This is a genomic window from Sphingobium sp. B2D3C, assembly GCF_025961835.1.
Lineage (GTDB): Bacteria > Pseudomonadota > Alphaproteobacteria > Sphingomonadales > Sphingomonadaceae > Sphingobium.
In genome coordinates this window covers 2,047,173-2,104,843 of the sequence record NZ_JAOQOK010000001.1, presented here as the reverse complement: position 1 = coordinate 2,104,843, position 57,671 = coordinate 2,047,173, and the positions used below count along the sequence as shown (strand labels likewise).

The window sequence follows — 57,671 nt, the reverse complement described above, 5'->3', positions numbered from 1 at the left end:
TAGTGCCGCGCGAGCACGGTCTCGAGCGAGTTGCGCAGCAGGTCGCGAATGTTCGTCTCTTCGGCACCGCCTGCCGGCGCGGCGTCCATCACGGTCGTGTTCATCGGGCTGTCCCCAGGCCAAGCGTTTTGGCGATGATGTTACGCTGGATTTCGTTCGACCCGCCGTAGATGCTGACGACGCGCGTATCGAAATGGCTTTTGAACAGGCGCCCGAGCCATGGCTTGCCCGCATCGCCAGCATCCATGGCGGCGTCGGGGGCGAATGGCGCGGCGCTGCGGCCCGCCACCTCGACCAGCAGGCGGGTCAGTCGCTGCTGAAGCTCCGATCCCTTGATCTTGAGCATATTGGCCTCGATTCCCGGGGCGACCCCGGCTCGGGCGCGGTCCAGCATGGCGGTGGCCATGGCCTCCAGCGCATCCAGCTCGATGGCCGCCTCGGCGATGCGCGCGCGGACATGCGGCACGCCGGCCAGCCCCTGTTCGGCCGCGATCTGCTTCAGCCGCGCCAGCTGGCGGCGGTTGAGGCCGATCCGCGCGATCGACAGCCGCTCATTGCCGAGTACCACGCGCGAATAGGTCCAGCCTTTATGCGGCTCGCCGACCAGATTTTCGGCGGGCACCCGCACAGTGTCGAAGAACACCTCATTGGTGGTGTGGGCGCCGTTGAGCAGGATGATCGGGCGAATGTCGATGCCCGGCGTCTTGAGGTCGATGAGCAGCATGGAGATGCCCATTTGCGGCTTGGGCGCATCGGGATCGGTGCGGACCAGCGCGAACATCATGGTCGATTCATGCGCCATGGTCGTCCAGATCTTCTGCCCGTTGACCACCCAATGGTCGCCGTCCCGCACGGCGCGAGTCTTGAGCGAGGCGAGGTCGGACCCGGCACCCGGTTCGGAGAAGCCCTGGCACCAGATGTCCTCGCCGGAGAGGATGCGCGGCAGATAATGGGCCTTCTGCTCCGGCGTGCCGTAATGCATCAGCGTCGGGCCGAGCATCTTGAGGCCGAAGGAGCCAAGGTCGGGCGCCCCTTCCTCGGCCAGCGTTTCGGAGAAAATATAGGTCTGGACCGGGCTCCAGCCGGTGCCGCCATGCTCCACCGGCCAGTGCGGCGCCGCCCAGCCGCGCGCATGCAGCGCCTTGTGCCACGCGAGCCGCTCCGCCGCGGTGATGCCGACCGCGTTGGTCACTTTCTCGCGCACATCCGCCGGGCATTGCGCGCGCACGAATGCGCGGACCTCTTCGGCAAAAGCCTGCTCGCTTTGCGTGTACATGCCTGTCCTCTCCTTCTCCTTCCCATCATCGCGCGCGCGCAGATAATATCAAGTAGCTTTATATAAAGCGGCTGGAGAATGTTGTTGTCATTAGCATCGATTTGCGCAACAATTGAGTCGTCACCGGATCGGGGCAGAGGGCTGCGCGGTTTGCATCGAGGGCGCCGCCGGCAAGCCTTGGTTTCCGGTGCATCGGGCCGTCATCCAAGCACCTGTTAAAACCCGGCGACCCCAAAAGATAATATAGTATCATTGTTGTTGACACAGCCTTTATGACGCTTAGTCTCGGGCACAATGAAAGGCCGGCAGGCGCAAACCTGCGGCAACAAATAGGAGGGGATATGTCTCGTCGAACATGGTTGCTCGCGTCTGCTGCCGCTTGCACATTTGTCGCCCTGGGGTCTGCCCCGGCGCTCGCGCAGGATGGGCCGGCGCCCCAGGCGCAGGATAACGATGCGCAGGTGCGCGATATCATCATCACCGGTTCGCGCGTGAAGCGCGATGGCTTCCAGGCGCCCACGCCGCTGGTCGTCGTGACCTCCGAGGCGATTGCAGAGCGCGGCGCGGCGAATGTGGGCGACTATCTCAATGAGGTGCCGTCCTTCCGCCCGAGCGTCAGCAACCAGACGAACACCCAGTCGTCCAACCTCTCCGGCGCGACCTTTGCCGATCTGCGCGCGCTGGGGAACATCCGCACCCTGGTGCTGGTCGATGGCCGCCGCCATGTGCCGACTGTGCCGACCGGGCAGGTTGACCTCAACCTCATGCCGACGGTGCTGATCGACCGGATCGACGTCGTCACCGGTGGCGCGTCCGCCGCTTACGGGTCGGATGCCATTTCCGGCGTCGTCAACGTCATCATGAACAACCGCCTGACCGGCCTGAAGGGCGATCTTTCCCTGGGTCTTTCAGAAGAAGGCGATAATTTCGAGCGCCGCGTAGGCCTCGCATTCGGCAGCCCCTTCGCGGACGGGCGCGGGCATTTCACCATCGGCGGCGAATATGTGAAGTCCGATGGAATCGGCAGCTTCGATGATCGCGCCTGGGGCCGTCGCTACGAGGAATCTGTCTCCTTCGCGGCCAACCGTCCGGCCGGCGTGCCTTCCCGCTCATTCGAGAGCGGCGTGCGGTTCGTCAACTCGCTGATCGGCGGCGTCATTCTCGGCAACAATGCCGATACGAACCCGGCCAATGGCGTCGATGCCCTGCGCGGCATCTGGTTCCCGGCGCCCGGTCAGGTCGGCACGTTCACTTATGGCAATGAGAGCGGCGGCTCATCCTACAATATGTCCAGCTCGCAGGGCACGCCGCCCCGTCTCGGACATACGCTGGTGCTGCCGATCGACCGTTATGTCGTGCGGGCGAACCTCAATTATGAGCTGAGCGACTCCGTCGGCATGTTCGTCGAAGGGAGCTATGGCCGGTCCGGGTCCGATTATTCCGGCCCGATGCCGCGTGACACCGCGGTCAGCGGTCCGCGTGCGGTGGTGATCCAGCGGGATAACTATTTCCTGCCGGCGCAGGTCGCGACGATCATGGACGCGAACAATATCACGTCCTTCGTCATGGGTCGGTCCAACCCCGACTTCTCGTCCACCCAGATCGTCAACTTCAACAGCACCTATCGCATCGTCGGCGGGCTGAACGGCAACATCAGCGGGTGGAACTGGGACGCTTACGTCCAATATGGCCAGAACAAGCTGGAATCGCAGATCCGCAACATGCGCATCCAGCAGAACTTCATCTGGGCGCTGGATGCGATCCAGCTTCCCAATGGTCAGATTGTCTGCCGCAACACCGTCGCGCGGGCGCAGGGCTGCCAGCCACTCAACCTGTTCGGCGCCGGCGCGATGTCGCAAGAGGCAACCAACTATGTGAACGGCACGCAGTTCCAGTCGATCACGACCAGCCAGTTCGTGGGCGCCGCCAATATCAGCGGCGAGCCCTTCTCGACCTGGGCGGGGCCGGTCTCGCTCGCGGTCGGCGGTGAATATCGGCGGGACAGCGCCGAAAGCGTGGTGGATTCGCTCGCGGCCGCCGGGGCGTACAACTTCTCGAACCCCAAGCCCTATGAAGGCGCGTTCACGACCAAGGAAGCCTATGCCGAGGTCGTGGTGCCGCTGGCCCGCGACGTGCCCTTCTTCAAGTCGTTCGATCTCAACGGCGCGATCCGGCACACCAATTATGAGGTGTCGGGCGGCGTCACGACGTGGAAGATCGGCGCGACCTGGGATGTGGTCGATGGCGTCCGCCTGCGCACGACACGCTCGCGGGATATCCGTGCACCCAATGCGGCGGAGCTGTTCTCGGTAACGTCCACCCAGTCGACCCTGCGCAATCCGTTCAACGGCGTGTCGCGGTCCTACACGGTGGTCTTCGCGCCCAGCGAGACGCTGGCGCCGGAGAAGGCGAACACCTTCACGGTCGGTGCGGTGTTCACGCCCACCTTCCTGCCCGGCTTCTCGGCCTCGGTCGATTTCTACAATATCAAGATCGACGGGGCGATCGCGAGCTTCCCGGCGCAGCAGATCATCGACAATTGCTATGCCGAGATCCAGGGCGGCACGCCGGGGGCCTTCTGCGCCACCACCTCGCTATCCGGCACCGGCACGAGCACGGAAATCAACTCCGTGACCGTCCAGTTGCTCAACCTTGCCTCGCTTGAAACGCGCGGCGTGGACTTCGAGATGGTCTATCGCTTCAATGCCGGGCCGGGCCGGGTCACGACGCGCCTGTTCGGCACCTATGTCGCTGACCTGATTTCCGACGACGGGCTGGGCGTTGCACCGACCTATAATGCCGCCGGGATCATCCAGACGCGCGGCAGCCGCATCGACCGCGCGGGGCAGTTGGGCGGGTTCACCTCCGGCCTCAACACCGGCGCGACCAGCGTGCCGCATTGGCAGCTCAATGCCAGCCTGGGCTACGAGACGGAGAAGTGGGGCACCACGCTCAACGCGCGCTGGATCGACAAGGGCATTGTGGACGCTACGCTCGTCCAGCCGGGCGACCCGGACTATAATGCGGCCTCGCCGATTTCGGTGGGCAATATGAACGTCGCCTCGCGGCTGTATCTGAACTGGACCGGCAACGTCACGCTCATGCAGCGGGGCGACAAGAAGGTGCAGCTCTACGCCGTGGTCAACAATCTGCTGAACAAGGAACCGCCGTTCCCCAGCACGCAGGTGGCCGGCTTCTACGACCGCATCGGCCGCGCCTACAAGGTTGGCGTCCGCTTCGCCTTCTGACCGTTCGGTCCGTGGCCGGGAGCAGCATCCCGGCCATGGTCCGGCTTTTCGATAATGGGGGCCGCGCTCGCGCGCCCTTTTTCATGGCCCCCTCAGCATGAATGGTGATCCTATGTCTGCGACCGATCTTTCCCCCCGGATCAAACCTGTGCGGGGAGCCGATGCGGTCGCCTTGTTCATGCGCCCCCGCTCGATTGCGGTCATCGGTGTGTCGGCCAAGCCCAAGACGGCGGGGCGGACGGTGCTCGCCAATCTCCAGCTCAATGCTTTTGATGGCGATGTCCATGTCGTCGGCCGGGCCGAGGGGGAGATTGACGGCTATCCCGTGACGCAGAGCATCGACGATCTGCCTGAGGGCGTCGATCTGGCGGTGTTCACGCTCCCGGCGGCGGGTGTCAAGGACGCGCTGGAGGCCTGCGTACGGCGGGGCGTCAAGGCCGTGACAGTCTTTTCTTCAGGCTTTGCCGAGGCCGGTAATCGGGCAGGGCAGGATGAGCTCGTCCGCATCGCCTATGAAGGCAATATCGCGCTGCTCGGGCCGAACTGCCTGGGTTATACCAATCTCGTCAATGGCTTGCCCATCGGCTTTGCCAACGCTCGCAAGGTCGCCAGGCTGGCACCGGACGATCCCAATCCCGCCATTGCCATGGTCTCGCAGAGCGGCGGGCTGATGGCCTATGCCAGCACCAATCTCGCCGCGCGGCATCTGCCGATGGCCTATACCGTCTCCACCGGAAACGAGGCCGGCATCGGTATCCCAGACTTCATCGATTTCTTCGCGCAGGATGAGGCGACCAAGGTCATCGCGCTCTATCTGGAGGAAGTGCGCGATCCGCAGGCCTTCCTCGCCGCGGCCCGGCGCGCGCAGGCGGCCGGCAAGGCGCTGGTCGCCATTCATCCGGGCCGGGGCGAGAAGGGCAAGGCCGCGATCCAGTCGCACACCGGCGCGCTGGCGGGCGACTATGCCACCATGCAGCTCCATCTCGATCGGGCCGGCGTGGTGCTGGTCGAGACGCTGGAGGAGTGGGTCGATGTGATCGAGCTGCTGGCGCGCTATCCGGTCGCGCCGACCAAAGGCCCCGGCGTGCTCACCTTCTCCGGCGGCTTCTGCGCCATCGCGCATGACTATTTCGAGGCGCTGGACATGGAGATGCCCGCGCTCACCGAGCAGACCCGCAGCGAACTGGCGCCGCAACTCCCTGTCTTCATCCCGCCGCGCAACCCGCTCGATCTCGGCACGCAGGCGATTTTCCAGCCGGAGCTGATCCCGCTCGGCACCAACGCGCTGATGGCGGATGGCAATGTCGGCAGCGTGCTGATTGCCATCAACAGCGGCACGGCGGCCTCGCAGCGCGGCTATGGACCGATGTTCATCGACAGCCTCAAGGGCAAGGATCGCCCGGCGATCATGGCCTTCCCGGCGCCCGAAATGGATGCCGACTTCGAAGCCTCGGTGCGCGCCAACCGCCTGATCCTCAGCCGCTCCATCGAGCGGTCGATGACGGCGCTGTCTCGCGTCACGCGCCATGGCCGCTCGCTGGAGCGCTCGGCGCGCTCGGTCACCCACACGCCCTTTGCCGGTCTGCCGACGCTGGGTAGCGGACCGCAGCCCGAATGGCTCGGCAAGCAGCTGCTGTCCGCCATGGGTATCCGCGTGCCCGCCGGCGGCCTCGCCACCTCGCTTGAGGAAGCCGAGGCGACCGCCGCCAAGGTCGGCTACCCGCTGGCCATCAAGGCGCAGGCCGGCGCGCTGGCGCACAAGACCGAGGCGGGCGGCGTGATCCTGGGCATCCGTGACGCCGACGAGCTACGCCGCGCCTGGGACGATCTCCACGCCAATGTCGCCCGCGCCCAGCCCGGACTGGTGCTGGATGGCGTGCTGGTCGAGAAAATGGCGCCCAAGGGACTGGAACTGATGATCGGCGCCAAGCGCGATGCCAAATGGGGGCCGGTCGTGCTGGTCGGCCTCGGCGGCATCTGGGTCGAGGCGCTGGGCGATGTGCGCCTGCTCCCAGTCGACATGGCGCAGGACGATATCGTCGCCGAGCTGATGAAGCTGCGCAGCGCCAAGCTGCTCAAGGGCTTCCGGGGTTCGCCCCCGGTCGATGTGCAGGCGGTCGCCCACACCGCCGCGCTGATCGGCCGCCTGATGGAGACCATGCCGCAGATCGAGGAGATCGACCTCAACCCCGTCTTCGTGCATCCCCAAGGGGAAGGGCTGACGGCCGTCGATGCCCTCATCATCACCGCTGCGGAGGGGAACTGAACCATGAGCGAGACGCTGGCGACCTATGAGCTGGATGGCGAGATCGCCATCGTCGGCATCAACCGCGCGGCCAAGCGCAATGCGGTCAACACGGAGGTGATGGCGAGTCTGCACGCGGCGTTCGAGCGCGCCGCGTCGGAAGCGCGTGTTGGCATCCTCTTTGGCCATGGCGGCAATTTCTCGGCCGGGCTGGATCTGGCGGAAGCCGCCTCGCGCATGAGTGGCGCCAATCCGCCCAAGCCCTGGGAGCGCGGCCGCTGGACGGTCCCGCTCGATCTCGTCGCGCGCGGGCCGATCCCGTGGATCGCCGCGCTGGAGGGCGCCTGCATCGGCGGCGGGCTGGAGATCGCCTCGGCCTGCCAGGTCCGCGTCGCCGACGAGAGCACCTTCTTCGCCCTGCCGGAAGGCAAGCGCGGCATCTTCGTGGGTGGCGGCGGCGCCGTGCGCATTCAGGGCTTGATGGGCTATGCCCGCATGGCCGACATGATGCTCACCGGCCGCGTGCTGAGCGCCGCCGAGGGCGAGCGCGCCAATCTCTGCCAATATGTCGTGCCCAAGGGCGAGGCGATGGCCAAGGCGAAGGAACTGGCGGCCAGCATCGCCAGCAATGCCCCCAACACCAACTGGGCCGTGTGCGCTGCGCTCCCCCGCATCGGCGACATGAGCCACAGCGACGGGCTGTTCTTCGAGGGGCTGATCGGCGGATCGGCCCGCAGCAGCGAGGGCACCGACCGCATCCGCGCCTTTGTCGAGCGCGGCGAGAACAAGGTCGCCGCGCCGCCCTCCGACCCGACGAAAGGCTGAACCATGGCGCTGCGCGATAACGCCATTGTCGGCTATGCGGAGACCAAGATCGTCCTGCGCAGCGAGGTCGATGTCTGGGAGCTGGGCGCCGAGATCCTCGACGGCATTCTGGAGCAGACCGGCTTCGAGAAGGGCGAGATTGACGGGCTGATCCTGTCCTCCTCGTCCACCGGCGCTGGCAACATCTTCTGGTCGCAGACCACGGCCGATCAACTCGCACTGGAGCTGGATTTCTGCCAGACGGTCGACATTGGCGGCTCCTCGCCGGTCGGCGCGGTGGCGCGCGCCGCCGCCGCTATCGATGCCGGGCTCTGCACCACCGTCCTCTGCCTTTTCGCCGATACCGCCGTGGCCGAGAATAACGGCCGCCCGCGCTCCTATGGCGCGGAGTGGACCACGCCTTATGGCTATCTCGGCGCACCCGCTGCCTTCGGCATGTTGAGCCGTTATTATCATGACAAGTTCGGCCTGGACGAGCGCGCTCTCGGGAGGCTGGCGGTGGCCCAGCGCGAGCACGCCCTGCGCAACGACAAGGCCTGCGAGAAGCTGCGCAAGCCGATCACGGTCGAGGATTATGTGCAGTCGCGGATGATCAACGATCCGATCCGTTTGCTCGATTGCGTCATGCCGTGCGATGGCGCCAGCGGCGTGCTGGTCACCAGCCGCAAGCGCGCCGAGCAGCGCGGCCTCACGCGCTGTGCGCTGCTGCGCGGCTATGGCGAGCGCACCAATCTCGGCGCCGCATCGGCGATTGTCGATCCCACCGTCACCGGCCACCGGCAGGCGGGGGAACGGGCCTTCGCGCAGGCCGGGCTCACCCCGCGCGATATGGGCTCCTTCCATCCTTATGACGACTTCATCATTGCGATCATGATGCAGTTGGAAATGCTCGGCTTTTGCGCGCACGGGCAGGGCGCGGCGTTCATCCACGAGACCGATTTCCTCTTCTCCGGCGATCTGGCGCTCAACACCGGCGGCGGCCAGATTTCCGCCGGGCAATGCGGTCTGGCGGGTGGCGGCACCAATCTCGTCGAGGCGGTCCGGCAGCTTTTTGGCGATGGCGGCGCGCGGCAGGTGAAGGACCGCCGCCATGCGCTCGTCACCGGCATCGGCGGCATTCCCTATGGGCGGAACTGGAACACCAGTACCGCCCTCATCCTCACGTCGGAGGGCTGAGGCGCATGGCCGATCTCAACGATCTCCTCGATATCGATCGCCCGCTGCCGCCGGAGCGCAGCTTCTCGCGGCCCTATTGGGAAGCGACGCGCGAGAAGAAGCTGCTCATCCAATATGATCGCGTGGCCGGCGCCTATCAGTTCTACCCGCGCCCCACGAGCATCTACACCGGCCGCCGCGACAATCTGGAATGGCGCGAGGTCTCCGGGCGCGGCACGATCTTCAGCTACACCATCGTCCGCCGCGCTCGCCCGCCGTTCCGCGACAAGGAGCCCTATGTCGTCGCCATGGTCACGCTGGAGGAAGGCGTGAATGTGATGAGCAACATCATCCATCGCAGCGAAGCCGAGCTGAAGACCGGGCTGGCGGTGAAGCCCTATTGGCACCCGCTGCCCGATGGTCGCCACCTGTTGCTGTTCGAACCGGCCTGAGATCTCGCCGCGCGATCCTCTTTTGAATGGCCAGAGCGACGACGCCTGCTTAGGCTAGGCGATATCGAAGGTTTGAGCGAAGGTCTGACACCGCGCTAGCACCCCTTCGTCATTCCCGCGAACGCGGGAATCCAGTTCTGCGCCTACGCCTTGACGCAAGGTCCAAGCTGGATTCCCGCGTTCGCGGGAATGACGAAGGGAGATGGCAAGCCGGTGCATTCGCCGCGCGCAAGGGAGAAGGACGCATCATGAGTTACATCAAGGGCAAGGTCGCGCTGGTCACCGGCGCCAGCTCCGGTCTCGGCGCGGCCATCGCAACCGAATTTGCCGCAGCCGGGGCCTCGCTCATCGTCGGCGCGCGCCGCAAGGCACCGCTGGATGCCTTCGTGGCAGAGGTCGAAGCGCGGGGCGGGCAGGCGCTCGCCGTGCAGTGCGATGTCTCGCAGGAGGCCGCTGTGCAGGAGATGTTCGCCGCCGGCCTCGCGCGGTTCGGGCGCATCGATATTCTCATCAACAATGCCGGCATCGCCGATCACACCCCGACCGATGAACTCTCCTTCGCGCGCTGGTCGGAAGTGATCGACACCAATCTCAACGGCGCTTTCCTGTGCGCGCGGGAGGCGCTGCGGATCATGAAAGGGCAGGGGGCGGGGCGAATGATCCACATCGGCAGCCTCTCCGCGCAGGTGCCTCGCCCGAACACCATTGCTTATGCCGCGAGCAAGTTCGCGCTGGCGGGCATGAACCATTCCCTCGCCATCGATGGGCGCGATCATGGCGTTGCCTCGTCCATCTTCCACCCCGGCATTGTCGGCACCAATCTGGTGCAGAACATGCAGGAGGGCGATCCGCGCGACCGGATCAGCGCCGATGTGGCGGCGCGCGCGGTGCTGGCCATGGCCGATCTGCCCGATCATGTGAACTTCGTCGATGGCACCATATTGCCGCTCAATATGCCCTTTCTGGGCCGCGGCTGACCGCACCCGATATTGTTGTTTCAAGCAACGGAGTTGTTGACAGGTCGATAGGATGCATGGGAAGCTGAGCCGATAAAAAAAGCATGAATCGGCAAGGCTGGCTACGGAGAGGACAGGCGATGGCCACGACACCCGCGACAGGCAAATACTATCCCGGCTGGTGGGTGGTGGCTGCCGGATTCATCATCTTCTTCTTCTCCTTCGGCGGCCCCACCTACTCCATGTCGCTCCTCTATAATGAGGTGATCGCGGAGTTCGGCTGGACCCGGGCCGAGGCCACCGGCATCTATGCGTGGAAAGGCCTCACCGGCGCGCTGGTCGCCATTCTCGTCATCGGGCCGGCGGTGCAGCGCTTCGGGTTGAAACCGGTCTTCCTCACCGTGCTGATCATCCAGGCGCTGGGCTTCTTCACCTTCCTCAACGTCAGCTCCATCGCTACTTATTTTCTCGCCGGCTTCCTTATCGGCCTCGGTCAGGGCGCCGTGCTGCTCTGCATCAAGCTGATGGTGGCGCGCTGGTTCATGCGCAATGTCGGCTTTGCCGGCGCGCTGGCGCTGGTCGGGTCGAGTGCCGGCGGCGTGGTCTTTCCCATCGTCATTGCCGCGCTCATTCCCGAGATCGGCTGGCGCATGACCTATGCGCTGATCGGCGTGTCGATCCTCGCCGTCTCGGTGCCGCTCGTCCTGTTCGTCAAGCAGAACCCGTCGGAAGAAGATCTGCTGCCGGAAACCGCCAATGCCAAGGGCGTGCTGCCCAGCGCCGAGGTGGCGGCGGCCACGCGCGCGGCGGACATTCCGATGACTTATGCCGAACTGGTGCGCAAGCCGATGTTCTGGGGCATCATGGTCGGCGTGCTGATCATCGCGGGCGTGGATCAGGGCCTGTTCCAGAATATGCAGCTCTATTTCGTGCAGGAAGTCGGCCTGACGCGTGAGACGGCGGCGTGGTTGCTCTCGCTCACCTCGGCCATCGGCCTCGCCTCCAAGTTCATCGCCGGCAAGTTCTTCGATGTCTATTCGGTGAAAGGCATCGCCGCCTGGTATCTGCTCATCGCCGCGATGGTGCTGCTGGCCTTCCAGGTCTCCAGCCTTTCCACCGCGATCATCTTCATCTGCGCGCTCGGTCTGGCCCATGGTGGACTGGTGTGCGAGGGGCCGGTGCTGGCCAAGCATGTCTTCGGCCCGCGCAACATGGACAAGGTTCTGCCCATCGTCACCGGCTGCTTCGCGCTCGGCTCGTCCATCGGCCCGGTGACGCTCGCCTATATTTACGATGTGAACGGCCATTATGTCTGGGGCTTCGCGCTGTTCGCCGCCATGGCGTTCTTCGCGGCGTTCCTGCTCACCTTCGTGAGGCCGCTCTATCGGGACAGGCTGCGGGCGGCGACGCAGACCGGCGTGGGTGAGGGGGCGGGGATGGCAACGCCGTCTGCCACCGCCAAGCCCTCCGCCGCGCTATGAGTGCGCCGGATCTGCACAGCCTCCATGCGTATGCCGATGCGCTGGAGGAGGAGATGAGCGAGGCGCTGGACGCGATCATCATCAAGTCCACGCTCTACCAGTCCGGCGATGTCGATCCGCGCCTGCCGCGCCCGCCCATCGACAATCCGCGCCGGCTCCCGTTCCTGATGGGGCCGGACCCGCGCCTGCCGCCGATGCCGGAGAAGCCGACTTTGGTCGATTTCTTCCGTCATCGCTTCGGTCCGTCCGCCCACGTCCTGCAAAGCGCGAAGCTGGCGCGCGATGCCGGGCATGACGAGAAGATCGTGCTCGCCTGCCTGCTGCATGACATCGCCGTCACCGGCTTCATCCGGGCCGATCATGGCTATTGGGCGGCGCAGTTGATCGAGCCTTATGTCGATCCCGAAGTCAGCTGGGCGGTGCGCGAGCATCAGGTGGTGCGCTTCTACCCCGATGAATCGGTCGGCTATGACTATCCTGAGGCCTATATCCGCTTCTTCGGCGCCGATTACCGGCCCGATCCCCATATCGACCGCGCCTATCAGCGCGCCCGCAACCACAAATGGTATATGAGCGCGCGGCTCGTCACGCTCAATGATTTCTACGCCTTCGACCCCAATGTCGTCGTGGAGATCGAAGAGTTTACGGACATCATCGGCCGCCATTTCCGCCAGCCGGAGGAAGGGCTTGGCTTCGATGACAGCCCCTCCGCGCACATGTGGCGCACCATCATGATGCCGACGCGCTTTCTCTGAACAGCCTTGTCGAAAGCGCCCGCCATCGGTTGCTAACCGCATCGATATTGTTTACTGAGTCTACAATTATATGCCCGAGCGGCAACAATCTGGGAGCGGAGCGGAATCATGGCGGAGATCGTGCTGGGAATGTGGACATCGCACGGGCCGACCCTCTCGACCACGCCCGAGCAATGGACCCTGCGCGTCGCGGCCGATCTCAAGCGCCAGCACCCTTTCCGCGGCGCGGAATATAGCTTCGATGAGCTGGTGAAGCTGCGCAGTCACGAGAAGCTGGGTGAGGCCTGCACGCTGCCGGAGCGCGAGCGCCGCTCGGCCGCCTGCCAGAGCGCGATCACCGACATGGCCGACCGTTTCGCCGCCGCGAAGATCGATGTCGCCGTCATCATGGGCAATGACCAGCGCGAGCTGTTCCTGGAGGATGTGACGCCCGCGATCACCGTCTATCTCGGCGAGACGATCTGGGATCAGCCCGCCACGCCCGAGCAGGCCGCGCGGATGCCGCCGGGCATTCACGAGGCCGAGTGGGGCCATAGCCCGCCCGAGCGCCGGGACTATCCCTGCCAGCCCGAGCTTGGCATGCATGTCTGCAAGTCGCTGGTGCCGAAGGGCTTCGATCTTGCCGTCTCCAAGAAGCTGCCCGAGCCCGCCGGCCATTGGTCGAGCGGCGCGCCGCACTCGCTCGGCTTTATCTATCGCCAGATCATGCGCGACGCGGTCGTGCCCAACCTGCCGATCCTCATCAACACCTTCTTCCCGCCCAACCAGCCCACCGCCCGCCGCTGCTTCGAGCTGGGACGCGAGGTCGGCAAGGCGATCCGCAGCTGGAAGCAGGATCTGCGTGTCGCGGTGTTCGGCTCGGGCGGTATGAGCCACTTCGTCATTGACGAGGATTTCGACCGCATGTTCTTCGAGGCGCTGCGCAATCGCGATGCCGAGACGCTCTGCGCCATCGAGGACAAGCACCTCCAGTCCGGCACCTCCGAGCTCAAGACATGGATCGCCGCCGCCGGCGCGCTGTTCGACACCGATCTGGCCGGCGACGTGGTCGGCTATGAGCCCTGCTACCGCTCGGAGGCCGGCACCGGCACCGCCAATGGCTTCGTCGCCTGGCAATAGCCCACGCGTTTTCAAAGGACGGATGATGACAGCAACAGATCCCCATGTCGCGCGGCTGCGCCAGCTGGATGCCTGCGCGGTGTCGGACACGCTGGACAAGCTGGGCCTGGCCGGCTGCGTGACCGGCTTGCGCTCGGCCTCGCCGGGCCGCCGCATTGCCGGGCGCGTGCACACCGTGAAGCTCAAGGCCGGCAATGCGCCTGCTGACCGCCCGCCGGTGCATCTGGGCGCCGCAGCCATCGACGCCAGCGGCCCGGACGATGTGATCGTTGTCGAGCAGCGCACCGGCATCGATGCCGGCTGCTGGGGCGGCATCCTGTCGCGCGGGGCACAGCACAGGGGCGTCGCCGGGGTGATCTGCGAAGGCCTGGCCCGCGATGTCGATGAAGCCCGCGAGATCGGCTTCCCGGTCTTCTGTCGCGGCTACACCGCCCGCACCGCGCGCAACCGCGTCTATGAGGATGCCACCGATGTGCCCGTCACCGTCGGCGATTTCACCGTCGAGCCCGGTTTCTACGTGATCTGCGATTCCAGCGCCGCCGTGTTCATCGCGCCGGCCGACATCGCCCGCGTGCTCGATGCCGCCGAGGACATCGTCCGCCGCGAGGGCGAGATGACCCGCCGCCTCGCCACCGGCGAGAGCGCCAGCGCCGTGCTCGGCGCGAACTACGAATATATGCTCAAGGGCGACCAACAATGACCGACGACAGCAACGTCACCCGCGCCGCCGCGCTCGACACCGCAACCCTCAGCGACGCGCTCGACCGGCTCGGCATCGTCGGCCAGTGCTACCAGATCGCCGGCCGCGACCCTGATTTCCGCATGGCCGGCCGTGCCTACACCATGCTCTGCGGCCCCGCCTCGACCCCGCCCGGCACCGTCGGCGATTACATCGATGACGTGCCCCCCGGCCATGTCGTCGTCATCGACAATGGCGGCCGCGAGGATGCCACCATCTGGGGCGACATCCTGACCGAGATCGCCCATCGCCGCGGCCTTGCCGGCACCGTCATCGACGGGATCAGCCGCGATGTCTCGCTCTGCCGCGCGCTCGGTTACCCGGTCTTCAGCAAGGGCCACTGGATGCGCACCGGCAAGGACCGGGTGCAGGTGGAAGTCACCAACTGCCCGGTCAACATCGGCGGCGCCCGCGTCGCCCCCGGCGATATCCTGCGCGGCGATCCCGACGGCGTCATCGTCATCCCGCAGGCGCATGAAGAGGCCGTCCTCGCCGCCGCCGAGGAGATCCACGCCGCCGAGGAGAGCATCCGCGCCGCCTGCCGCACCGGCATGCGCCTCGATGAGGCCCGCGCGCAGTTCAAATATCACAGCCTTCAGACACGTCAGAAATAAGGGGATCACCCGATGATCATCGACTGCCATGGTCACGTCAGCGCTCCGGTGGAGCTTTGGGCCTATAAGGCGAGCCTGCTCGCGCATCGCGGCTCGCACGGGCGCGGCAGCGTCAAGGTGACGGACGAGCAGATCATTGCCGCCGCGCACCACAAGGAGACCTGGCCGGACGGGCACATCGAGCTGCTGCACAATCACGGCACGGACATGCAGCTCATCTCGCCGCGCCCGTTCCAGATGATGAACTCGGCCAAGCCCGCGCGCGTCGTCCACTGGTTCTGCGAGGAGGTGAACACCCTCATCCACCGTCAGTGCACGCTCATCCCGGAGATGTTCATCCCGGTCGCCGGCCTGCCGCAGGTGGCGGGCGAGCCCATCGAGAATGTCTTTGCGGAGATGGATCGTTGCGTCGCCATGGGCTTCAAGGGCTTCCTGCTCAACCCGGACCCCTATGAGAATGGCGCCGAGGAAGCCCCGCCGCTGGGCGACCGCTACTGGTATCCGCTCTATGAGAAGCTGTGCGAGCTGGATCTGCCCGCGCACATCCACGCCACCGGCTCCCAGTCCGAGCGCTCGCCTTATTCGCTGCACTTCATCAATGAAGAGACGATCGCCACCTATAACCTGTGCACCTCATCGGTGTTCGATGATTTCCCGCAGCTCAAGGTGGTGGTGAGCCACGGCGGCGGCGCCATCCCCTATCAGCTCGGCCGCTTCGAATCCCAGTCGCGCCGCACCAAGCACCTCTTCTCCGAGCGCATGGCCAAGCTCTATTTCGATACCGTGCTCTACACCGAGGGCGCCCTGCGCCTGCTCATCGAAACCGTCGGCCCCGAGCGCTGCCTGTTCGGCTCCGAATGCCCCGGCGTCGGCTCCACCATCGATCCCGCCACCGGCAAGCAAATGGACCACATCGCCCCCTTCATCCAGAAATTCGACTTCCTGAGCGACGCCGACAAGAAACTGATTTTCGAGGATAATGCGCGGAAGGTGTTTAATTTGGAGGTTTGAGGGGGAGGCAGATGTCATCAATAGCCATATTTGCCTTTGCGCGCCGTTTGGACCTTTCCGAAAATCAGTCATGGAAGGGAACGGCATAGAGCCGCCATGTCATGTGCCAGCCAGAAAGTAGCTTCTGGCTTCCGTGCTGAGCCCTGTTTTGATACACAGCGTACTCGAGAGGCGCTGAGCGCCCTCCGCGATACCGTGACAAAGCTGGGTATGCTCTCACAACCAGCTCTACGCCATTCTGCTGGCTTGATTTCACCACTTCAGAGCTTAAGATTTCTGAAGGTTAGGGGGGTACATGGCGTTTAAAGATTTGGAAGGCACGGACCTCGGCTATTTAAGCAAGTCGATCGAAGACGGCAGGGCGATCATCGTGCTTGGCGCTGGGGCGTCCGCGAGCAGTAGTAACAGAGTTGGTCCTGTTCCCGCTGGATCAGCCCTTTCAAAACTGTTGGCTGATCGAGCAGGCTTGCCATATGACGGAGAGGTTCTTGCAGACGTACTAAGTGCAGTAACACCCATTTTAGGTGATGCAGGCTGCTTAGCGTTATACAAAGAACGCTACCTCGGCGTTAATCCCGCGCAAGATTTGCAGGACCTGTTTTCTTTTACTTGGAAAAGATTATATACTTGGAACATCGATGATAGCATAGATAATATTTCTAATTTTAAAGCCCAGTCTCATTCAATATTCAATGGAATAGAAGATAAAATAGCCGAACCAATTGGTCCTCATCAGCTCCAAGTTATTTATCTTCACGGTCAGATCGTAAAGGCTGAAAAAGGTCTGATAATGACCGATGTTGATTATGCTAGGTACATTAAAAGTGATAGGCATTTTTGGTATCAGGAAGCGGCTAGAGACTATTTAAAATATTGTCCAATATTTATCGGGTCAGCACTTAACGAGCCAATATTCAAGGCTGAATTAGAGCGCGCAAAGCGGCACGGAATATCGAACCCGGGAAAATGCTTTGCTATTACGCCCGATAAGCTATCCCCCATGATAAAGGCGGCACTAAATGCGCGGGGAATTGTGCACATCGAGGGTACTTTGCTCGATTTTGTTAACTGGCTAAAAGGCCAGTATCCCATCGGACTGACTCCTAAAAAAATAGTGGCCAATACCAACAGCTTTGATGCGAGTGCCCTACAGCTTTTAAAGCCGGCTGATTTGGAGGCGGCTCAGGCTTTACGTCCAATTTCTCTCTCGAATCTCTCGGTAGCTGTACGGGACCTTCCTTTCGGGGCTAAATCGAACCTTGCTAGGCAGTTCCTGCAGGGTTTTCCACCGAGTTGGCTAATTGCAGCATCTGATATTCCAGTCCACCTTGAAGCACTTACCTCTCTGAAAGACTCAATAAGGACAGCCATGGGGAACGGTGCGGAACTGTTCGTAACACTAGGGCAATCTGGAAGCGGAAAATCGACAGCAACAATGATGGCCCTCCTGGAAATAGCGTCGAAGGATAAAGACCTCGCGCTGTATGACGTTGCGCCGGATACAAAATCACTCAAAAAGGCCTTGGCGGTTTTATGTAGAGTGGAAACTAAGAAGGCGATTGTGCATATCGGAGAGCTTTTTCTTTACGGCGGATCAATCAGGGAAGACTTGGAGGCGCTGCAAGGCAAGGATGTACTTCTGGTAGGAACTGCGCGTTCAAGTGAATGGTCTGAACATTTGTCGAGATATTTAGATGATGTTTCTTCAACGATGGATTTTCAACGTTTTACTCGGGAGGATTATACTCCACTCATTAATAGATTGATCGAATATGTTCCGGCGCCAAACTTTAAAAGAATGTCAGATGCACAACGTCGAAGAAAGCTATCAAGCTCAAAAAGCCAATTGCTTATAGCTCTTCAGGAAGCAACGGAGTCTTCCAACTTTTCCGACATTATCTCGAGTGAGTTTATAAACCTACCCGATGACGATACAAAAAAATTATTAGTCCTTGTTAGCATTGCTACGATTGCGCGGGTGGGCATATCTGAGGCTATGGCAAGACAGGCGTTCGAACAATTTGCGGAACAGCGTTCATTCGAAAATGCGATGTCCGCGCTTTCCGGTATCGTGGCAGACACCGGCGGAGGAAGGTTGCTGGCTCGTCACGAACTGTACGCCCACCACGTTCTAGACACCCTTACGTCTCCACAAGAGTTTTTAGGTGTTGCGAGCCGCGTGCTTCATATATTCGGTAACTACGAGACCCCGGTGATAAAATATTCCAGTCGACAAGATGGCATATTGTTTAAGTTTCTTTTAAATCATGATTTTATTTTCAGTAGGGTCAAGCGATTTAAAGATAGACAATTTGGTGCCTCTTATTATCAAAATCATGAGGTGGACTTTCAGCTAGATGGACATTTTTGGCTTCAATACGGACTATTTATGGGTCGCATTGGGCGTGATGCCGAAGCGGCGGAAATTTTAACGCAGTCCATTCGCGCGTATCCGGATAATCCTTTCGCTGCCCACGCGCTAGCCGACCTTCAACTTAAGTTGGTCAGAAATGCAGTCCAGTTTGACAAGAAGATCAGCTCCTTACTTGAAGAAGCTGTGGCCTCCTTGAATTTAATGGACAAACGACAAGAAAGCCGGACGGACCATTATCCCTTGGTTACGTTGGCCAATGGTCATATCGGCTGTCTCATCGCTCATGGATTTGCCGATGAGGCACTTGCACTCTCTCAAGAATATTACGAGCGCCTAACAATATTAGAGAAAATGCAACAAAATCAGGCCGTTAAAGCAGCAAGAAAAAGACAACTCGTATTTGCGACGACGCGTGAGTGGGATTTACCTCTGAAATCTAGATTACCGCAGCATAAGGGAAATAATTCGCCAACCTTTAAAAATCGAGGGTCCGTGGGAAAAATGAGTGGAAAGCGCTAGAGACGATTTGTCTCGAACTCTATCATCATTTCGTGTTGGTTTATCGTTCCCGTTGTCCTAGCGATTGACCTCGACTGTGGTCTCCGGCTTTGGTCGAAGGGCAGCTGCTTCAGCAAACTATAGTATCGCGCGCCGTTGGGAGGGCGATCAGCTGTCGCCTTCTGTCCACCGGCGGACGAAGGCAGGCTTAAGAGGTCGGCTGATCGCGCGCGCGTCGTCTCCCGCCCTCAGGCGTCGACATAGCCCTTATTGTCCTGGCTGATGCGCATCGCCTCCTGCTGCAGTTTCAGCACATGCGCGGGCTGGCCATATTGGAAGATGAAGCGCTTGAGGTGCAGCGCGCCGCCGGCTTCGATTTCCTCGGCGGTCATGCCTTCCATCACGGCGTCGCGGTGGGGTCAGCCGTGCCGTGCTATCAGTCACCCGCTGGCTATCACGCCGCCAATCCTGCAACGCGATCCCGCCCCTCCGCCTTGGCGTGATACAGCGCCTTGTCGGCCCGGACGACGGCAGGCTCGAAGCCTGTTTCCGCCGCCGTCACCTGCGAGAAGCCGATGCTGACACTCCATGATCCCGGTGCGGCGCCAGCGGCGCGGCATCGGTTCATCAGCGCCTCGACGATCAGGCGTTGCCCTTCGCAACTCGCCGGCAGCAGCAGGATGAATTCGTCGCCACCAATGCGTGCGAGAGCGCCGTCTTGTGCCTGTGCGATCCGGCCAGCCTCCTGAGCGATACCGCGCAAGACGGCGTCGCCTGCCTCATGCCCGTGCAGATCGTTGACGGCCTTGAAATGATCGACATCGATCGCGACGACGGCCGCGCCAGGCGCGAGCAGGCGTCGCTTCTGCACCTCCAGGCCCGCCCTGTTCCACACGCCGGTCAGCGGATCGCGAAGCGCTGCGGCGCGCAGCGCGTCCTGCGCCTGATCGATTGGCAGCACCAGCAAACCAAGATTGATGATGCCGAGCAACGCCTGATCTGCGAGCAGCGGCAGGCTGCCCAGCGAGTGGTCGCCCGAGAGCACGCCCAGATCGTCCACCAGCGAAATCAGGAATATGGGGATGTAGGCGAGCAGGCCTGCGCCTGCGATCCGCTGCCCGCGCAATGGCCCCGAGATCATGGCTGTCCCATTGATGGCCATGGCTGCGGTCAGGCCAAGGACATCGGCGATCCGTGGGATTTGGGACTCTGCCGGGAGCCAGCCTTGGGCCATCAGCAACAGCGGCCCAAGATGGGCAACGCCGATGACCAGCGCCGGCAGCGCCATCCACGGCGCGAGCACGGGCTGGCCCCCGAACCGGCGAACACCCATGACGGAGACCGTATTGCTGAACGCGAGCATCATCAACAGCACCGTCGCAGCGCCCATGCCGTGCTCACCCCACAGGGCGAAGCCGATCATCACACCGCCGTAGAGGAGCGCGCTTGCCGACCAGAACAGCAGATAATCATCCGCTTTTCGACCACGCCAAAGCAGCAGAAATACGATGCCGAAGGCGCTCGTATTCACGAGGCTGCAGAGCTGCAGCGTGTCGATGTCCAGCAAATTCATGATTCATCCGATCTTAAAGCTCTCCTGTCCGAGATCGGGTTAACAATGCGTGATGCCTGCGCATTTCATCGCAGCGGACCACCGCGTTTTGAGATCAGCCGTTCAACGAGCGCCAGGGGCGCGGACGTGGCCGGACGGGGAGGGCGCGGTTCGGAGATCGCGCGGACGGAGCGCTCCGCTTGCTCCGCTTATCGCCGCCCTGGGCTCCTGCCTGCGCAGGAGCACGGAGGATGAGAGCCAAGCTTCACGCTCGCCAAATCTCTCTCTGTGTTCCTGCGCAGGCAGGAGCCCAGGGCGCAGCGGGCGGACCTCGCAGCCATGCGGCATCCCCCAAACAAAAAGCCCGGCCAGATCACGCCAGCCGGGCCAGTCTGTTGCCGAGAGAGGTCGGCTGATCGCGCGCGCGTCGTCCGCCGCCCTCAGGCGTCGACATAGCCCTTATTGTCCTGGCTGATGCGCATCGCCTCCTGCTGCAGCTTCAGCACATGCGCGGGCTGGCCATATTGGAAGATGAAGCGCTTGAGGTGCAGCGCGCCGCCGGCTTCGATTTCCTCGGCGGTCATGCCTTCCATCACGGCGTCGCGGTGGATGGTCGGCAGGGGGATCGCCTTGTTGATCGCGGGGTCGCGGATGATCGCCTTGGGGTCTTCGCCGCGGCCGATCTTCTCCATATCGCGCAGGAACTGGCGGCGCATCATGCCGATGCCCTTGTCGCTGAGGCCGAGATTTTCCTGCGTCCGGTCCGAGATGGTGCCCTGGCCGATCCAGGCGACGAAATCCTGGTTCATCACATGGCTGGTGATCCACTCGCCGCGCTCGTCCTTGATCGGGCCAAACCAGACCGGGATGGATTGCTGCACATAGGGCTCGGCATCGCGCGGCACGCGGGTGAAGAACCAGCCGACGCTCATCATCGTCTCATCGTCGATGGGCACGCGATATTCGAAATGGTCGCCGGTGAACATCGCATTGGGCCACAGGCACGCGCGGCCGATGGTCCACAGCGGGTTGGTCTCGTCCGTATCCTCGCGGATGCGATTATAGGTGTAGCCATAATCATATTCGCGGAAATCGATCTTGAGGTGCTTGGGGCCATAAGGACCGGTTTCGCCGCGCAGGCGCTTGCTCCAATTGGCGTGCATCCACTCGAAGTGGATCGGGTCCATCGAGTTTTCCTGCCCCTGCAGCCAGTTGCACGGCAGCTCGGAGATGACGATCTGGCGGAAGCCGTTCTTCCACGAGAAGGGCTCCCAGTCCGGCAGCTCGGGCGCGGGGAGGGGGCCCATATAGGCCCACAGCAGCCCGGCATGGGCGCGGACCGGATAGGCCTTGATCCGCACCTTGTCCTTGTAGCGCCCCTGCGGATTGGCGGTATCCTCGAAGGGCTGCTCGGTGCAGGCGCCCTGCGCGTCGAACATCCAGCCATGATAGCTGCAGCGCAGCCCGTCGGGCTCGACCATGCCGCAGGCCATGTCGGCGCGGCGGTGGGGGCAGTGGCGGTCCATCAGGCCGAACTGGCCGGAGAGGTCCTTGTAGAGCACCAGATTCTCGCCCATGATCCGCACCGGCTTGGTGGCGCGCGTCTCGAACTCGCTTTCGCCGGCGATGGGGTGCCAGTAGCGGCGCAGCAGTTCGCCCATCGGCGTGCCGGGGCCGACGCGGGCCAGCTTTTCATTCTGTTCTGCAGACAGCATGGCGCATCCCTCCTTGGTCATCTGCCGGGAATCCGTGGGCGCACCCGCGGACTCATGTCGTCTTTGCCAAATCGTTGTCATAGACAACAAAGTGCGTCAAGCCCGTGTTTGCCGCACGGGCCTTTTTGTTGTGCGCGGGCGGCGGCATCCCTTATACCGGTCCGTTCGAAACCAAGGGGGACCTGTTCTGTGGCCAGAAAGAAGGCCGGCGCATCGGTGGATCAGCCGAGCTTCCGCAACCTGATGACCTTCCGCCTCCACATGGTGGCGCGCTTTTCCGAGGGGATTTCCGAGGAATATTATCGCCGGCACCTGGGGCTCTCGCTGCCGGAATGCCGGGTGATCGGCATCACGGCGAGCTACGGGTCGGTCTCGTTCAAGCAGGTCGCGGCGGATGCGCATCTGGAGAAGAGCTATGCCAGCCGCGTCGTCTCCTCGCTGGTCGAGCGCGGCATCATCGAGAAGCAGGCCAATCCGTCGGACAGCCGCTCGGTGCTGCTCCAGCTCACCGATCATGGCAAGACCGTGCACGAGCAGACCTATGCCCTCGCGCTGCGCCTCAACGAGGTGCTGCAGATGCCCTTCACCCGCAAGCAAAGCGATGATTTTCTGGCGTTTCTCGGCCAGCTGGATCAGCAGCTCAAGCGCGTGAGCGGGGTGGTGGAGGATGTCGATGCGCTGGGCAAGGTGCCCCGCATCGAGAGCGCCCCCGCGCCGGAGACCCGCAGCGATGGCGCCATGATGCTGGACCGCGCCTTCGCCCAGAAGCTGCACGACATGCTGGGGCGCTACCTCGCCGAAAATCCCTGAGCGTTTCGCGCGGCACGATTTCGGGGTTGTAGATTCAAACAACAATATCCATGCTCCTGCGCAAACGAGTCAGGAGATGATGGATGGGCGAGGGAACGGTGCTGGAGCGGCCGGCGAGCGTAGAGGGCGCGGATGCGCACCTCATCGGCGGCAAGCTCGTGCAGGGCGCTTTCGAGGACGGGGGGCGCAGCTTCGCGGTGATCGATCCCGCCACCGGCCGCCCCTTCGCGCTCTGCCCGGAGGCCTCGCAGGCCGATCTCGATGCCGCCGTCGCCGCCGCCCGCGCCGCCTTCCCGGCCTGGGCCGCGCGCACGCCGGAGGATCGCCGCGCGCGCATCCACACCCTGGCCGACAGCATCGCCGCCGCCGCCGATCGCCTCGCCCCCTTGCTCACCCGCGAGCATGGCAAGCCCATCGAGCAGGCGCGCATGGAGCTGACCGTCGCCGCGCATCATATGAAGCAGCTCGCCGCGCTGGAGATCGGCGATGAGGTGCTGCGCGATGATGCGCGCGGCAAGGTGGAGCTGCGCTACCATCCGCTCGGCGTCGTCGGCGCCATCGCGCCGTGGAACTTCCCCATCGCGCTCGCCATGCACAAGGTCGCGCAGGCGCTCTACACCGGCAACACGCTGATCCTGAAGCCCTCGCCCTACACGCCGCTCACCACGCTGGCGGTGGGCGCGCTCGCGGCCGATGTGCTGCCCGCCGGCGTGATGAACGTCCTCGCCGGCGGCAATGATCTGGGCGCCTGGATGACCGCGCATGAGGGGATCGACAAGATCAGCTTCACCGGCTCAGTCGCCACCGGCAAGAAGGTGATGGCCAGCGCCGCCGCCACGCTCAAGCGAATCACGCTGGAGCTGGGCGGCAATGATGCGACGCTGGTGCTGGCCGATGCGGATCTGGACAAGGCCGCCGCCGGCATCGCGCGCAGCGGCTTCTACAATTGCGGGCAGATCTGCATGGCGATCAAGCGCGTCTATGTGGCCGAGCCCGTGCGCGATGCCTTTCTGGAAAAGCTGGTCGAGAAGGTCCGCGCGCTCAAGGTCGGCCCCGGCAGCGAGCCCGGCATGGACATGGGGCCCATCCAGAACCTGCCGCAATATGAGAAGGTGAAGGCCTATCTGGAAGACGCCGTCGCCCGCCCCGGCGCGCAGCTGTTGACGGGCGGGAGCGCGAGCAGAGGGGCGCGGGGCGGCGCGCACGGCGAGGGGGGCTATTTCATCGAGCCGACCATCATCGCCGGGCTGGATGAGAGCGTGCCCCTGGTCTGCGAGGAGCAGTTCGGCCCGGTCATGCCTGTCCTCACCTTTGCCAGCGAAGATGAAGCCGTGCAGCGCGCCAACGCCACCCGCTTCGGCCTCGGCGCCTCCGTCTGGAGCACGGACGAAACCCGCGCCCGCGCCGTCGCCGGGCAGCTGATGGCCGGCACCGTCTGGATCAACCGCCACGGCCTCAACGAGTCAGACGTGCCCTTCGGCGGCATGAAGGACTCCGGCTACGGCCGCGAGCATGGCGTGCTGGGGATACGGGCCTATCAGGAACTGCAGGTGGTGAGCCGGCCGGTGGGGTGAGGGGGCTAAAGCCCCCACGCCTGAACCGCCCCCGTTCGTGTCGAGCGAAGTCGAGACACCTCCGTCAAAGCGCCCGGCGATCATTCTGAATGTAGTAGCAATTGATCTGCTGAAGGCATTGGCTGGCGTCACTGAATTTTCCGCTCAAATAACGGAAATTATGGACTTTTTAGCCAAAAAAATGTATAAGAGGAGCCATCAGGAAATGATCTAGGAGCCCCCCATGAAGTATAAGATGACCGGCGAGATCGCAAAACGCACTCGCCACCCTAAAGCAAAAATCGCGTCTCGCGATTTTTCAGTTCGTTTGCGCCGTTCGGAGACCCTTGCCGGCTTGGCGCTGCTTCCACAATCGGAGAGATCGGCCTGCGCCAAGCCGGCAAGGGTCTCCGAAGACTACGTCGCTCCACTCCGATTATAAAAAGCTGTAGAAATTCGTCTAGCATCGCGCGACATTTTGTTCTCTTTTTGAGTCAGAGCGACTAATGCCTGTCGCTTTTCATTCGGAAGACACCGCACGGCCTCTTAGCGAGTTCGATAGATGCTCGGGCAGTGCCGCGCGCGCCTTTTCAACCGCCTGAGCTTGCGCAATCTTGCAGCAGTCGGAGGTTTCAAAGCGGAGCCTAGCTTTTCCCATTTGATGATCGTCCACTAGCATCAAACAAGTTTGTTGTTGGCAAAACCCGCTTTTGCGATCATCAAATCCGCTTGAGGTGATTTGGCGATCATCAAATCAAGGCTGAGGCCGTACCCGTGGCAGTCCATTACCATCAGGGCAGTTTTCCCCCGCACGATCTGGACCTTGGCCGGCTGTTGCCGCTGGTCGGTCCGGCCAATGCCGCCATTGCCCGCTATGAGGGTGTTCTGGCGGGCGTGCCCAATCCCAATGTCCTGCTCTCGCCACTCACAGCACGGGAAGCCGTCCTGTCCAGCAAGATCGAGGGCACGCAGGTCACGCTGGGAGAGGTGCTGGAGTTTGAGGCGCGCGGTGATCTGCTCGATGAAAGCACGCCGAAGAAGGCCGATGCGCGGGAGGTTCTGAACTATCGCGCAGCACTGAACGAAGCCACTCGGCAGATGACCGAGGGCCTCCCCTTGTCTCAGCGCCTGATCCGCGCCACGCATCAGGTGCTCATGGACGGCGTCCGTGGGCGCAGCAAAGACCCTGGCGAATATCGACGCATTCCAAACTGGATCGGCCCGGACGGATGCACGATCGATCAGGCGCGCTTCGTCCCGCCCGGTGCGGATCATATTGCGGCGGCCATGACGGCGTGGGAAGCGTTCATCCATGCCGATGCGCCGGATCGCCTCGTGCAACTGGCCATCGTCCATGCCGAGTTTGAGTCCATCCATCCCTTTCTGGATGGCAATGGCAGGCTCGGTCGGCTGATCATCCCGCTGTTTCTCTATGCGCATGGATTGCTTTCGCGCCCGAATTTCTACCTCTCCGAATATTTGGAGACGCGCCGGGACGAATATTATGATCGCCTTCTGGCCGTCTCACGCGATGGCGACTGGACCGGGTGGATTGCGTTCTTTCTGCAAGGCATCATTGCGCAGGCGGAAGTGAATACGCGCAAGGCGCAGGAAATCCTGACGCTTCATCAGCAGAAGCGCGACTGGGTGGTCGAGATCACTCATTCGCAATATGCCGTGCGGGCGCTCGACTGGATATTCCAGCGGCCAATCTTCAAGACGACGGACTTCATCGCGTCTTCCCAAATTCCCGGCCCCACCGCCCGCACGATCATCCGCGCCTTGCGGGATCATGGCATGCTGCGGGAGCTGGTCCCGGCCTCCGGCCGCGCCCCGGCAGTGTTCCTGTTTCATGAACTGCTCAATATCGCGGAAGGGCGCGACGCCTTCTAAGAGGGAACTGCCCTCAGTGCCTCGCCACCTTCACCTCCACCAACACCTGCCGCTTCTCCTCCCGGATCACCCGCGCCGCCTCGCGCAGCGTGTCGGCCAGCGCGGCCGGGTCGGCCACGCGCGCGGTCCAGGCGCGTGAGGCCTGCGCGATCTTGCAGAAGTCGGGTAGCGGCTCGAGCGATGTGATCGGCATCACATTGGCGCGCGCCGCGTGGCCCTTGGGGTAGATGCCCAGGGTCGATCCGCGCACCGCGCCCCAGATGCCGTTATTATAGACGATGGTGAGCAGCGGCAGGCCGTGCGCCTCGGCGATCTGGTGGCAGGCGACCGGATTGGCGAACATGTAGCTGCCATCGCCCACCGTCGCGACGACGAGCCGGTCGCGGTCCGCCAGCTGCACGCCCAGCGCGGCGGGGAGCCCCCAGCCGAGCCCGCCGGAAATCGGGTTCTGGAAGAACTGGTCGCCGCGCAGGCCAGTCACGAATTCCGGCTTGGCGCCCAGCTCGCTCACGATGCAGCCCTCCGCGCCGATCAGTTCCACGATGGCGCGGGTGACGAAGGCGGCGGACATGGGCGGCCCGGCGCGCACCGCGCTGTCCAGCTGCGCGCGCCGCGCGGCGTGGCGCTCGGCCAGCCGGGCGAAGCGGGCGGATCGGTCGCGCGCCGGGGTCCGCGCGCGCATCGCCTCGTCCAGCGCGGCGATGATGTGGGCGGATTCGCCGGTCAGCGCCAGATCGGTGGCGAAGCCGCGCAGGGGCACTTCCAGTTGGTGCGGATCGGCCCCGGCCTGGATCACCGTCGCCTGCTCGGCAAAGCCGTGGCGGTGCGGCAGCCAGGGCACAATGGCATCGAGCACCAGCACCACGTCCGCCGCCGCCAGGTCCTCGCCGGGGTCGAACCCGCCATGCATGGGCGAGGCGCCGTCGATGGAGAGCTGCGAGGGCCAGAACTCGACCACGGGGATCGCGTGGCGCTCCGCAAAGGCGGTGAGCGCTTCGAACCCGCCACCCCGCGCGCCCGTCCGGAAGGCGACGATCAGCGGGCGCTCCGCGGCATCGAGCAGCCGCGCGGCCTCGGCCAGATCCTCGGGATGCGGCGCGGCGCGGGCGGCGGCATTGCGCGGCTTGCTGTCGCGATAGGTCGTCACTTCGCACAGCGCCTCGCGCGGCAGGCCGAGATACACCGGGCCGCGCGGGCTGGAGGTGGCGATGGCCACCGCGCGGTCGACCAGCGGGGCGATCTGCTCGGGGCGGGAGAGGGTGGCGTCCCACTTCACCGGCTCGCGCACCATCGCGGTCTGGTCGCGCATGTTCTGGCCCCAGTTGATCGGCGAGTTGCGGTGGCCGAGCGGCCCGTGCTCCGTATGCGGGGTGATGCCGCTGGCGAGGATCATCGGCACCTGGTCGGAGGCCGCGTTGAGCACGCCCATCACGCAATTGGCCAGGCCCACATTGGTGTGGACCATCACCGCCTGCGGCCGTCCGGTCGCCAGATAATAGCCATGCGCCATGCCGAGCGCGGCGGTCTCGTGCGGGATGAGGATGGGCGTGGGCACCTTGAAGTCCGCCACCTGCGCATGGGCAAAGCCCTCGATCACCGGCGCAAAGTCCGTGCCGCCATTGGCGAACAGATATTCGATGCCGTTGGCCGCCAGCCGCCGCAGGAAGATCTCGCCCGCCGAAGCCTCGATCATGGGGGCGTCGATATCCGCCGTCTCCGCAGGGGCAGAAACATGTTGCGCCGGACTGACCATGAAATCTCCTATCTGTGGCAGCTTATTTTGTTGTCATTGATAACGAAAAGTGTGGCTACTGCAAGGAATCGTGCTATTGGCGAGGGGCAGGGATTGTCTCAAATGAAGATCATCAAAACCGCATTCTGTTGTTGCCCAAAGGAGAGTTTTGCATGAAGCCAGCGCCGTTCCGAGCCGACCATGTGGGCAGCCTCATCCGCCCGGACTATCTCATCGAAGCCCGGAACAAGAAGGCCGCCGGCGAGCTCAGTGCGGAGGAGCTGCTGACCATCCAGCAGGACGCCATCCGCGAGGTCGTGGCGCTGCAGGAAGGCGTCGGCCTCAAGTCGATCACCGACGGCGAGTATAATCGCGGCAGCTGGCACACCGATTTCCTCCTGCGCTTCGCCAATGTCGAACCCTGGCAGTCCAGCCACCGCACCACCTTCCGCAACGAGCAGGGCACGGTCGAGAGCAAGCCGCATACGGTGCGCATCACCGGCAAGCTCAGCCGCCCCAAGCCGATCTTCGTCGAGGACTTCAAGTTCCTCAAGACGGTGACGAAGGAAACGCCCAAGATCACCATTCCCTCGCCCTCGATCATGCACTTCCGCGGCGGGCGCGATGCGATCGATGCTGAGGCTTATCCCACGATGGAGGAGTTCTACGCGGACCTCGCGGCGGTCTACGCCGAGGAGATCGGCGACCTGATCGAGGCGGGCTGCCGCTATCTGCAGATCGACGAGACCAACTTCGCCTATCTCTGCGATCCCACCCTGCGCGCGCAGGTGCCGACCAGCATCGGCGAAGATCCGGACGAGCTGCCGCACGTCTACGCCAAGCTCATCAACGCCGCGATCGCCGCCAAGCCCGATGACATGGCGGTCTGCATGCACGTCTGCCGGGGCAACTTCGCCGGCCGCTGGGTCGCCGAGGGGGGCTATGATCCGGTTGCCGAAGTCATGTTTAACGAGATGAACATCGACGGCTATTTCCTGGAATATGATTCCGACCGCGCCGGCGGCTTCGAGCCGTTGCGCTTCCTGCCCAAGGGCAAGACCGTGGTGCTCGGCCTCGTCACCACCAAGCGCGGCACCATGGAGAGCCCCGACGAGCTCAAGCGGCGGATCGAGGATGCGGCGAAATATGCCGATATCAGTCAGCTCGCGCTGTCCCCGCAATGCGGCTTCTCAAGCGGCATCGGCGGCAACATGATGGACATCGAGCACGAGAAGGCCAAGCTGGAGCTGGTCGTGCGCGTAGCCGAAGACGTCTGGGGCTGACGCCTCCCCGCGCAGTACAAGATGGGATTTCTGAAGGGCGGCATCGGCAGGTGTCGCCCTTTCGCATGCGGTGCGGAGAAGGCGAAGCCGGTTGACAGTCAGCGGGATAATTATCAAGAAGCTTTATATAAAGTAGATTGTCAATTTGTGCGGCCGGAAGTCGGCGGGAGAGGGGGAGCATGAGCGCGCAGTCGCGATCCGATGAAGGAAGGCCGCGGCGGCTGCTCTATCTGCTCAAGCGCGGCTACACCGCCGGCAAACTGGAGCTGGACGAGGTAGTGCGCGCGCACGGGCTGACGACCAGCGATTTCACGATCCTCTCTTTCCTCAAACGCCTCGCCCCCTGTTCCGCGGCGGAGCTGGCGCGGGTGCAGCGGGTCACGCCGCAGGCCGCCACCCAGCAACTCGCCCAATTGCGCGAGAAGAACCTCATCACCAGCGAGACCAGCGAACTCAATCGCCGGATCTCGCTCATCAGCCTGACACCCGAGGGACAGGCGCGGTTCGAAGCCGTCAACGCCGATGCGCGGCGGCTGGAAGAGCAACTCACGGCCGGGCTGGCGGAGCAAGAGCGCAAGACATTGCTCGATCTGCTCACCCGCCTGGTCGTGTCCATGGAAGCGAAAGGACAATCCATCGATGACAAGTGAAAACACCTATGAGGCCGTGAAGGTCACGCTGGATGACGGCATCGCATGGGTGTCCCTCAACCGCCCGGCCAAGCGCAATGCGATGAATCCCACGATCAATCGTGAGATGTGGCAGGTGCTCGATGAGTTGGAGGTGCGCGACGATGTCGGCGTCGTCGTGCTGACCGGCGAGGGGGAGGCCTTCTCGGCCGGCATGGACCTCAAGGAATATTTCCGGGAGACCGAGGGCGAATCCGCCATTGTGCAGGCGCGCTTCCGCCGCGCCGCGACGGATTGGATGTGGCGGCGCCTGACGCACTATCCCAAGGCCACCATTGCGATGGTCAACGGCTGGTGCTTCGGCGGGGCATTCACGCCGCTGGTCGCCTGCGATCTGGCGATTGCCGCCGATGAAGCGACCTTCGGCCTGTCCGAGATCAACTGGGGGATCATTCCGGCCGGTAACGTCACGCGGGCGGTGGCGCAGGTGATGAACCATCGCGACAGCCTTTATTATATCATGACCGGCGATCCGTTCGACGGGCGCAAGGCGGCGGAGATGGGGCTGGTCAACCGCTCGGTGCCGCTGACCGATCTACGGGCGGAGACCGAGGCGTTGGCGCGCAAGCTACTCTCCAAAAACCCGACCATTCTGCGTCACGCCAAGTCCGCGTTCAAATATGTCGAGCGGCTGGATTGGGACACGTCCGAGGCGATGCTCGGCGCGATGGCGGCGACGGCGGCGGGCCAGGATACCGAGCGCGGGCGCCGCAAGGGGATGACGCAGTTTCTGGACGAAAAGTCCTTCAAGCCCGGCTTGGGCGGGTATCGCCGCGAGGACTGATCGCTCCTCGCGTTCAAGCGCCGAACCTCACCTGCTCCGCGTCCCCGCCTTGGGCAAGGGGCGCGGGGAGGGCGCCGGTCTCAATCCATCAGGACATTCAAGCCCCGGCTAGCGAGGGTTTCCCGCACTTGCTGCACCCGGACCTTGCTCCGGTCCAGATTCATGCCGCCTTCGCTCAGCAGGGCGCGCACCGCATCCGTATCGACCTGGCGGGGCGGAACGCCGTCGCGCACTGCCACGGCGGCGGCGACGCCAGCAGCCTCGCCCATGGCGATGCATTCGGGCATCAACCGCACGCGCTGATGGGCCTCATTGTCGAATGAAACGGTCTTGCCCGCCACCAGCAGATTCTCGATGCCCTGCGGGAGCAGGCAGCGATAAGGCAGGCCCAGCACGACCACCGAGATCGGCATTTCGGTGAGGTCATGGCCCTTGCCGCCCTCGCTGCCATCGGGCTTGTGGCGGACCCAGCCTTTCACATTCGGGCCGCGATAGACTTTGAGGGCGATCTCATCGGCAAAGGTGGCGCCATCGAAAATGTCATCGCGGGTGAGTGTGTAATCGCCGATGATCCGGCGGCTGTCCCGCACACCGATTTGCGGCGCCATATCGATCAGGAAGGCGTCCTCCATGCCGGGAATGCGCTTGGCGAACGGCAGGAAATCGCGCGCCCGGCGGCGACCTTCGACCTCCGCACCAGTAAGATCGGCGGCATCGGTGGGATCCCGATTGAGCACCTGCACGGCATAGAGATAGCCGATGCCATGGCGCAGATTGGCCGGTGTAGCACCAAAGATCGAGATATGATGGCCGAATGTGCCAGGCAGGGCGCCTTCTTCCTTGCCCTGGGCCACCAGCGACTTCCAGCCGGTCAGGTGGACATATTGGGCACCATCGAGTGGATTGGCGGGCGTACCCCACAGCTTGGAGAAATCGTCCGGGTTCGCGCGGGCGTGAGCCTGCATCCGCTCCCAGTCGACGCCGCCCATTCGGCACAACATCATCATGGGTTGTGGGTCCTCGCGCGGATGCATGGCGACGCCGGCACGCGCGGCGACATCGGCATCGCCGCTGGCATCGATGATGACGTCAGCGAAAATGGCCTGCCGGCCGGATTTGTTCTCGATGATGACGCCCTTGAGCGCATCCCCCTCACGGATCACGTCGACGACATTGGTGTTGAGCAGGAGATCGACGCCGGCTTCCACCAACATGTCGAGCACCACTAGTTTGAGCATCTCTGGGTCGTAGGCGAGGTTGAAATATTCCGGCAGGAAGGTCTCTGCCGCAGCATCATGCGCGGCGAGGCGCTGCTGCATCTCGCGCAAAATGCCGCTGATATTCTCGCAACTGAGGAATTCAGTGACGAACGACATGGGTCCGGTGCCGCCGACAACGGCGTTGCGCTCGATCAGCAGCACTTCGGCCCCATTGCGTGCGGCGCGGATCGCCGCTGGGTATCCCCCTGCGCCGGCACCGACGACCAGAACCTGCGTGCGCCGTGCCACCGGGATCTCCCGTGCGGCCTCGGTGATGGTTTCCCGTGCGGTGGGAGCCCCGAATCTCTTCTCCATGCAAAAAATAATATAGTCATATGGTTTGAGCCGCAAGCCGCGATGCTGCTTGCAAAGAATATTATAGTTAGATAGTTCCGTTCGGCGACAGCAAGGGGTGACGCATGATAGCCGTGGACGAGCAGGAGTGGATGGAGGAGCAGACGCAAGCGGTGCCGGTGGTTGATCGGGCCGCGGTGCTCGTGTGCGGAGGAGGCGCTGGCGGCGTCGCTGCGGCTGTCGCCGCCGCGCGCAACGGCGCGGACGTGCTGATGATTGAGCGGGATACAACCTTGGGCGGCACCGGGCCGCGCTCGTTCGTCACGGAATATCATCAAGCCTTCTTCACCGGCGGGATCATGAAAGAGGTGATCGAGCGGCTACGCGCCAATGGCGGCGCCGATCCGGACCTGGAGGACGGGCATTTCGCCGTGCCGTTCGACCCCGAAATCCTCAAATTTGTCCTCGCCGAACTGGTGGAGGAAGCCGGCGTGCGTGTGCTGCCGCAGACCTGGGTCACCGATGCGATTGTCGAGGATGGCGCTGTGGGCGGCGTGGTCATCGAGAACAAGGCCGGGCGGCAGGCGGTGCTGGCCGACGTCGTGATCGATGCGACCGGCGATGCCGACGTTGCGGCGCGCGCCGGGGCGCCGATGCAGGACTATAATCACCCGCAGCCGATGGTCATGCTCTTCCAGATCGGCGGGGTGGATTATCGCCACAGTCAGGATCGCAAGGGTCGCACCGAGATGGTGAAGGCCGCCAAGGCCGCGGGCGTGCTGCTGGATGACGTCTATCTCGACAACTTCTCCAATTTCGGCATCGCGCCTTCCACCCGGGCTGGGCAGATGGGTTACATCTACGGCGTCCGTGTGCTGCACCGCGACCCTTATGATGCCGACGAGCTGACGGATGCCGAGGTCCGTGCCCGGCAGGGCGTGCGCGCCTTCATGCCGTTCCTGCGCACTGTGCCGGGGTTTGAGGAGGCCTATCTCATCAAGGCAGCGCCGATGATCGGGGTGCGCGATTCCCGGCGGATATTAGGCGACTACACACTCACGCGCGACGACATCCTCGAAGGTCTCTTCCACGCGGACGACATCTTCAAGCGCTATCACCGTCTGCCCGACACGCTCGGCTTCGTGCGTCACCCCTCGGATGGCAGCGAAACGACGGCGGTCTTTCGCGAGCGGCTGGCTAACGCCAAGATGGTCACGTCCGTGTTCGGCGTGCCCTTCGGCTGCCTGATGCCGCAGGGCATCGAGAATCTTCTGGTTGCCGGCAAGACCGTGTCGATGAGCTATGAGGCCCACTCGCGCTGCCGGCAGATCCCCGACTGCATGGCCTTCGGTCAGGCGGCGGGCACGGCGGCGGCGCTGGCTTGCCGGGACAGGGTGACGCTGCGCGAGGTCGCCATCGATGAATTGCAAGCGCTGCTGATCGCGCAGGGTCAGAACCTGGCCGATGGCGCGATCGACATCAGCAAGGCCAAGATCCACAATATGGTGCGGGATTAAGCGGATGAGCACGACGATCATGGAACGCACAGCTGGTGCGACGCGCGGCGAGATCATGCTGCCGGGCCGTCGAACCCCGGTCTATCGGGCGGTCGACGTGCTTGTGTGCGGCGGCGGATTGTCCGGCGTGGCGGCGGCTATGGCGGCGGCGAGGGGCGGAGCGCGCACGCTCCTCGTGGAGCGCAACGTCGTACTGGGCGGCAATGGCCCCTTGTCCTTCGATATCGCCCTTACGCCCGCAGAACAGGGCATCGCGGCCGAGTTGGTCAGTCGGCTGGAGCGAAACGGCGAGGCCGGGCCGGACCTGTTGGGCGATGGTCTGGTTCATGATGCCGAGGCGCTCAAATATGCGCTGCTCGATCTCGCGCAGGAGGCGGGGGTGCAACTGCTGCTCTCCAGCTGGGCGGCCGACCCAATCGTGGAGAACGGCGTCGTGCGTGGCGCGATGGTCGAGAACAAGTCCGGCCGCTTTGCCGTGCCGGCCGCCATGGTCATCGACGCCACCGGCGATGGCGAACTGGCGATGCGGGCGGGCACCGCCATGCGCGGGCTGGACGAGCCCGCCAGTATCGCCATGAATTACCGGATTGGCGGCGTCGCGTTCGATGCGGTGCTGGCCGGCCAAGCGACATGGCCTGCCCGCCTCGCCGACGCGAAGGCCTCTGGCGTGCTATCGCCCGATCAGCCGGATCGACTGGTGCTCTATGGGGTGACGCCAGCGGGGCGGGATAGGGGCGTCGCCTATGTGCGCGGGCCTTCCATGCGGGTCGATGGGGCGACCAGCGTCGCGCAATTGGGCGCGCAGGAGGCGCGAGCGCGGACGTTGATCCGTGAGATTCTGCCCTTCCTGCGGACCCTGCCTGGACTGGAAGCGAGCTTCCTGATCGACGTTGCAGGCGCCATGCAGTCCGCGCGCCTTCGCCATGTCGTGGGCGCGCATGTGCTGGGCGCTGAGGATGCGCCACTGAAGAGCGATAGTGCGCTCATCGACGCGGCACTGCGCCCCCGCGAGTTGAGCGGGCTGTTCGTCACCGGGCGGGCTGTCTCTGCCGATCCGCGCGCCTGGGCCGCGCTGGGCACGGGCGGATCGTTACAGCTCGGCGAGCGAGCAGGCGCGCTTGCGCTTGCGCATCTGGCAGCGCGGTCCGTTGCCTGATCGCCGCAGAACTCGGCAATGGCGTCAGCGCTGAAGATTTCGTAGAAGACGCTCCCCCGGCAGCGCGGGGCTTGGGGCGGAGCGTCTTCTTTTTCATGGATCCATCGACCAACACCGATCGCGGCTCTGGCGCGCGCATGATTGCCCTGCTCAAACTGATCGGCGAAAGCGACGGCGATTGTGCGCTCAAGGATCTTGCCGCGGGCACGGGGATGCCGGCGAGCAGCGTGCATCGGCTGTTGCAGATGCTAATTCGTGGCGGGTTGGTGGAGCGGGGTGACGGCACATCCTATCGGGCCGGGCGTGAACTGTTCAGGCTGTCCGCCAATATCCTGAGCCGCAGCCATTATGTCGCGGCGGTGCGCCCTTTCCTCCGCACCTTGTGGGCGGGTTGGCAGGAGACGGCGGTGTTCTGCACCTATGACGCCCCCCATCACCGCGCCATCGTCTCCGAGCGAATCCTCACGCCACACACGCTGCGGCATGTGCTGGAGCCCTATACCGATCTGTCGCTGACCTGGGGTTCGCTAGGCCGCGCCATTCTCGCCCATCTGGAGGCGGAGGATCTGGCGGCGGCGCTCGCGCAGAGCCCGGTGGGGCCGTTGACCGGCGCCCCAACGCCGCCGCCCGAGGTGCTGGTGGAGGAACTGGCCGCTATTCGTGAGCGGGGGTGCGCAATCTTCTACAGCCAGGAAGCCGATGTAGCGGGCATCGCGGCGGCGGTCTTCCGCAGTGGCAATGCGGTGATCGGATCGATCGGCCTCACGATGCCGGCCAAGCGCTTCGGCACGATGGACCGCGAGCGCATGGCGAGCGACGTCATGGCGGCGGCGCGCACGCTCAGCGCCACTTTCGGCCACGCATCCGCCGAGGCCTGACGTCCGCTCTGCCGGGGCCAGGGCGGATCGTCAGGATGTTAAGGCGGATCAGGCTGGCGGGAGGTGGAAGACCTGCGCGGCATTGCGATGGCAGACCGCCTCGCGTTCTTCTCCGTCCAGCGGCGCGTGGTTGATGAAGGTGACGGAGGGCTCCATCTCCTCATAGGGATAGTCGATCGCCCAAAGCACGCGGTCTGCGCCCAGTACGTCGATCGCGTAGCGCAAGGCCGGGCCATGCTCCACGCCGCTGGTGGTGATGTACACGTTGCGCTTCATGACTTCGGAGGGCTTGAGCTTGCTGCCGTAGGCATCGCGCCGGCGCTCGAACCAATGGTCTGTGCGCCACAGGTGGAACGGGATGTTTTCACCCATATGGCCGATCACGATCTTGAGGTTGGGCAGCTTGTCAAACACACCGCTGAGGATCAGCCGCATGGCATGGGTGCCCGTTTCGGCAGCATAGCCCCAGATCGCCGATTGCAAGCGATGATCGCGGAACGGCTCAGCCATGCCGTCTGACGGGCAGCGGGGATGGATGTAGATTGGCCGGTCGAGCGCGGCGGCGGCCTCCAGGATCGGCATGAACTTGGGATCGTCCAGATACTCGTTATTGGTGTGCGAGTTCACGATGAAGCCGCTGAAACCGAGCTTATTGACGGCGCGCTCCATTTCCTTGGCAGCCCGGCCCGGGTCTTGCGGCGCGAAGGACGCAAGGCCGGCGAAGCGCTTCGGGTGGGCGCGGACCACTTCGGCTAGGCGATCATTTGCAAGCTCGGCCATGGCGACGGCCTGATCGGCGCGGAACATCTGCACGCCCGGCGAGGTGAGCGAAAGGATCTGCATGTCGACACCGAGGCGGTCCATTTCCGCGAGCCGCTCCGTCACGTCGCGCAGGCGGCGGGTGAGGCGGTCCGGTCCGCGAGAACCAAGTGGGTTAATCAGCTGCGCGTCCAGATTGGGCCATGTTCCGGTGGCGAGGGCGGCCAGCGCGTCCTGATGCTCGGCAATCGTCCAGGCTTCCTCGACGGCGATCCGTCGCGCGGGTGCGGCGGCTGGGGGCGGCCGCATCGTGCGCGCCGCTGCGGTGCCGGTCATCGCGCTCATGGCGCCGCCAGCGGCAAGTCCGCCCGCCAGAAGCTGCCGTCGATCGAACTCTGCCATTCATCCCTCCTCGTTTTTCTGGGGCGGAAGCTACGGCGGTGCGGCAACAAGTCAAGCTGTCAATTCCAATATACGGAACAAGACTTCTGCAATATGGAATAAATTTGACATGCGCGCCGAGCGTCGCCATGGTCCCGCCCGATAACAGCCCGAGGCACGGGCGTTCTGACATTGGAGGAGAGCGATGATGAAGAAGGCAGATCTTTTGTTGCAGGCCGCGAGCGCCTTGACGCTGGGCGCCGCAACCCTGGCGACACCCGCCATGGCGCAGGATGCCCCCGCTCCCCAACAAAGCGCTGCACAGCAGGCCGATGCGGATGACATCGTGGTGACCGCACAGTTCCGTTCGCAGCGTCTGCAGGATGCGCCGCTCGCCATCACTGCCGTCTCCGGCGACATGCTGGAAGCGCGCAGCCAAACGAGCATCGCTCAGGTTGCCGCACAGGCACCCAACGTCAATCTCGCCGAAGCGCCAGCCACCTACGGCCCATCGATCCAGGCTTTCATTCGTGGCGTCGGGCAGTCGGATTCGACCTTCGCGCTGGAGCCGGGCGTCGGCCTTTATGTCGATGACGTGTATTATTCGACGCTGCAGGGCTCGATGCTCGATCTGCTGGACCTCGACCGGGTGGAAATTCTTCGCGGGCCGCAGGGTACGCTTGCGGGGCAGAACTCGATCGGCGGCGCGATCAAGCTCTATTCCAAGAAGCCGGACGGCTCGGGCGGCGGCTATGTCCAGGCAACCTACGGTAGCTTCAACCGCACCGAGGTGCGCGGCGGCCTGAACCTGACGGTCGTGCCCGATCAGCTTTTCCTGCGCGTCTCCGGCGCTGGCGTGAAGAAGGACGGCTACGTCACGCGCTACGATTACCGCTGCACTCACCCGGCCTCGCCGGTGCGGACCTTTGCGATTTCCGACAATTGCAAGCTCGGTACGGAGGGCGGCAAGTCCTATGTCGCCGGCCGCGGCACGTTGCGCTGGACGCCTAATGACGCGGTCGACATTTCGATCATCGGCGACATCACCCGTGATGACAGCGAGTCCGCGCCCTCCACACTGCTCTATGTCGGCACGCTGACGGGGCCGGGGTCGAGCGCGACCGCCCCTTATGTGATCGACGGCGTCCGCTATGGTACGGCCACCGGCTCGCCCTTCATCAGCTATTCCCCTTACGGCAATTTCGCGCAGGATACGTTCACGACCAGCCCGTTCGTGAGCTATGAGAATTACCTCAACTACGCTCCGCGTGATGGCACGGCGCCTTATGCGGCGCCAGCGCGTAACTCGCTCGATACCTGGGGCCTCTCAGGCAACATCACCATCGATGTCGGCGATCTGAGCATCACCTCGATCACGGCTTATCGTAGCTATAATTCGGTGTTCACATCGGCCGAGTCCTCGCCGATCAACATCGCGCTGACGGCCAATGACGTGAACCACAATCAGTTCAGCCAGGAACTGCGCGCCAGCGGTGCGATCGGTACGCTGCTGAACTATACGGTGGGCGGCTATTATTTCGAGGGCACCAGCGACGGCGGCTCGCGTGTCCAGCTTCCCACGCTGGAATTTCGCCAGAACGATCATGTCGAATCCCAGACCATCGCTGCCTTCGCCAATGCCGAACTGCATCTGACGGAGAAGCTGACGCTGATCGGCGGCCTGCGCTACACGGACATTACCAAGAGCTTCCAATATGCGCGCAAGGGCAATCCGGGGAACATCTACGGCGGTAATGCGCCGCCGTCGCTCGCCCCGCTCGATGGGCTGGTGCGGACGTTCAAGGGCGATCGTCTCGATTATCGCGGTGTCATCCAGTATCGCTGGACGCCCGACTTCATGACCTATGCGCAGATCGCGACGGGCTTCAAGAGTGGCGGCGCCAACCCGCGGCCGTTCTTCCCGGCGCAGGCGCTGACGCATGATCCCGAGACGCTGACCGCCTATGAAGTCGGTTTCAAGAGCGACCTGTTCGACCGGCTGCTGCGCCTGAACGTCTCCGGCTTCCTCAACAAGTATAACGACATTCTGGTCAGCGTCTCGACCTGTCCGACGGTGCCGGCCGCGCCCTGCGCATTGCCGCTCAACGCCGGCAAGGCGGATGTGAAGGGCTTCGAGGTCGAGGCGACGCTGCGCCCGGTTCGCGGCCTGCTGATCGATGCCTCGCTCGGCTATCTGGACTTCGACTACAAGTCGATTTCCGCCATCGGCCAGAGCGCTGGCATCACCCTCGATATGGACGCGCCCTTCGTGCAGGAATGGCGCTGGAGCGTCGGCGGGCAGTACAAGATCGAACTGGGTGATGCCGGCTCGCTGACCCCGCGCATCGACGTCAATTCGCAGAGCCCCTATTTCTCGACGGCGATCAACCGCGCGCCGTTCAACCAGGTGGAAGGGCGCACGATCGTGAATGCGCGCCTCACGTATCGCGATGTGGCCGAGGATTGGCAGCTCTCGCTTGAGGTCACCAACCTCACCGACCGGCTCTATTATGACGGCCTGTTCGACAATCGCGGATCGACCCAGTCCATCCAAGGGCGCCCGGCGCGTCCGCGGGAATGGGCTGTCACCATCAAGCGCAATTTCTGATAGATGATGACCCCGGCCGGTCTTGCGCCGGGGTCTTGGAAGAGGAGCTTCGAGATGAACATCCAAGTGTCTCACAAAGGGCAGGCCGCCGATCAGGCGGCCGGCACGATCGTGGCGGGTTTGCCCATGCCCGAGTTCAAGCGGATCACTGTCGAGCCGATCTCCGGCGCGTGCGGCTGCGAGATCAGCGGTGTGGACCTGCGGGAGCCACTGGATGACGAGACGCTCGCAGAAGTCATGAAGGCGTTCGAGCATTTTCTGGTCATTGTGTTCCGCGACCAGGATCTGACGCCGGAGCAGCACAAGGCGTTCACGCGCTACTTCGGCCCGATCACCGAGCTGCCGCAGGCGCCGACCTACGGCGAGCATCAGGATATGCAGGAAGTGCGCCGCGAAGCGCATGAGCCGGAGAACGTCGTTCCCTCTTTCGAGCACTTCCACACGGACAGCCCGTTCCTGCTGCAGCCGCCGCTCTGCGTGGTGATGCGCGCGCTGGAAGTGCCCAAATTCGGTGGCGATACCGCTTTCTCGAACGGCTACCTCGTCTATGAGCATCTTTCCGATGCCATGAAGGAACTGCTCGACGGGCTCGAGGTCGTTTACTCAGGCAAGGAAATCTGGGCGCGCAACGAGAAGCTGCCGCCCGAGAAGCGGCTGCGCCTGCGTGAATCGCACGGGTTCAGCGAAGATGAGCTGGAGAATATCCACCCGGCGGTGCGTGTTCACCCGGTCACCGGTCGCAAGGCCCTGTTCGCGACCACGGCCTATTTCAAGCGCTTCGTTGGCTGGACGGAGGCGGAGAGTCAGGCGCTGCTCGGCTATCTCCAGAGCCTTGCCCAGCACCTGCATTATCATTGCCGCGTGAAATGGAAGAAGGACACATTGATTGTCTGGGACAATCGTTTCTTGCTTCATCGTGGCGTCCATGATTTCAAGTACGAACGTCGGCATCTCATCCGCACGACGGTCATGGGCGAGAGGCCGATCGGCCCGAAAGGCCCCAGGAAGGATTGAAATTACCCCATGAAAGTCAGTGCTGCCATCGCCAACATCCTCAAGCGTGAGGGTGTAGACGTCATTTTCGGTTATCCGCGCAACGCCGTGCTGGAGGATGCCGCCGCAATCGGCATCCGCCCGGTCATCGTCCGCCAGGAGCGGACGGGCGTTCACATGGCCGATGCGCTGTCCCGCCTGACGCGGGGCAAGCGCATGGGGGTGTTCGCCATGCAACATGGACCGGGGACGGAAAATGCCTATGGCGGGGTGGCACAGGCTTACTCCGAATCCGTGCCCGTGTTGGTGCTGCCGCAGGGCTATGCCCGCCGCATCGCCTTCGTGCCGGACAATTTCAATGCCAGCGTCTCGATGCGGGATGTGACCAAGCATGCCGAGCCGATCACGGTTGCGGCAGAAACGCAGAACATCATGCGCCGCGCCTTCACGCAGCTGCGCAATGGCCGTCTGCGCCCTGTGCTGGTCGAGATGCCCTGGGACGTGCTGGGCGAAGAAATCGACGCGCCCGAGAGCTATCAGCCGGTTGTCACCACCCGCTATGCGCCCGAGCCAGACGCGGTGAAGCGAGCAGCCGAGGCGCTGGTCGCCGCCAAGCGCCCGGTGATCTACGCCGGGCAGGGCGTGCACTGGGCCGAGGCCTATGAGGAACTGAAGGCGCTGGCCGAGTTGTTGGCCATCCCGGTTTCCACAAGCCTTGAGGGCAAGAGCGCGTTCGACGAGATGCACCCGCTGGCGCTCGGTTCGGGCGGCGCGGCTATTTCGGGCCAATTGCGGCATTTCCTCGATGAGGCGGACCTCATCTTCGGCATCGGCTGCAGCTTCAGCGAGACGGCGTTCGGCGTGAAGATGCCGCAGGGCAAGCGGGTCATCCATTCGACGCTCGATCCGGCTGACTTCAACAAGAATGTGCCCTGCGAGATGGCGCTGGCCGGTGATGCCAAGCTGACGCTCGGGATGCTGCTGGAAGCCTGTCGCGCGCTGGTGTCAGCGCCGCGCGATGCCGGGCCGGTGGCTGCGGAGATCGCCAAGGTCGAGAAGGAGTGGCTGGCGAACTGGCTGCCGCTGCTGGAGAGCGACGATGCGCCGATCAGCCCCTATCGCGTGCTCTGGGATCTCCAGAAGACCGTGGACGTTGCCAACACCATCATCACCCATGATGCCGGCAGCCCGCGCGATCAGCTCACGCCTTACTGGAAGTCGATCACGCCACTCAGCTATATCGGCTGGGGCAAGTCCACGCAGCTTGGCTATGGCCTTGGCCTCGCCATGGGCGCCAAGCTTGCCTGCCCGGACAAGCTGTGCATCAACGTGTGGGGTGACGCTGCCATCGGCTTTACCGGAATGGACTTCGAGACGGCGGTGCGCGAGCGCCTGCCGATCCTGTCGATCCTGCTCAACAATGAGGCGATGGCCATCGAACTGCCGGTCATGCCGGTCGCGACCGAGCGCTTCCGGGCGACGGACATTTCCGGCCATTATGCCGATTTCGCCAAGGCGCTTGGCGGCCATGGCGAGCGCGTCACGCGTCCGGAAGAGATCGTCCCCGCCATTCACCGCGCGCTGGCCGCGATCGAGGCGGGGCAACCGGCGCTGATCGAATTCATAACCGCGAAGGAAACGCGCGCTTCGCGACTATAAAAGCGGGCGACCATAACCGGGTGACTATAAACTGGGAGAGATGCGATGGCCGAAACAACGGCGCCCCCGACCGGCTCTGGCCCTGAGGGGGGCGTGAAGGATTGGAACTTCAGCGCCGTTTACGGCCTCGGGTTCCTCACACTGGTTTCGGCCTTCAATTATCTCGATCGCTCCCTGCTGGGGCTGGCGTTGCCCTCCATCAAGTCGGAGATGCACGTCTCGGACACCGCCCTCGGGCTGGTGTCCGGGCTGGCCTTCCTCCTGTTCTATTCCATCCTCGGCGTACCCATCGCCTGGGCGGCGGATCGCTATAACCGGCGCAACATCATTGCCGTCGGCTTCGCCTTCTGGAGCCTGATGACGATGGTGACCGGCTGGGTGGCCAACATCTGGCAGCTCGCCATCGCGCGCTTCCTCATGGGGGCGGGCGAGGCGTGCGGCATTGCGCCGTCCAATTCGATCATATCCGACCTGTTCCGCGCGGAGCGCCGCCCGCTGGCCTTCTCGATCTTCGGCACGGCCGTCTCGATCTCATCGATCCTCTTCTTCCCTATCGTCGGCTGGGTGGGCCATGAACATGGCTGGCGCGCGATGTTCGTCGTGGCGGGCATGCCGGGCGTATTCCTGGCGTTGCTGTTCTTCCTCACTGTCAAGGAGCCCGAGCGGGGGGCGTCCGAAGCCAAGCGCATCGAGCGTGCGGCGCGGGAAAGCTTCAAGGCGAGCATGGCCTTTCTCGCTAAGCAGCGTGCCTATGTCTTTCTGGTCATCGGCGCCACGCTGATGGGGCTGAATGTCTTTGCCGCAAGCGTGTGGACGCCGACATTCCTGACGCGCGTCCATGGCCTGACATTGGTGGAAGTGGCCGCCACCATCGGCCCGATCCGGGGTGTGTTCGGCGTGGCCGGCGTGGTGCTGGGCGGTCTGCTGATCGACCGGTTGAGCCGCAAGGCCAGCCACTGGCGCATGACCTTGCCGGCGATCACCTGTCTGCTTGCTGCGCCTGCTGAGCTGATCTTCCTGCTCGCCGAGGATACGGCGGTTTGGCTCGCGGCTTATGCGGCCTCGGCTTTCCTCCTGCTGATCCATCAGGGCCCGGTGTTCGCGGCGGTCATGAGCGTGGCGAAGCTGAGGATGCGCGCTGTCGCAACCTCCATCCTGCTGTTCAGCGCGGCACTGATTGGGCAGGCGCTCGGCCCGCTGGTCGTGGGCTATCTGAATGACGTGCTGCACCCAACGCTGGGTGATGTGGCCGTGCGCTATTCGATGCTGGTCATCGTCGTGACGGCGCTGTTGGCGGGGGTGATGTTCCTGCTCGCTGGGCGGTCGCTGGAGGCAGACGCGAAGCGGGCCTTGGCGGACGCCTAAGAGGCGAGAAGGGCAGGCGCTCGCTCCTCGCTAGATTAGACTGCAGATCACAGACGGAGTTGGTGGCCGGGTCAGACCCAAGGCTGCCAACTCCGGCGTCGTTTCTGATCACAGACCAGTCGCCGCTCGGCCCAACTGCGGCACCAAGCGCGCGTAAGGACTGCCGATTCAGCACACGCAAGGGAAGTCGCGGTCATCCACGTTGCAGAACCCAAAAGTTGTAAATCGCAACGCTGACCGCAATCATGTGTTGCAAATCACTCGCAATATCCTAATTGGTGCGACCGACTCGCAATAGCGATCGATGACACCAACTGGGGAACGCCGCATGAGTAAATCCGCCAATCTCACTTCCTTTCTCGCGCTTGGCTGCGTCAGCGCCGTCGCGTTTGCAGCGCCGGCTGTCGCGCAGGATGGCGAGCAGGGGCGCCGTCTGGGCGGGATGACCGTGACCGACACGGCCATCGATGCGTCCGAGATCAAGGTCGAGCGGGCAGAGTCGCCCAAATATACGCGCCCGCTGCTGGATACGCCGCAGACGGTGACGGTGATCGGCGCCAAGACGCTGCAGCAGCAGAACCTGCTTACGCTGCGCGAGGTGCTGAGCACCGTGCCCGGCATCACCTTTGGCGCCGGCGAGGGCGGCTTCGGCTATGGCGACCGCATCAACCTGCGCGGCTATTCTGCCAACAACGACATCTCGGTCGATGGCGTACGCAGCGGCGCGATCATGAACCGCAACGAGACCTATAATATCGAGCAGGTCGAGGTCGCCAACGGCGCCAACTCGGTGTTCAGCGGCGCGGGCTCGGTTGGCGGGTCGATCAATCTGGTGACCAAGAAGCCGCTGGCGGACGATAAGATGTCGGTTCAGGCCGGCGTCGGCACGGACAATTATTATCGCGGCACCGTCGATCTCAACAAGCGCGTGAGCGACATGATCGCGGTGCGGCTGAACGCGGTCTACCATAAGAACGACGTGCCTGGTCGGGACGTGGAGTTCTACGAGCGCTGGGGCGTGGCGCCGGCTGTCACCATCGGTATCGATGGTCCGACCAGCCTGACGCTGCAATATGAGCATCTCGACGACAAGGGCATGCCGCAATACGGTCTGCGCTATTATGCGGCGCAGGGCGGCTATCTGCCCGACTTCAACCAAAGCGCTTATTACGGCTTTGCCAATGTCGACACGCAGCAGTCAGTCACGGATTCGGTACAGGCGATTTTCTCGCACGAACTGAGCGACACGGTGAAGGTGCGCAATCTCACCCGCTATGAGAATGTCAGCCAGTACACCGTTACCAGCCAGCCCACGGGCACCTTCTGCCTGGCGAACGGTCTGCAGCCGGATGGCAGCGCCTGCACCGTCGCGATCGGCAGCAGTACGCTGGTCGTCCCGGCAGGCTATTATCTGCCGACTGGGGGCCGCGGCACGGCGCGCCACATCCGCAACGAAACCGCCTATAACCAGCTCGACCTGAGCGCTGAGTTCGCGACGGGCGGCATCGAGCACACGCTCGTTCTCGGCGGGTCGCTGCTGTGGGAGCGTTATACGCTGAACAACGGCAGCATCCTGCGCGCTGCCGACGGCAGCAATCCCTATGCCGCGCCGAATTATTATCCGCTCACCAACATCGCCAACCCCGGCGCCGTTATCACGGGACCGGCCGCCCCGGCAGGAACGCTGGCGCGCGTCTATGGCAGCAACATCTATACCGGTCCCCAAAACTACATTCAGACCGGCTACAATGTCGGCGAGCAGACCAGCTATGCGGCCTATCTGTTTGACACCATGAAGCTTTCGGACATGTTCGAGATCAACGGCGGCGTGCGCTATGAGCGCTTCGAGGGTTCGACCCAGACGCGCAACGTGACCACCGGCGTGGTGACCGGCCCGTTCGAGGCGAAGGACAATCTCTTCTCCTGGCGTGTCGGCGCGGTGTTCAAGCCGATGCCAAACGTCAGCGCCTATGTGGCGGTCGGTAATTCGCGCACACCGTCCAAGGGTTCGGTTGATGGCAGCTGCGCTGTCAACACCTGCAACGTCGAACCGGAATCGGCGAAGAATTACGAAATTGGCGTGAAGGCCGATCTGTTCGACGCCAAGCTGCAACTCGCAGCGGCGGTGTTCCGCAATGAGCGCGACAAGTATCGCGTGGCCTCGGGCGATCCCACGATCCCCGATCAGGTGCTCGATGGCCGCTCGCGGGTGAACGGCGTGTCGCTGAGCGCCACGGGCAACATTACCGAAGCTTGGTCGATCTTCGCCAACTACATGTATCTGGATAGCAAGCTGATCCAGGGCGTGTCCGACTTCTGTCTGGCCAATCCGGTAAGCTGCGGCAACACGGTGGCCAATCCCGATCCGACGGCCGGCACGGCGCTCTCGGCAACGCCTAAGCATTCGGGCAGCCTGTTCACCACCTACAAGTTCCCGTTCGGTCTCGAAGTGGGCTATGGCCTGACCTATCAGGGTCGCCACTCGATGAACCCGACCGCGACGCCGGTCTATTATGTACCGGCCTACACGCTGCATCGGATCATGCTGGCCTATCCGGTGACCGAGCGCCTGCTGGCGCAGGTGAACGTGCAGAACGTGACGGATGAGGACTATGTCACCACCGTGCGGACCAATGTGAACAACAGCTGGGCGCAGCCCGGGGTGGGGCGGTCCGCCGTGTTCAGCCTGACCTACAGCTACTGAGTGTGGGGGGCAGGGGCGAACCGACCCTAAGCGGTTCGCCCCTGATCCACATCAATGATCCGGCGCACGTCTGGTAATATTGATTCGCATTATTGACGGAATGGGCCTGTTCGTCGATAGCGGCAGGCGAAAAGGGGTGTCCGCGGTGATCATTTCACACTCGGCAAGTCAGGGGCGCTATGGGCAGGGCAAGCGGTTCAATCCGCTGGTCGTGCTGCTCGTCATCCTGATCCATGCCGGGTTGTTCGCGCTTGTCACCCGCCTCGGGCCCAGTTTCAAGGTGGGTGAGGCGCCCAAGGTCTTCACGGTCAACCTAATCTCTTCGCCGCCGCCTCCGCCGCCCGTCGACGCGCCGCCACCGCCGCCCCGCGCGCCCGAGGTGGTTGTGCCGCGGCCACAGATCGACATTCCCCGGATTGATCCGCCGATGGTGGCCGCAAGGCCGGATATTCCGGTCGTCCCAGTCATGGCACCGGGGCCGCCGGCGCCGCCCCGTCCGGCCGCCGCGCCGATCTCAGTGCCCTCGATCACCGATGGCGGCGACCTGGGCACGCAAATGGTGGCCGGTAAGGCGCCGCGTTACCCCATTGAGAGCCGCCGCAAGCGGGAGCAGGGCGTGGTCCTGCTGGCCTTGACCGTGGGCCTCGATGGCTGCGTGGAAGATATCAGCATCGCCCGCAGCAGCGGTTTCACTCGGCTCGACAAGGCCGCGCTCGATGCCGTCAAGCGCTGGCGCTGGCGGCCCACCTTGCGTGATGGCCAGCCGGTTTTCGTGAAAGGCGTGGTGGAAATCCCGTTCGTCATTCAATCCCAAGACAACGCATAAGGCGCTTCATGCTGATCCCCATTCCAGAGGTGCTCGACGGGCCGACGCTCGCCAAGGTGCGTGATCTCATCGATTCCGCCGCGTGGGTGGATGGCAACGTCACCTCCGGCCATCAGTCGGCGCTGGCCAAGAACAACCTTCAGTTGCCAGAGGAGGCGCCGCAGGCCCAACAGGCCGGCGAGATCATCCGCGACGCGCTGGGCCGCAATCCTTTGTTCATTGCCGCAGCGCTGCCGCTCAAGATCTTTCCGCCCCTGTTCAACAGCTATGCGGGTGGGCAGTCCTTTGGCGTGCATGTCGATAATGCCGTGCGGATCCAGGCCGGCACCGGCTTTCGCGTCCGCTCGGACCTGTCCATGACCATCTTCCTCGAGCGGCCCGAGGCTTATGATGGCGGTGAGCTGACAGTCGAGACGCAATTCGGCGTGCAGCAGGTCAAGCTGCCGGCCGGCCATGCCGTGCTTTACCCCTCATCCTCCCTGCATCGGGTGGAGCCGGTGACGCGCGGTCGCCGGGTGGCGAGCTTCTTCTGGCTGCAATCGATGATCCGCGACGACGGTGAGCGGCAGATCCTGTTCGATCTCGACAGCAGCATCCAGCAACTGGCCGCCACGCTGGGGCAGGGTCATGCCGAAGTGATCCGCATGACCGGGGTCTATCATAATCTGCTGCGCCGCTGGGCGGACGCTTAGGCCAGCGACCGCCCTCAGACTCGCTCAGCCTTTCGGCGTCAGCTTGAGCATCCGGCCCTTGGGGCTGTCTTCGAGCAGCCAGAGCGCGCCATCCGGCCCGACCCGCACGTTGCGCAACCGCATGCCCATGCGCCAATGGTCGGCCTTGGTCGCCGTTTCGCCGTCAAGTGAGATGCGAACAAGCGCCTGACCGGACAGGCCCGTGATGAACAGCGAGTTCTTCCAGCCCGCGAACAGGTCGGCATTGTAATAGGCCAGCGATGACGGCGCGAGCGATGGGTTCCAGTAGAGCTTGGGCTTCTCGAACCCGTCATCGGCGCTGTGGTCCGGGATGGGGCGCTTGTCATAATGGTCGCCATAGGAGCGGATCGGCCAGCCATAATTGGCGCCGGCCTTGACGAGGTTCAGCTCGTCGCCGCCCAGCGGGCCCATTTCCACCTGCCACAAACGATCATTCGCATCGAAGGCGAGGCCGGTTAGATTGCGCTGGCCATAGGTCCAGATAGCGGGATGGAAGCCCTTGGCCGCCAGCGGATTGCCGGCGGCGGGTGTCCCGTCGAGATTGAGATGCAGCACCTTGCCGAGCGTCGACTTGGGGTCCTGCGCCGGATCGAACTTGGCGCGCTCGCCATTGGTGAAGAACAGGCTGCGCTTGTCCGGCGCGATGGCGATGCGGCCGGAATAATGGGCGCCGCTCACCATATTGGGCGTGGCGCGGAAGATGATCTTGACGTCCTTGAGGGCGCCGCCGGCTTCATCGAGCGTGGCGATGGCCAGCGCAGTGCCGGTTTCCTTGCCTTCGCCGGGTTCGGAAAAGCTGAAATAGATCTGGCGACTGGTGGCGAAGTCCGGCGCGAGCACCACGTCCATCAACGCGGCCTGGCCCTCACTGACGACAGTCGGCGTGCCCAGCAGTACCGTCTTGTCGCCCGTGCGCGGATCGAAAAGGACCATCGCCCCGCGCTTCTGGGTCACCAGCTGTTTGCCGTCCGGCAGGAAGGCCATCGACCAGGGATAATCGAAGGTTGCGACCTCGGTGATCGTGAAGGGCAATTGGGAGAGGTCGACCTTGGCCGGGGTGGGGGCCGCAGGCGGTATCGCAGGGGTGGTCTGGGCGAGCGTGGGCGATGCGACGCCCAGGGCCAAAGCCGCTCCCAGGGCGATGCGGTGCGGACGGAATGACATAGGCGCTCTTCTCCAGTCGGTCTTTTGTTCCGCCGGCCCATAAGCGGTGGGCCGGCCGGGAGCAATGACCGAGGCCGCGCGCGCCTTGACCGAGCGCGAAGCGGCGCGCGGCTGGATCAGGCTGCGGGCGTCAGCTTGAGGAGGCGGCCATTTTCTCCGTCCTCCAGCAGCCAAATCGCGCCGTCCGGTCCGGCGCGTACCGCGCGGATGCGCGCCCCCATGTCCCAGTGATCGACCTTGGTCGCGGTGTCGCCATCAAGCGCGATGCGGTCGAGCGACTTGCCGGAGAGGCCGGTGATGAACAGTGAGTTCTTCCACTGCGCGAAGAGGTCGGCATTGTAATAGTCCAACCCGCCGGGCGAGATCGCCGGAACCCAAAAGACCTTCGGCGCTTCATAGCCGTCGCCGGGCTGATGGTCCGGGATGGCCTTGCCGTCATAATGATTGCCCATGGAGGCGTTGGGCCAGCCATAATTGAGGCCGGCTTTGATCAGGTTGATCTCATCGCCGTGGCGCGGCCCCATTTCCATTTCCCACAGGCGCCCATCGGCATCGAAGGCGATGCCGAGCAGATTGCGGTGGCCGTAGGACCAAACAGCCGGGTGGAAGCCCTTGGCGGCGAGCGGATTGCCGGCTGCCGGGCTGCCATCGAGGTTGAGGCGCAGGACCTTGCCGAGCGTCGTGCCCGGCTCCTGCGCTGGGGTCATCAACTGGCGGTCGCCAGCAGTGAAGAAGAGATGGGTCTTGTCCGGCGAGAAGGCGATCCGCCCGGAATAATGGCCGCCCTTCTCCGAGCGATCATCACCCCGGAAGATCACCCGCACATCGCTCAGCGCAGCCGCTGTCGGGTCCAGCTTCGCAGTCGCCAGCGCAACGCGGCTTTTCTTACCCTCAGCGGCTTCCGAGAAGCTGAAATAGATCGTCTTGCTGGTCGCATAATCCGGCGCGAGCCGCACATCCATGAGCGCCCCCTGATCGTCGCTCTTCACGCTGGGCGTGCCGCTCACCGTCTGCTTGCGGCCGCTTTGCGGATCGAGCAGGATCAGCGCGCCTTCCTTCTGCGTGACCAGCATGTGCCCGTCCGGCAGGAATTCCATGGCCCATGGGGAAGCGAACTGCGCGACTTCCGTGGTCTGGAACGGTGCGCCGCTTGCCGCCTTGACCGCATCGGGCGCGGACGCGCTGCCGCAGGCGACAATGGCGAGGCTAACGGCACAGGTCAGGCCGAGCTTACGGACATTCATGGGGCGGATCTCCGGCGAAGGGTGGGATATCCGACCATAGCGACGAGAGCGGCTTGGCGGTAGACCGTTCTATAACAAGAGCTTGGCGCGCGCCGCCCGCCAGAACGCAGCTTGAGTGGCGGGCCTCACCCACGCCCGAGATGCTGACAAAAAAAGGGGAGCCGAAGCTCCCCTTTCTCATATCGACTTTTCCTGAGCGATCAGGCGAAGCTGATGGTCGCGTTGGTCTTGCGACGACGCATGGCGTAGCCGGTGACGGCCAGACCGCAGATCATCATGCCCCAGGTGGCCGGCTCAGGAACCGGAGCCGACGTCTGCGTGACGGCGTAAGTGATACCGTTGACCTTGAAGCTGTCGTTGCTCTGCCTGTCATTGAAGGCGGCAGCCACGTAGAACAGGTTGCCGGACAGATTGTTCGGATTGATATCACGGTTCTGGTCCTGACCGTTGCCGCTCGAGTAAATCGAGGTGCCGAACAGCGACGTGAACGTGGAATAGTTCGCGATCGTGAACGTGCTGTTGAAGGCCACGTTGGTGCTGCCGATAGCATAATTGATGTCGGTGTCGCCGAAGCTCACGAGGCCGATCTTATCGACGGTGACCATCTTGTCGAACTGGAACACCAGAATGTCCGTATAGCCGTTATTGTCGACCGTGTGCGAGTCGTCGTTGGGGCCATTGAGGACACCGAGGCCAGGCGTGTAGGCGCCGACGGCAGCCTTCGACAGGGTCGTGTCGTTGAGGCTGTAAGCCGTAACTTCCAGCTTGGTGCCGTCCGAGCCCGTGTAGGTGCGCACGTTGCCGATGGAGCCGTCGCTATTGCTGCCGCTGGTCAGCAAGAAGGTGGCTGCCGAGGCGGAAGCCGGCAGCATTGCCGTCGCGGCAATGGTGGCAGCCGACAGCAGTACGGCTTTCCTGAAAGACTTGTGAAACATGATCTATAACTCCCACAGATATTAACTTTCAGGTTTTGCCCCCGCAAATGCGTGCGCCCATGACGGGAGGCCGGTAATCCGGCTCCATCTGGCGCTTTGCATCTGTCAAAGGTCACCCCACCTGAGGTCTTGCAGATATCTTTTCCGTTTCAGTCCTGTCAAAGATGTTGATGATCGGTTAACCATCCAATGTGACCCGAAATTGAACAGTTCACTGGCGCGAGGGCGGCGTTCGACTACGAAGATCGCGTCTAAACCTTTCAATCTTAGGGTTTCTCTGCAAATGGGCTCGTGGCGTCATGCGCGATCAAAAAGTTCCCTCAAATACCGTCGGACGGCATCTTCGCCGCCCGAAGTAGCGTTGCCGGGGGCAATCGGCCCGGACGGGGCCGGCACCTGAGGCAGCGACAGAGTCAGGCGCTTTCCACCGGGTGCAAGTTCCGGTGAGGTTCGCCTGCCTCTTCCCTTGAAGCTTCAAGGTGCGGCTCGCTGCAATCCCGCTCGCGGCGTTTGCCATGCAGCTTGCCTTCAACTGCGACTCCGCCTATATGGCCCTTGCTTTCCTGACATCGTTGCGAAGTTGGGGTCGGCGCCGAAAGGGGCCGGCGGCGAAACCCTGTCGCGTGTCCATGTCCGGGCGAGGCGCAGGCATAGGGAGTGCGAATGAGCGATATTGCGCGGATCGAGACGGTTGTTGCGTCGGAGGCAAAGGCTCTGGGGCTCGATCTCGTGCGCGTGCTGCTCTTCGGCCAAGGCGATGACCGGACGCTGCAGATCATGGCTGAGCGGCCCGATACGCGCCAACTCAACATCGATGATTGCGCCAGCCTCTCGCGCCGCATCTCGGACAAGTTCGATGCGCTGGAAGAAGCGGGCGATGTGCTCATCGAGGACGCCTATCGTCTGGAGGTCAGCTCGCCGGGTATCGACCGGCCGCTCACCCGCCTCAAGGACTACAGCGACTGGGCCGGGCATGAGGCACGCGTTCATTTCGTGACGCCCATGGAGGATGGCCGCAAGCAGGTGCGCGGCATTCTTGCGGGCATCGAGGGCGAGCAGGTGCTGGTCGATGATCCCAAGGCCGGCCGCATCGTCGTGGACTTTGCCAATATCGACAGCGCCAAGCTGATGCTGACCGATGCGCTGATTTCTGCTACTGTCCCGCTCTCCACCGAGGGCACGGACGAAATCGTCACCCAGGAACAGGAAGACTGACTCTCATGGCCAACGCCATTTCCGCCAACAAGGCCGAGCTGATTGCCATTGCCAATTCGGTGGCAAGCGAGAAGATGATCGACAAGGCCATCGTCATCGAGGCGATGGAAGACGCGATCCAACGGTCCGCGCGGGCGCGCTACGGTGCCGAGAACGACATTCGCGCCAAGCTCGATCCCGAGACCGGCGACTTGCGCTTGTGGCGCGTCGTCGAAGTGGTCGAGGTGGTCGAGGATTATTTCAAGCAGGTCGACCTCAAGGCCGCGCAGAAGCTCCAGAAGGATGCCGTTATCGGCGACTTCATCGTCGATCCGCTGCCGCCCGTCGACCTTGGCCGCATCGACGCACAGAGCGCCAAGCAGGTGATCTTCCAGAAGGTGCGCGATGCCGAGCGTGAGCGCCAGTTCGAGGAATTCAAGGATCGCGTGGGTGAGATCATCACCGGCGTCGTCAAGTCGGTCGAGTTCGGCCATGTGGTCGTGAACCTTGGCCGTGCCGAGGGTGTGATCCGCCGCGACCAGCAGATCCCGCGCGAAGTCGTGCGCGTCGGCGATCGCGTTCGCGCGCTGATCCTCAACGTGCGCCGCGAGAACCGTGGTCCGCAAATCTTCCTCAGCCGCGCGCACCCCGATTTCATGAAGAAGCTGTTCGCGCAGGAAGTGCCCGAAATCTACGACGGCATCATCACCATCATGGCCGCTGCCCGCGATCCGGGCTCGCGCGCCAAGATCGGCGTGATCAGCCGCGATAGCAGCATCGATCCGGTCGGCGCCTGCGTCGGCATGAAGGGCAGCCGCGTGCAGGCCGTCGTGCAGGAAATGCAGGGCGAGAAGATCGACATCATTCCCTGGAGCGAGGACACGGCAACCTTCGTCGTCAACGCCCTCCAGCCCGCTCAGGTCGCCCGCGTGGTGATCGACGAGGAGGAAGAGCGCATCGAGGTCGTGGTGCCTGACGACCAGCTCAGCCTCGCCATCGGTCGTCGCGGCCAGAATGTCCGTCTTGCCAGCCAGCTCACCGGCAAGGCCATCGACATCATGACCGAGGCGGACGCGAGCGAGAAGCGTCAGCGCGAGTTCGTGCAGCGCTCCGAGATGTTCCAGAACGAGCTGGATGTGGACGAGACGCTCTCGCAGCTGCTGGTGGCCGAAGGCTTCACCGAGCTGGAGGAAGTCGCTTATGTCGGCATCGACGAGCTGGCTTCCATCGAGGGCTTCGACGACGAGCTGGCGCAGGAGCTGCAGAGCCGCGCGCAGGAAGCGCTGGACCGCCGCGAGGCCGCTGCGCGCGAAGAGCGCCGTGGTCTTGGCGTCGACGATGCGCTGGCCGAGATGCCCCACCTCACCGAGGCCATGCTGGTCACGTTGGGCAAGGCCGGCATCAAGACGCTGGACGATCTCGCCGATCTCGCCACCGACGAGCTGGTGGCCAAGAAGCGCAACGACCCGCGTCGCCGCCGCGAAGTCTCCGAGGATAAGGGCGGCATTCTCGCCGAATATGGCCTGAGCGAAGAGCAGGGCAACGAGATCATCATGGCGGCCCGCGCGCACTGGTTCGAAGACGAGCCCGCTGCAGAGGGCGCCGCTGAGGATGAAGTGGAAGGCAACGCCTGATGCCCTATGTGAAGATCGAGGTGATCGAAGGCGTGACGCGCGAACAGAAGGCGGCTCTGGTCGCCGATGTTACGCGTTCGCTGGTCGATCGTCTCGGCAAGCGGCCCGAGCAGGTGTTCGTCGTCATCGATGAGGTGTCGGCGGACAACTGGGGTGCTGCGGGCATCCTCGTTTCCGAGCGGGAAGCCGCGCAAAGGGAGGTCGCCGATGCTGCGAACTCCTCCCAATGAGAGGCTGAGGCTTCCAATCATCGCTGCGCGCCCGGCTGCTCCTGCTGAAGCGGGGGGCTGGACTGTGCTAAACGAGAAAATGCTCATCCATCCCGTTCGTGTCGAGCGAAGTCGAGACACGCGAGCGCAGTCCTATCGTGGCTCGACTTCGCTCGACACGAACGGAAGTTTGGAGGCGATGGTCTTAGACGGGCAACTCACAGGAGGTGCCCATGTCTGAGCGTCGTTGCATTCTCTCCAGCGAGCATGGCGATCCCGCCGCGCTGGTCCGTTTGGCTATTTCGCCCGATGGCGACGTATTGCCGGATGTCCGCGCGCGGGCGCCGGGGCGCGGCGCCTGGCTGGGTGTCGATCGCGCGACGCTGGAGGAGGCCATGGTCAAGGGCCGGCTGCGCGGCGCATTGGCGCGGGCGTTTAAGGGTGAGCCGCTTACCGTGCCGGACGATCTGGCCGAGCGGATCGCGGTTGCGTTGCGCGATGATTTCATGGCGCGGCTGGGGCTGGAGGCCAAGGCTTCCAATCTCGCCACCGGTTTCGACAAGATCGATGTCGCGGCCCGGCGCGGACAGGTCCGCATGCTGCTCCACGCGGCGGATGCCGGCGATGACGGGGTGCGCAAGCTGGATCAGGCGTGGCGGGTTGGCGAGGAGCGGGAAGGCGAGGAATTTGCCGGCACACGCTTGCCGGTGGACCGCGACGCCCTATCTATGGCATTGGGCAGAAACAATGTCGTCCATATCGCGGTGACAAACGCTGCTGCGGCAGGCCGCCTGTCCGGTCTGCTCGGTCGCTGGCAAAACTATCTGGGATGCGCTAACGCGGCGCCGAGCTCCGGTTCGGCAGTCGTCAGGCATATGGACGATGATCCCGCGCCTCTGGCGTGAGGACGAACGACTCGGGTCACCTCTGCGGGGGTGCGCCGGATGGAAGATGAAGGGTTAGATTGCGTCGATGAGTGACAATAGGGAAGACAAGCCGACTCTGGGCCGTAAACCGCTTGGTCTCAAGCGGACGGTCGAGGCCGGCCAGGTGCAGCAGAGCTTCAGCCACGGCCGGAAGAATACGGTCGTCGTTGAGGTGAAGCGCCGTCGCGTCATCGGCAAACCCGGTGAGGCAGAGACGGCGCGGGCCGTGCCCGAGCAGGCCGCGCCCGTCGCGCCGCCGGCACCGCCGACGCCGCCCGCTGCCCGTCCTGCGCCGGCCCCGGCGCCGGCACCGCGCGCCTCCTCGACGGATAGCCTGATGAGCCGGCAGGAGCTGCAGGCCAAGCTGCTGCGCGAGGCCGAGGAAGCCCGCATGGCCGCGCTGGAAGATGCGCGCCGCCGTGAAGAGGCCGCCCGTCTTGCCGCGACCGAGGAAGAGAAGCGCCGCGCTGAGGACAATCGCCGCGCGGAGGAAGAAGCCGAGCGCCAGCGCCAGGAAGCAGAAGCGAAAGCTACCCAGGCGCCGGCGCAAGAGGCTGCTCCGGCGGCACCTGCGGCTGCAGAGACCGCGGCACCTGCCGAAGAGGCTCCCAAGGCCGCGACTGGCGCGACGCCCGAGCGTCCCGCGCCCCGTCGTTTCACGCCTGTGGCCGCGCCGGTCATCAAGCGTCCGGAACCGGCCAAGGTCGAGCGCAAGAAGGGTGGCGACGATCGTCGTCAGGCCGGCAAGCTCACCGTTAATCGCGCGCTCGCCGATGATGACAGCGCCCGCGCGCGCAGCCTAGCCGCGCTGCGCCGTGCCCGCGAGAAGGAGCGTCGTTCGCACTTCTCCGGGTCGTCACAGCCGCGCGAGAAGCAGTCGCGCGATGTCATTGTGCCAGAGGCGATCACCGTTCAGGAACTCGCGAACCGTATGGCCGAAAAGGGCGCGGACCTCGTCAAGTCGCTCTTCAAGCTTGGCATGGCGGTCACCGTCAACCAGACGATCGATCAGGATACGGCTGAGCTGCTGGTCGAGGAATTCGGCCACCGCATCCAGCGCGTCTCCGATTCCGATATCGAGATCGATACCGCGAGCGACGTCGACGCTGCGGAATCGCTGGTCACGCGTCCCCCGGTCGTCACGATCATGGGTCATGTCGATCACGGCAAGACCTCGCTGCTCGATGCCCTGCGCGGCACCGATGTGGTGGCGGGCGAAGCGGGCGGCATCACCCAGCATATCGGCGCCTATCAGGTGAAGACCAAGGGCGGTGAGATCATCACCTTCCTCGATACGCCGGGTCACGAAGCGTTCACCGAGATGCGCGCACGCGGCGCCAACGTTACCGACATCGTGATCCTGGTGGTCGCGGCGGACGACGGACTGATGCCGCAGACCATCGAGGCGATCAACCACACCAAGGCCGCCGGCGTGCCGATGATCGTGGCGATCAACAAGGTCGACAAGCCGGACGCCAATCCGCAGCGGGTGCGCGAGCGTCTGCTCGAGCATGAAGTCATCGTCGAGGATATGGGCGGCGACACGCAGGACGTGGAAGTCTCCGCGCTCAAGCGCACCGGCCTCGATGACCTAATCGACAAGATCCTGCTGCAGGCCGAACTGCTGGAGCTGAAGGCCAATCCCGAGCGCGCCGCTGAAGGCACGGTCGTGGAGGCGCAGCTCGACAAGGGCCGTGGTCCGGTCGCGACGATCCTCGTGGGTCGTGGCACGCTCAAGGTCGGCGATATCTTCGTCGTCGGCGAGCATTCGGGCAAGGTCCGCGCCATGGTCAACGACAAGGGTCAGCAGGTGAAGGAAGCTGGGCCTTCGGTTCCGGTCGAGGTGCTTGGCCTTGCCGGCGTGCCGATGGCGGGCGACCAGCTCAGCGTGGTCGAGAGCGAGGCGCGGGCCCGCGAGGTTGCGGCCTATCGCCAGGAGCTGGCGACGCGCAAGCGCACCACGGCGGCCCCGACGAGCTTCGAGCATATGTTCTCGGCGCTCAACACGCAGGTTATCGAATATCCGGTCGTCATCAAGGGCGACGTGCAGGGCACGGTGGAAGCGATCATCGGATCGCTCACCCGCGCCTCGACGGACGAGATCAAGGTGCGTGTGCTCCATTCCGGTGTCGGCGCGATCACCGAGAGCGACGTGACGCTGGCCGCCGCCAGCCGTGCGCCGCTGATCGGCTTCAACGTGCGTCCCAATGCCAAGGCGCGTCAGCTTGCCGAGCGCGACAAGGTCTCGCTGCGTTATTATGACGTGATTTACGACCTCATCGAGGAAGTGAAGCGCGAAATGGCCGGCCAGCTTGCGCCGGAGCGCATCGAGACGGTCATCGGTGCCGCACAGGTCCTGCAGGTCTTCCCGGCCGGCAAGAAGGACAAGGCGGCTGGTCTTCTGGTGCAGGATGGTGTCATCCGCAAGGGCGTCAACGCACGCCTCACGCGCGACAATGTCATCGTCTCGGCAACTACCATCGCCTCGCTGCGG

Annotated in this window: 46 protein-coding genes (2 of these 46 cut by a window edge); 35 read left to right on the top strand and 11 right to left on the bottom strand. The window is 63.7% G+C overall.

Features of this window, described 5'->3' with window-relative positions; all coding sequences use genetic code 11:
• On the bottom strand, positions 1 to 104 hold the 5' end (the start) of the coding sequence (locus tag M2339_RS09785; protein ID WP_264586756.1) for an acyl-CoA dehydrogenase family protein. Its footprint begins 1,027 nt before the window's first position; the window shows 104 of its 1,131 coding nt (coding positions 1–104); it begins with the start codon at positions 102 to 104; its stop codon lies off the left edge, out of view.
• Positions 101 to 1,276 (bottom strand): acyl-CoA dehydrogenase family protein, encoded by a 1,176-nt coding sequence (locus tag M2339_RS09780; RefSeq protein WP_264586757.1) that lies wholly within the window; start codon positions 1,274 to 1,276, stop codon positions 101 to 103. Before M2339_RS09780 ends, M2339_RS09785 begins: the two co-directional genes overlap by 4 nt.
• Before the next feature lie 341 nt (positions 1,277 to 1,617).
• Here M2339_RS09780 and M2339_RS09775 point away from each other — a divergent pair, with 341 nt between their 5' ends.
• From M2339_RS09775 to M2339_RS09715, 13 genes are all read left to right on the top strand, one after another.
• Positions 1,618 to 4,524 (top strand): TonB-dependent receptor domain-containing protein, encoded by a 2,907-nt coding sequence (locus tag M2339_RS09775; protein ID WP_264586758.1) that lies wholly within the window; start codon positions 1,618 to 1,620, stop codon positions 4,522 to 4,524.
• A gap of 112 nt (positions 4,525 to 4,636) precedes the next feature.
• Positions 4,637 to 6,790 (top strand): acetate--CoA ligase family protein, encoded by a 2,154-nt coding sequence (locus M2339_RS09770; RefSeq protein ID WP_264586759.1) that lies wholly within the window; start codon positions 4,637 to 4,639, stop codon positions 6,788 to 6,790.
• Positions 6,791 to 6,793: 3 nt separating this feature from the next.
• On the top strand, positions 6,794 to 7,594 hold the full coding sequence (locus M2339_RS09765) for a crotonase/enoyl-CoA hydratase family protein (RefSeq protein WP_264574657.1): 801 nt from the start codon (positions 6,794 to 6,796) through the stop codon (positions 7,592 to 7,594).
• 3 nt (positions 7,595 to 7,597) lie between these two features.
• On the top strand, positions 7,598 to 8,770 hold the full coding sequence (locus tag M2339_RS09760) for a thiolase family protein (protein ID WP_264586760.1): 1,173 nt from the start codon (positions 7,598 to 7,600) through the stop codon (positions 8,768 to 8,770).
• 5 nt (positions 8,771 to 8,775) lie between these two features.
• A complete protein-coding gene (locus M2339_RS09755) occupies positions 8,776 to 9,201 on the top strand; it encodes a Zn-ribbon domain-containing OB-fold protein (RefSeq protein WP_264606317.1) in 426 nt (141 codons plus the stop codon).
• Positions 9,202 to 9,449: 248 nt separating this feature from the next.
• Positions 9,450 to 10,178 (top strand): SDR family oxidoreductase, encoded by a 729-nt coding sequence (locus M2339_RS09750; RefSeq protein WP_264579481.1) that lies wholly within the window; start codon positions 9,450 to 9,452, stop codon positions 10,176 to 10,178.
• Between the two features lie 119 nt (positions 10,179 to 10,297).
• Complete coding sequence (locus M2339_RS09745) at positions 10,298 to 11,638, top strand: MFS transporter (protein WP_264586762.1); 1,341 nt, start codon at positions 10,298 to 10,300, stop codon at positions 11,636 to 11,638.
• Positions 11,635 to 12,393 (top strand): HD domain-containing protein, encoded by a 759-nt coding sequence (locus M2339_RS09740; RefSeq protein ID WP_264586763.1) that lies wholly within the window; start codon positions 11,635 to 11,637, stop codon positions 12,391 to 12,393. Before M2339_RS09745 ends, M2339_RS09740 begins: the two co-directional genes overlap by 4 nt.
• 108 nt (positions 12,394 to 12,501) lie before the next feature.
• Positions 12,502 to 13,512, top strand: coding sequence for a protocatechuate 3,4-dioxygenase (locus M2339_RS09735; protein WP_264586764.1), 1,011 nt, complete (start codon positions 12,502 to 12,504; stop codon positions 13,510 to 13,512).
• A 25-nt stretch (positions 13,513 to 13,537) separates the two neighbouring features.
• Positions 13,538 to 14,212: an RraA family protein gene (locus tag M2339_RS09730; RefSeq protein ID WP_264606316.1), complete on the top strand. Its 675-nt coding sequence runs from the start codon at positions 13,538 to 13,540 to the stop codon at positions 14,210 to 14,212.
• Positions 14,209 to 14,865 (top strand): RraA family protein, encoded by a 657-nt coding sequence (locus tag M2339_RS09725; protein WP_264586766.1) that lies wholly within the window; start codon positions 14,209 to 14,211, stop codon positions 14,863 to 14,865. Before M2339_RS09730 ends, M2339_RS09725 begins: the two co-directional genes overlap by 4 nt.
• 12 nt (positions 14,866 to 14,877) lie before the next feature.
• The gene (locus M2339_RS09720) at positions 14,878 to 15,876 is read left to right on the top strand and encodes an amidohydrolase family protein (RefSeq protein WP_181558959.1); all 999 of its coding nucleotides are present in this window, start codon (positions 14,878 to 14,880) and stop codon (positions 15,874 to 15,876) included.
• Positions 15,877 to 16,171: 295 nt separating this feature from the next.
• Positions 16,172 to 18,769: an SIR2 family protein gene (locus tag M2339_RS09715; RefSeq protein WP_264586767.1), complete on the top strand. Its 2,598-nt coding sequence runs from the start codon at positions 16,172 to 16,174 to the stop codon at positions 18,767 to 18,769.
• Positions 18,770 to 18,996: 227 nt separating this feature from the next.
• On the opposite strand, the gene M2339_RS09710 is transcribed toward M2339_RS09715, so the two are convergent.
• The 3 genes from M2339_RS09710 to M2339_RS09700 all read right to left on the bottom strand — a co-directional run bounded on the left by M2339_RS09710 (position 18,997) and on the right by M2339_RS09700 (position 22,015).
• Entirely contained in the window at positions 18,997 to 19,149 is a 153-nt protein-coding gene (locus M2339_RS09710; RefSeq protein ID WP_264606315.1) for a hypothetical protein, read from the bottom strand.
• A 53-nt stretch (positions 19,150 to 19,202) separates the two neighbouring features.
• Complete coding sequence (locus tag M2339_RS09705) at positions 19,203 to 20,321, bottom strand: sensor domain-containing diguanylate cyclase (protein ID WP_264586769.1); 1,119 nt, start codon at positions 20,319 to 20,321, stop codon at positions 19,203 to 19,205.
• A 419-nt stretch (positions 20,322 to 20,740) separates the two neighbouring features.
• Entirely contained in the window at positions 20,741 to 22,015 is a 1,275-nt protein-coding gene (locus tag M2339_RS09700; RefSeq protein ID WP_264586770.1) for an aromatic ring-hydroxylating dioxygenase subunit alpha, read from the bottom strand.
• 189 nt (positions 22,016 to 22,204) lie between these two features.
• Between M2339_RS09700 and M2339_RS09695 the strand changes: the two genes are divergently transcribed.
• The 4 genes from M2339_RS09695 to M2339_RS09680 all read left to right on the top strand — a co-directional run bounded on the left by M2339_RS09695 (position 22,205) and on the right by M2339_RS09680 (position 26,271).
• Positions 22,205 to 22,825 carry a MarR family winged helix-turn-helix transcriptional regulator gene (locus M2339_RS09695; RefSeq protein ID WP_264586771.1) on the top strand — a complete coding sequence of 207 codons (621 nt, stop codon included), beginning with the start codon at positions 22,205 to 22,207 and terminating at the stop codon, positions 22,823 to 22,825.
• A gap of 83 nt (positions 22,826 to 22,908) precedes the next feature.
• The gene (locus tag M2339_RS09690; RefSeq protein WP_264586772.1) at positions 22,909 to 24,399 is read left to right on the top strand and encodes an aldehyde dehydrogenase family protein; all 1,491 of its coding nucleotides are present in this window, start codon (positions 22,909 to 22,911) and stop codon (positions 24,397 to 24,399) included.
• 37 nt (positions 24,400 to 24,436) lie between these two features.
• Entirely contained in the window at positions 24,437 to 24,613 is a 177-nt protein-coding gene (locus M2339_RS09685) for a hypothetical protein (protein ID WP_264606314.1), read from the top strand.
• Positions 24,614 to 25,152: 539 nt separating this feature from the next.
• Positions 25,153 to 26,271 (top strand): Fic family protein, encoded by a 1,119-nt coding sequence (locus M2339_RS09680; RefSeq protein WP_264586773.1) that lies wholly within the window; start codon positions 25,153 to 25,155, stop codon positions 26,269 to 26,271.
• Between the two features lie 13 nt (positions 26,272 to 26,284).
• On the opposite strand, the gene M2339_RS09675 is transcribed toward M2339_RS09680, so the two are convergent.
• Entirely contained in the window at positions 26,285 to 27,964 is a 1,680-nt protein-coding gene (locus M2339_RS09675; RefSeq protein WP_264606313.1) for a thiamine pyrophosphate-requiring protein, read from the bottom strand.
• Positions 27,965 to 28,176: 212 nt separating this feature from the next.
• Between M2339_RS09675 and M2339_RS09670 the strand changes: the two genes are divergently transcribed.
• From M2339_RS09670 to M2339_RS09660, 3 genes are all read left to right on the top strand, one after another.
• The gene (locus tag M2339_RS09670; protein WP_264586775.1) at positions 28,177 to 29,286 is read left to right on the top strand and encodes a 5-methyltetrahydropteroyltriglutamate--homocysteine S-methyltransferase; all 1,110 of its coding nucleotides are present in this window, start codon (positions 28,177 to 28,179) and stop codon (positions 29,284 to 29,286) included.
• A 179-nt stretch (positions 29,287 to 29,465) separates the two neighbouring features.
• Complete coding sequence (locus M2339_RS09665) at positions 29,466 to 29,936, top strand: MarR family winged helix-turn-helix transcriptional regulator (RefSeq protein WP_264569702.1); 471 nt, start codon at positions 29,466 to 29,468, stop codon at positions 29,934 to 29,936.
• A complete protein-coding gene (locus M2339_RS09660) occupies positions 29,926 to 30,759 on the top strand; it encodes a p-hydroxycinnamoyl CoA hydratase/lyase (protein WP_264586776.1) in 834 nt (277 codons plus the stop codon). Before M2339_RS09665 ends, M2339_RS09660 begins: the two co-directional genes overlap by 11 nt.
• Before the next feature lie 80 nt (positions 30,760 to 30,839).
• Here M2339_RS09660 and M2339_RS09655 read toward each other — a convergent pair whose 3' ends face one another.
• Positions 30,840 to 32,333, bottom strand: a complete 1,494-nt coding sequence (locus tag M2339_RS09655; RefSeq protein WP_264606312.1) for an FAD-dependent oxidoreductase — start codon at positions 32,331 to 32,333, stop codon at positions 30,840 to 30,842.
• A 104-nt stretch (positions 32,334 to 32,437) separates the two neighbouring features.
• Here M2339_RS09655 and M2339_RS09650 point away from each other — a divergent pair, with 104 nt between their 5' ends.
• From M2339_RS09650 to M2339_RS09640, 3 genes are all read left to right on the top strand, one after another.
• Positions 32,438 to 33,829, top strand: coding sequence for an FAD-dependent oxidoreductase (locus M2339_RS09650; protein ID WP_264586778.1), 1,392 nt, complete (start codon positions 32,438 to 32,440; stop codon positions 33,827 to 33,829).
• Between the two features lie 4 nt (positions 33,830 to 33,833).
• Positions 33,834 to 34,985 carry an FAD-dependent oxidoreductase gene (locus M2339_RS09645; protein ID WP_264606311.1) on the top strand — a complete coding sequence of 384 codons (1,152 nt, stop codon included), beginning with the start codon at positions 33,834 to 33,836 and terminating at the stop codon, positions 34,983 to 34,985.
• A gap of 95 nt (positions 34,986 to 35,080) precedes the next feature.
• Positions 35,081 to 35,863 (top strand): IclR family transcriptional regulator, encoded by a 783-nt coding sequence (locus tag M2339_RS09640; protein WP_264586780.1) that lies wholly within the window; start codon positions 35,081 to 35,083, stop codon positions 35,861 to 35,863.
• A gap of 48 nt (positions 35,864 to 35,911) precedes the next feature.
• Here M2339_RS09640 and M2339_RS09635 read toward each other — a convergent pair whose 3' ends face one another.
• Complete coding sequence (locus M2339_RS09635) at positions 35,912 to 37,024, bottom strand: amidohydrolase family protein (RefSeq protein WP_264586781.1); 1,113 nt, start codon at positions 37,022 to 37,024, stop codon at positions 35,912 to 35,914.
• Positions 37,025 to 37,211: 187 nt separating this feature from the next.
• Between M2339_RS09635 and M2339_RS09630 the strand changes: the two genes are divergently transcribed.
• The 7 genes from M2339_RS09630 (at position 37,212) to M2339_RS09600 (ending at position 47,850) form a co-directional block, all read left to right on the top strand.
• Positions 37,212 to 39,611 carry a TonB-dependent receptor gene (locus tag M2339_RS09630; RefSeq protein ID WP_264606310.1) on the top strand — a complete coding sequence of 800 codons (2,400 nt, stop codon included), beginning with the start codon at positions 37,212 to 37,214 and terminating at the stop codon, positions 39,609 to 39,611.
• 54 nt (positions 39,612 to 39,665) lie between these two features.
• Positions 39,666 to 40,625, top strand: a complete 960-nt coding sequence (locus tag M2339_RS09625) for a TauD/TfdA dioxygenase family protein (RefSeq protein ID WP_264586783.1) — start codon at positions 39,666 to 39,668, stop codon at positions 40,623 to 40,625.
• A 9-nt stretch (positions 40,626 to 40,634) separates the two neighbouring features.
• Positions 40,635 to 42,263 carry a thiamine pyrophosphate-requiring protein gene (locus M2339_RS09620; protein ID WP_264586784.1) on the top strand — a complete coding sequence of 543 codons (1,629 nt, stop codon included), beginning with the start codon at positions 40,635 to 40,637 and terminating at the stop codon, positions 42,261 to 42,263.
• Positions 42,264 to 42,308: 45 nt separating this feature from the next.
• Positions 42,309 to 43,628 carry a spinster family MFS transporter gene (locus M2339_RS09615; protein WP_264586786.1) on the top strand — a complete coding sequence of 440 codons (1,320 nt, stop codon included), beginning with the start codon at positions 42,309 to 42,311 and terminating at the stop codon, positions 43,626 to 43,628.
• A 328-nt stretch (positions 43,629 to 43,956) separates the two neighbouring features.
• Complete coding sequence (locus M2339_RS09610) at positions 43,957 to 46,332, top strand: TonB-dependent receptor (protein ID WP_264586787.1); 2,376 nt, start codon at positions 43,957 to 43,959, stop codon at positions 46,330 to 46,332.
• Positions 46,333 to 46,432: 100 nt separating this feature from the next.
• Positions 46,433 to 47,158 carry an energy transducer TonB gene (locus M2339_RS09605; protein ID WP_264586788.1) on the top strand — a complete coding sequence of 242 codons (726 nt, stop codon included), beginning with the start codon at positions 46,433 to 46,435 and terminating at the stop codon, positions 47,156 to 47,158.
• Between the two features lie 8 nt (positions 47,159 to 47,166).
• Positions 47,167 to 47,850, top strand: a complete 684-nt coding sequence (locus tag M2339_RS09600) for a Fe2+-dependent dioxygenase (RefSeq protein ID WP_264586789.1) — start codon at positions 47,167 to 47,169, stop codon at positions 47,848 to 47,850.
• A 24-nt stretch (positions 47,851 to 47,874) separates the two neighbouring features.
• On the opposite strand, the gene M2339_RS09595 is transcribed toward M2339_RS09600, so the two are convergent.
• The 3 genes from M2339_RS09595 to M2339_RS09585 all read right to left on the bottom strand — a co-directional run bounded on the left by M2339_RS09595 (position 47,875) and on the right by M2339_RS09585 (position 51,214).
• A complete protein-coding gene (locus M2339_RS09595; protein WP_264586790.1) occupies positions 47,875 to 49,035 on the bottom strand; it encodes a PQQ-dependent sugar dehydrogenase in 1,161 nt (386 codons plus the stop codon).
• Positions 49,036 to 49,151: 116 nt separating this feature from the next.
• Positions 49,152 to 50,279 carry a PQQ-dependent sugar dehydrogenase gene (locus M2339_RS09590; protein WP_264586791.1) on the bottom strand — a complete coding sequence of 376 codons (1,128 nt, stop codon included), beginning with the start codon at positions 50,277 to 50,279 and terminating at the stop codon, positions 49,152 to 49,154.
• A 200-nt stretch (positions 50,280 to 50,479) separates the two neighbouring features.
• Positions 50,480 to 51,214 (bottom strand): PEPxxWA-CTERM sorting domain-containing protein, encoded by a 735-nt coding sequence (locus M2339_RS09585; protein ID WP_264586792.1) that lies wholly within the window; start codon positions 51,212 to 51,214, stop codon positions 50,480 to 50,482.
• 663 nt (positions 51,215 to 51,877) lie between these two features.
• Between M2339_RS09585 and rimP the strand changes: the two genes are divergently transcribed.
• The 5 genes from rimP to infB form a co-directional block, all read left to right on the top strand.
• Positions 51,878 to 52,429, top strand: a complete 552-nt coding sequence (gene rimP, locus M2339_RS09580; protein ID WP_264586793.1) for a ribosome maturation protein RimP — start codon at positions 51,878 to 51,880, stop codon at positions 52,427 to 52,429.
• Positions 52,430 to 52,434: 5 nt separating this feature from the next.
• Complete coding sequence (gene nusA, locus M2339_RS09575) at positions 52,435 to 54,042, top strand: transcription termination factor NusA (protein WP_181558986.1); 1,608 nt, start codon at positions 52,435 to 52,437, stop codon at positions 54,040 to 54,042.
• Entirely contained in the window at positions 54,042 to 54,272 is a 231-nt protein-coding gene (locus tag M2339_RS09570) for a tautomerase family protein (protein WP_181558987.1), read from the top strand. Before nusA ends, M2339_RS09570 begins: the two co-directional genes overlap by 1 nt.
• Before the next feature lie 212 nt (positions 54,273 to 54,484).
• On the top strand, positions 54,485 to 55,156 hold the full coding sequence (locus tag M2339_RS09565) for a DUF448 domain-containing protein (protein ID WP_264584543.1): 672 nt from the start codon (positions 54,485 to 54,487) through the stop codon (positions 55,154 to 55,156).
• Positions 55,157 to 55,223: 67 nt separating this feature from the next.
• Positions 55,224 to 57,671, top strand: partial view of a translation initiation factor IF-2 gene (infB, locus tag M2339_RS09560; protein ID WP_264586795.1) — the 5' portion only. It continues 132 nt past the right edge of the window; 2,448 of the gene's 2,580 nt are visible here — the first part of the coding sequence; the start codon lies at positions 55,224 to 55,226; its stop codon lies off the right edge, out of view.

Coding starts and splice junctions, on each gene's coding strand:
- M2339_RS09780 (WP_264586757.1), bottom strand. CDS start 1,276: ATGTACACGCAAAGCGAGCAGGCTTTTGCCGAAGAGGTCCGCGCATTC.
- M2339_RS09775 (WP_264586758.1), top strand. CDS start 1,618: ATGTCTCGTCGAACATGGTTGCTCGCGTCTGCTGCCGCTTGCACATTT.
- M2339_RS09770 (WP_264586759.1), top strand. CDS start 4,637: ATGTCTGCGACCGATCTTTCCCCCCGGATCAAACCTGTGCGGGGAGCC.
- M2339_RS09765 (WP_264574657.1), top strand. CDS start 6,794: ATGAGCGAGACGCTGGCGACCTATGAGCTGGATGGCGAGATCGCCATC.
- M2339_RS09760 (WP_264586760.1), top strand. CDS start 7,598: ATGGCGCTGCGCGATAACGCCATTGTCGGCTATGCGGAGACCAAGATC.
- M2339_RS09755 (WP_264606317.1), top strand. CDS start 8,776: ATGGCCGATCTCAACGATCTCCTCGATATCGATCGCCCGCTGCCGCCG.
- M2339_RS09750 (WP_264579481.1), top strand. CDS start 9,450: ATGAGTTACATCAAGGGCAAGGTCGCGCTGGTCACCGGCGCCAGCTCC.
- M2339_RS09745 (WP_264586762.1), top strand. CDS start 10,298: ATGGCCACGACACCCGCGACAGGCAAATACTATCCCGGCTGGTGGGTG.
- M2339_RS09740 (WP_264586763.1), top strand. CDS start 11,635: ATGAGTGCGCCGGATCTGCACAGCCTCCATGCGTATGCCGATGCGCTG.
- M2339_RS09735 (WP_264586764.1), top strand. CDS start 12,502: ATGGCGGAGATCGTGCTGGGAATGTGGACATCGCACGGGCCGACCCTC.
- M2339_RS09730 (WP_264606316.1), top strand. CDS start 13,538: ATGACAGCAACAGATCCCCATGTCGCGCGGCTGCGCCAGCTGGATGCC.
- M2339_RS09725 (WP_264586766.1), top strand. CDS start 14,209: ATGACCGACGACAGCAACGTCACCCGCGCCGCCGCGCTCGACACCGCA.
- M2339_RS09720 (WP_181558959.1), top strand. CDS start 14,878: ATGATCATCGACTGCCATGGTCACGTCAGCGCTCCGGTGGAGCTTTGG.
- M2339_RS09715 (WP_264586767.1), top strand. CDS start 16,172: ATGGCGTTTAAAGATTTGGAAGGCACGGACCTCGGCTATTTAAGCAAG.
- M2339_RS09710 (WP_264606315.1), bottom strand. CDS start 19,149: ATGGAAGGCATGACCGCCGAGGAAATCGAAGCCGGCGGCGCGCTGCAC.
- M2339_RS09705 (WP_264586769.1), bottom strand. CDS start 20,321: ATGAATTTGCTGGACATCGACACGCTGCAGCTCTGCAGCCTCGTGAAT.
- M2339_RS09700 (WP_264586770.1), bottom strand. CDS start 22,015: ATGCTGTCTGCAGAACAGAATGAAAAGCTGGCCCGCGTCGGCCCCGGC.
- M2339_RS09690 (WP_264586772.1), top strand. CDS start 22,909: ATGGGCGAGGGAACGGTGCTGGAGCGGCCGGCGAGCGTAGAGGGCGCG.
- M2339_RS09675 (WP_264606313.1), bottom strand. CDS start 27,964: ATGATCGAGGCTTCGGCGGGCGAGATCTTCCTGCGGCGGCTGGCGGCC.
- M2339_RS09670 (WP_264586775.1), top strand. CDS start 28,177: ATGAAGCCAGCGCCGTTCCGAGCCGACCATGTGGGCAGCCTCATCCGC.
- M2339_RS09665 (WP_264569702.1), top strand. CDS start 29,466: ATGAGCGCGCAGTCGCGATCCGATGAAGGAAGGCCGCGGCGGCTGCTC.
- M2339_RS09660 (WP_264586776.1), top strand. CDS start 29,926: ATGACAAGTGAAAACACCTATGAGGCCGTGAAGGTCACGCTGGATGAC.
- M2339_RS09655 (WP_264606312.1), bottom strand. CDS start 32,333: ATGGAGAAGAGATTCGGGGCTCCCACCGCACGGGAAACCATCACCGAG.
- M2339_RS09650 (WP_264586778.1), top strand. CDS start 32,438: ATGATAGCCGTGGACGAGCAGGAGTGGATGGAGGAGCAGACGCAAGCG.
- M2339_RS09645 (WP_264606311.1), top strand. CDS start 33,834: ATGAGCACGACGATCATGGAACGCACAGCTGGTGCGACGCGCGGCGAG.
- M2339_RS09640 (WP_264586780.1), top strand. CDS start 35,081: ATGGATCCATCGACCAACACCGATCGCGGCTCTGGCGCGCGCATGATT.
- M2339_RS09635 (WP_264586781.1), bottom strand. CDS start 37,024: ATGGCAGAGTTCGATCGACGGCAGCTTCTGGCGGGCGGACTTGCCGCT.
- M2339_RS09630 (WP_264606310.1), top strand. CDS start 37,212: ATGAAGAAGGCAGATCTTTTGTTGCAGGCCGCGAGCGCCTTGACGCTG.
- M2339_RS09625 (WP_264586783.1), top strand. CDS start 39,666: ATGAACATCCAAGTGTCTCACAAAGGGCAGGCCGCCGATCAGGCGGCC.
- M2339_RS09620 (WP_264586784.1), top strand. CDS start 40,635: ATGAAAGTCAGTGCTGCCATCGCCAACATCCTCAAGCGTGAGGGTGTA.
- M2339_RS09615 (WP_264586786.1), top strand. CDS start 42,309: ATGGCCGAAACAACGGCGCCCCCGACCGGCTCTGGCCCTGAGGGGGGC.
- M2339_RS09610 (WP_264586787.1), top strand. CDS start 43,957: ATGAGTAAATCCGCCAATCTCACTTCCTTTCTCGCGCTTGGCTGCGTC.
- M2339_RS09605 (WP_264586788.1), top strand. CDS start 46,433: ATGGGCCTGTTCGTCGATAGCGGCAGGCGAAAAGGGGTGTCCGCGGTG.
- M2339_RS09600 (WP_264586789.1), top strand. CDS start 47,167: ATGCTGATCCCCATTCCAGAGGTGCTCGACGGGCCGACGCTCGCCAAG.
- M2339_RS09595 (WP_264586790.1), bottom strand. CDS start 49,035: ATGTCATTCCGTCCGCACCGCATCGCCCTGGGAGCGGCTTTGGCCCTG.
- M2339_RS09590 (WP_264586791.1), bottom strand. CDS start 50,279: ATGAATGTCCGTAAGCTCGGCCTGACCTGTGCCGTTAGCCTCGCCATT.
- M2339_RS09585 (WP_264586792.1), bottom strand. CDS start 51,214: ATGTTTCACAAGTCTTTCAGGAAAGCCGTACTGCTGTCGGCTGCCACC.
- rimP (WP_264586793.1), top strand. CDS start 51,878: ATGAGCGATATTGCGCGGATCGAGACGGTTGTTGCGTCGGAGGCAAAG.
- nusA (WP_181558986.1), top strand. CDS start 52,435: ATGGCCAACGCCATTTCCGCCAACAAGGCCGAGCTGATTGCCATTGCC.
- M2339_RS09570 (WP_181558987.1), top strand. CDS start 54,042: ATGCCCTATGTGAAGATCGAGGTGATCGAAGGCGTGACGCGCGAACAG.
- M2339_RS09565 (WP_264584543.1), top strand. CDS start 54,485: ATGTCTGAGCGTCGTTGCATTCTCTCCAGCGAGCATGGCGATCCCGCC.